The following is a 53,269-nucleotide window of genomic DNA, read 5'->3' as shown; positions in this document are numbered from 1 at the left end:
ACTCCGGGTGACCGGTGCGGCATCACCCGGCCGGGGTGAGTTCCCCGCTCCCGCGCGGGAGGACGCTGCCGCCAGGACACGACCGAGGAGGCGCGATGACCGCGAACACCAGCCCGCGACGCGGGACCGTCCACTCACTCGCCAGTGCGGCAGGCTCGTCCGGGGCCGTCATGGCGATCGGCGTCGGGACCATCGCCGCCGGCGCGGTGGTCCTCGCCTGGCCGGAAGCCACGCTGAAGGTCATCGCCGTGGTCTTCGGGATCTCCGCGATCGTCGACGGCGTCGTCCGGCTCGTCTCGGCGGTGTCCGCCGGGGACCGGTCCGCGGCGCAGCGCACGCTGCCCGTGCTGGCCGGCGTGCTGTCGATCCTGGTGGGCATCGTCTTCGTGCGGTACCCGTTCCCGACGCTGGCGGCGCTGACGCTGCTGCTCGGGATGTTCTGGGTGGTCGCGGGCCTGGTCCAGATCGTGCACGGGCTGGCGGAACGGGAGACCGGCAGCGCCTGGCGGGTCGCCAGCGGAGCGCTCGCGCTGGTCACCGGCATCCTCGTGCTCGCCTACACCTCGGCGAGCCTGGTCGTGCTGGTCTGGATCCTCGGGCTGCAACTGGTGCTGGGCGGCGCGCTGCTCTTCGGCTGGGGCTTGGAGGTGCGCCGCGAGGAGCACGGCACGGTCCCGCGCCACGGTCACCGCTCAGCCGAGGCCTAGCTCCCGCGCCGCGACCACGGCCGCCCGCCGGTTGTTCACGCCCAGCTTGGCGTAGATGGCCCGCACGTGGGTCTTCACCGTGTTCACCGACACCCGCAGTTCCGAGGCCACCTCGTCCAGGGGCTGCGGTGAGGTCAGGCGCGTCAGCACGACCAGTTCCCGGTTCGTCAGCACCGCCGCGGTCGCCGCGCCGTCCTCGGTCAGGACCCGCCGGAGCCGCGCGGCGAAGGTCTCGGCCGCGCCGAACCCGCCCATCTGGTCCAGCAGCAGCACTTTCACGTCCGGGTCGGCGTAGGCGAACGGGCGGACGATCCCGGCCGGCACGGCCGAGACGAGCGCCTCCTCGAGAGCTCCCCTGGCCTTGGTGCGGCAGCCGAGCCGCAGCGCCGTCGCGGCGTCGAGCAGCGCCAGTTCGATGTCCGTGCCGGCGGCCAGCCTGGGCACGCCCGGCTCCCGCGAAGCCCGCAGGGCGCGAACGGATCCGTCCACGTCGCCGCGCGCGAACCGGGCTCGCGCCACGGTGAGGTGCACCTCGGCCACGGGACCGAGCCGCCGCGCGCCCCACTCGGCGGCGTCGCGGGCGTGCGGGGCCTGCGCCAGGACGAGCGCGCACTGGTGCTCCAGGGCCATCGCCATCGCGGCCAGCGGTCGCGGCACCGGCGCGTCGGCGAGGGCGCTCCGGCTGTCCTGCAGCAGTTTCAGCCCGGCCGTGCGGTCGCCGCCGTCGAACCGGGCGGCGCCTTCGATGACCCCGCCCGCGAAGCGCAGCGCGCTCGGCTCGGCACCGTCCAGGCCGGCCGCGAGATCCAGGGCGCCACGCAGATCGGTCCGCAGCAACCGGGCGAAGCCGAGGATCGCGCGGCACACCGCCAGCCACGGAGAGCGTCTCCAGGTGCCCTGCCCGGCGAGGGTGAGGGCGAGCTCGCTCGCCTCCGCGGCCGCGACGTCGTCGCCCGCGGCCACCGCCAGCATGGCGTGCGCCGCCTTCGTGTGCACTTCCAGGTAGTGCAGGTCCTGCTCGTCGCTGAGCCGGTCCGCGGCCGCGAGCTCGCCGGCCGCGCCGCCGTGGTCGCCCACCGCGAGCAGCGCGACACCGTGGTCCAGCCGGGCCCACGCCTCCACCGCGGCCGACCGGCACACCCCGGCGCCGCCGGGCGCCGGGGCCCGGCCGCAGGCCAGCCCGTGCGCGGACACCACGAGCCGCCGGAGCTCGGCGAGCCAGTCGTCCGGCCGCTCGGGCCACCCCCGGGAGCTGCGCGCGATGTCCGACTCGGCCGCGGACAGCTCGCCGAGCTCGAGGTGGGCCAGCGCGGCGAAGAGCAGGAGCCGGGGATCCCGCGCGACGATGCTCCCCGCGGCGTCCAGCGCGCGCAGCACGAGCCCGGGCCCGCCGTCGAGCAGCACGTCCATCCCCTTCGCGTGCAACAGTTCGGCGGCAGCGCCCTCGTCGCCGGTCTGCTCGGCGTGCAACAGCGCCTCCCGGGGCCGGTCCTGGCCGGCGAACCACCGCGCGGCCCGCTGGTGCAGCATCGTGACCAGGTCCGGCTGGTGCCGCGCGAGCTCGGTCCGCAGATAGGCGCGCAGCAGGGGGTGCAGCTGGTACCACGGCGGCTCGCCCTCGATCGCGGTGACCAGCACGCCCTCCCGTTCGAGCCCCGCCAGCAGACCGCCGACGTCGTCGCGCCCGGTCAGCGCCGCGGCCAGTCGCGGCGTCACCCGGTCGCTCACGCTCAGCATGGCCAGGATCTCGCGCGCGTCGCCGGGCAGGTGCGCGAGCACCTCGCCGGTGAGGAAGTCGGCCATGGCGTGGTCGTGGCCGGCGAAGTACGGCACGAACCGGTCCGGGTCCTGGGTGGTGCGCAGCGAACGCGCGGCCAGCCGCAGCCCGGCGGCCCAGCCGTCGGTCTGGCTCACCAGGCGCAGCAACTGGTCTTCGGGGAGCCGGACACCGCAACCGTCGAGCAGCTCACGCGCCTCGGCGGGCCCGAACCGCAACGCGTCCGCGCGGAACTCCGTCAGACGGCCCTGCACGCGCAGCTTCGCCAGCGGCAGCAGCGGATCCGACCGCGCGGCCAGCACCAGGCGGAGGTTGCGGGGCTGGTGCCGGATCACCGCGGCGAGCACCCGCAGGACGTCGCGGCCGGGGATCTCCTGGACGTTGTCGAGCACCACGACGAGCCTGCCGGGCAGCGCCTCGATCGCCTGGAGCAGTTCGGCGACCGTCACCGCGGCGTCGCCGGGCGGCGCGGACCGGTGGCGCAGCGCGGGTTCCGCCGTCGCGGGCGCGTGCTCGGCGATGGCGAACCGCAGCGACGTCAGGAAGTGCTGCGCGGTGTCGTCGTCGTGGTCGAGCGAAACCCACACCGCGTCCCGTGCCAGTGTGGACATCCATTCGGCCAGCAGCAACGTCTTCCCGCACCCCGCGGGCGCGCAGACGAGCGTGACCGGGCTGGTGGCCACCGCGTGGGCGAGTTTTTCGCACAACCCCGGGCGATGCACGAAATTTCCCGGCAGCCGTGGTGGCACGACCTTCGTGTGCGGGACACCCCACCGCCGCCCGCCGGCGGGATTCGCCGCCTTCTCCTCCATGACTAAGGAAACTATGGGCGGACCGCGAGGCCGGGTAGGGCCAAGGGTCCTCACAGGACGGGTCCTCGTTCCCCCGGTTCCGCGCCGTGCACGTCGAGCAGCCCGCGCGCGATCGCCACCGCGACGGCGTCCCGCCGCCGGTGCACGCCCAGTTTCGCGTAGATCCCGCGCACGTGCGTCTTCACCGTGTTGGGCGACACGGTCAGGTCCTGGGCGATCTCCTCGACGGACCGCAACGTGGGCAGCAGCCGCAGCACGCTGCGCTCCCGTTCGGTGAGCGGCTCGGGCATCGCGCTGCCGCCCAGGCTCCGCCTGCGTTCCAGGAGTTTCGCGGCGAAGGCCTCCCGCCCGCCGAGCCTGCCGAGCAGTCCGATCAGCACGGAGATCACCTCCTCCGGCGCGAACACGAAGGGCCGCCAGACGTCGAGGCGTTCCGCATCGGCCAGCGCCTCGGCCACCAGCCGCCGTGCGGCGTCGAGGTCGCCGTGGTGCAGCACGATCCGGGTGCGCAGCAGGCGCGCCTCGATGCCCGACCACGGCAGCACGGCCGTGACGCTGCCGTCGACGACGGGTTGCAGGGCCTTGGCCGCGGGCCCGTGCCTGCCCAGCGCGATCTGCGCGCGCGCCCGCATCAGCAGGAGCTCGGCGGTCCGCCCGATCTCGTTCAGGCACCAGCCCACCACTTCCCTGGCGTGGTCGGCCGCGCCGGCCAGCAGGGCCGCCCGGTGCTCGAGCACAGCCGAGACCGCGGCGTACTCCGGCTGCAGCGTGCGGCCGCCGAGCCCGAGCCGCACCCGGCGCATTCGCCGCAGGCCGCCCTGCCAGTCGCCGGTGTCGAACTGCGCGGCGCCGCCGAGCATCTCCGCGGCCACCAGCAGGTTCCCCCCGATCCGCGCGGCCACGCCGTCGACCGCGCGGGTGGTCTGCATGACGAGCCGCACGCACTCCTCGGGTTCCGCCCGCAGCAGGGCGCGGTAAGCGCGGACCACACCGGTGGTCGCGCTTTCGATCGTGCCCCGGGCGCTCGCCCCCACGGAGTCGAGACGTTCGCCGATCCGGTCCACGGCCGGGAAATCCCCGTCGAGGACGGCGAGTTCGCCGAGCATCGTCAGCGCGCGGACCTCGACGTGGCGCTGGCCGGTAGCCCCGGCCCGGCTCGCGACCGCGCCGACGTGGTCCCGCGCGCCGCGGCGCTCGCCGGTCAGCAGCACCTCCGTTTCGCGCTGCAGCCCGGCCAGGGTCTCCAGATCCGTGCCGCGGGCGAGTTCCGGGTCCACCTCGCGCGCGGCGCTCGCCATTTCGGCCAGGTCGCCGTCCAGCTGGGCCCGGCGGGACCGGGCGAGCTGCCGGAGCACCACGAGTTCCGGCTGCGGCTCCGCCGGCCACGCGTCCTCGGCGTGGCGCAGGTGCAGCTCCGCCGTGCCGGTCTCGCCGGCCTCGAGGCTGAGCGCCGCCGCGAGCAGCGCCAGCCTCGGCTCCCGCGCCACCGGCGTTTCGCCGAGGACCCCGAGCGCCTCCCGCAGCACGGTGTGCTCACCGGCGAGGAACAGCGGCACCGCGTCGGTCCGCAGCAGGGCGGCCGTGCGGGCGGGGTCGGGGGCGCGGGCGGAGTGCAGCAGCGCCTGCGCGGCGTCGCCCCGGCCCTCGAACCACGCCGCGGCGAGCCGGTGCTGGCCCGCCAGCCGGTCCGGGTCGCGCCGCGCGAGATCGGCGAGCAGGTAGGTGCGCAGCAGCGGCAGGATCCGGTAACCGTCCTCCGCGCCCGTTTCCCGCACGACGACACCGGCCCCGGCGAGGTCGTGCAGCACGGCCGCGGCGTCGGACCGGCCGGCCAGCGCGGCGGCCAGCGCGGGTGAGGTGTCCGCGCACACGCTGATCAGCCGCAGGAACTCCCGCACGCCCTCGTCGAACCCGGCCAGCACCTCCTGGTCCAGGTACTCCTCCAGCGCCCGGTCGTGCCCGGCGAAGAACTCGTCGAGCCCGCCCTCGCGCACGGCCGCGGCGGCGGCCAGCCGCAGCGCGACCGCCCAGCCCTCGGCCTCCTCGTCCAGCCTGCCGAGAACCGCCGCCGGCACGTCACCGCCGCTGACGGCGAACAACGCTCGCATCTCGGCCGACGTGAACCGCAGGTCGTCGGGGCCGATCTCGAAGAGCTGGTCCGACAGCCGCAGGCGGGCCAGCGGCAGCGGGGGTTCGCGACGCCCGGACAGCACCAGCCGCAGGCCGGCCGGCTGGTGCCGCACCAGTGCGTCCAGCGCGGTCCGCTGCCCCGCGCCGACGAGCGCCTCCACGTCGTCCAGGATCAGCAGCGCCTGCCGGGGCAGGTCGTCCAGCGCGTCGAGGACCTCGGCGAGGAAACCCGGGTCGGCGCCGGGGTCCCGGGGCACGCTCAACGTGCGCAACGGGCTGCCGGGCGGGACTCCCGGTCCGGCGGCGAAGGCGTCGAGGACCGCCGACCAGAACCGGTGGTCGTCGCGGTCGTCCGGATCCAGCGACACCATCGCCGCCGGGCCGGACCCGTGGCCGCGCGCCCATTCGGCGAGCAGCAGGGTCTTGCCCGCGCCCGCGGGCGCGCGGACGACGGTGACCGGAGCGGTGGCGCGGTCGAGCAGGGCCAGCAACCGGGGACGGGAGACGAAGTGCGCGGGAAGATCGGGCGCGGTGATCTTGCTCCTCGGCACGCGCCCGCGTTCTTCCCCGCTCCCCGGGTCCTGCATCACACTCCCTCTCGCCGGTTCCCAGTGTGGACATCCGGCGGGGCCCTTTCCAGCGGCCACCCGCATCTCACCCAGGGCAGGCGAGGAAAGCGGCCCGCCCGGCACGGAGTGTGGCGCTGCCGGGCCGCGGCCGGATGCCGTCGCCCCCACCTGCTCGAGGAGGCGGAGTCGTGCCGGAGATGAACTACGAGTTCCGTGTCCACGGGCGGTGCTCACCGCAGCTGCGGCAGGCGGTGGGCGAGTTCAGCGAGGTGCGCGTCGTCCCCGCTCCGCCGGAGACCATCATCTACGGCGCGGTCTCCGACCAGGCGCACCTGCACGGGTTGCTGTTGCTGCTGGAGGACTTCGGCCTGCAGATCGTGTCGGTGCACCGGATCCCCGAGCTGCCCAGAACGGAGGCCGGTGATGACTGACACCTCGAGCCGCGCCACGCCGCTGACCGACGGCGAGCGCGCGGAACTGGACCGGTTGCGGGCGGAAGTCGCCGCGCTGCGGGAGCGCCCACCGCGACGGCGGATCCGCTGGCGTTCGCTGGCCGCGGGCGTGATCCTGACGCTGGGGTGCCTGCTGATGCCGGTCGCCCTGCTGACCGTCTGGGTGCACAACCAGGTGGCCAACACCGACCGCTTCGTCGAAACGACCAGCCCCATCATCCGGGAACCGTCGGTGCAGACCGCGATCACCGACCGGGTCACCGCGACCGTGTTCGAGTACGTCAACGTGCCCGAGCTGACCTCCGACGCGCTGGGTGTGCTCAGCGCACAGGGCGTCCCGCCCGCGGTCACCGACCGGTTGCAGGGGCTCGCCGGGCCGCTGGAGTCGAGCCTGCGCGGGTTCGTGCACGACCGGGTCGCGGGCATCGTGTCCGGGCCACGGGTCGCCGAACTGTGGGACCGCTCGCTGCGCACGGCCAGCGAGCAGATGAACGCGGTGCTGTCCGGCCAGAGCGAGGCGGTGGTGGTGTCCGACGGCGAGGTGCGGCTGGACCTCGCGCCGTTCATCACCGAGGCCAAGAACCAGCTGGTGCAGTCCGGGTTCGGCGTGGCGAGCCGGATTCCCGACGTCCACCCGACGATCGCGATCACCGACGCCACCACCCTGGAACGGGCGAAGAACGGCTACTCGCTGCTGGACAAGGCGGCCACCTGGCTGCCGTGGGTCGCGCTCGCGCTGATCGCCCTGGGCGTCTACGTCGCCCGGCACCACCGGCGCGCCCTGATCGGCGCGGGCCTGGGCGTGTCGCTGGGGATGCTGGTGATCGCCGCGGCGCTGCTGATCACCCGGGGTGTGCTGGTCGGCGCCGTGCCGCCGCGCGCGACCGTGGCCGCCGGGGTCTCCTACGACCTGATCGTCCGGTTCCTGCGCGACGGCCTGCGGCTGGTGTTCGCCATCGGCCTGGTGGTCGCGCTGGGCGCGTTCCTGGCCGGACCGTCGGCCACGGCCGTGGGCGTCCGCCGGGGCGCGGTGAAGGCGATCGGCTGGCTGCGCCGCGGCGGGGCCAAGGCCGGGTTGCGCACCGGCCCGGTCGGCCCGTGGGTGCACGCGCACCTCACCGCGCTCCGGTTCGGCCTGCTCGGCGTCGCCGTGCTGGTCTTCGTGTCGCTGAGCAGCCCCAGCGGGCTCACCGTGCTGGTGATCGCGCTGGTGCTGGTGTTCGCCCTCGGCGTGCTGCAGTTCCTGGACCAGCCCCGGCCCGCCGACGACGGGCCACCGTCGGCAGACGGCGGGCAGCGGCCCGCCGCGACGGTGTGATCAGCGGCTCGGCGTGCTCGCCTGGCACAGGGTGACGGCCTCGCGCAGGGCCGCGAGCGCGTCGTTCGCCGCGGCCCGCACCTGCGGCAGGTCCGGCGGCTGCGCCGTCAGCGCGGACTGCAGGCGCCCCAGCGCGGCCTTCGCCTCGTCCAGGCGGGCGGCGGTGTCCGCCCCGACCACCGTGCGCACGACCTCGACCGAGGCCACCAGCTCCTGGGCAGCCACGCGCACCTGTTCGCCGGTCGCCTGTCCATTGGCGAACTGCGTGACCGTGTCGACGAGCGCCTGCCCGGTGGACACGAGAGCGGCGCATTCGGGACGGCTCGTGGGGGTCGCCGAGGCGGTCGTGCCGGCAGCGGTGGTCGTGGCCGGTTGCGAGCCGGACGAGCCGCTGTCCCCACCGCAGGCCGAGGCGAACAGGAGGGCCGCGGCGCCCAGTGCCAGCCCCGCGGACCGCACGCGAGCATCCACCGCGATCGCCTCCCCTCGTCCGGAAACCCCGCCACGATGACTACGCCGGGCTGTCCCCGGCGTCACTCGTTCCGGGTGAGACCGGCCGGAGCCGCGGGTTCCAGTCGTAGACGACCGACGTGCCCAGCAGAAGGTCCTGCAGCGACCGGCGGCGGCCGCCTGCCACCACCCACAGCAGGCCGACCGGGACGAACACGCACGCGACCGCCCGCGCCAGCGCCCGCACGGGGCGGGGCGGGTGGCCGCGGCGGTCCACCACGCGCAGCGCGAGCAGCTGGTCGCCGAAGCTGCGGCCGGTCGCGCTCCAGCACACGGCGAGGTAGAGCACCGCGGCCCCGGTGGCCACGGCGACCGTCACGAGCCGGGTCGGCGCGGGGAAGGTGAACCGCACCGGGTCGAGCGAGTAATCGAGCGCCGCCCACCCGAGGTAGAGGCCGGCGAGCACCAGTGCCAGCACCACGCAGTCCAGGACCGCGGCGAGGGTGCGGCTGACCAGTCCGGCCGGCCTGCCCTGGTGGGCACGCGCGGGTGCGGGCAGCGCGGCGAACCAGGCCGCGCCGGGCCCGCCGTCAGGTGGCGGCGTCATGCCCGGCCGGCAGTGGCCGCCGCCGTGTGGCGAAGATCCGCCCCGCCCATCGGGCCACCGCGTCGTCCGCGGCCATCGCCTGGATCCGCGCGTCGCGCACCGACTCGTTCGCGACCGACCCGGTCGAGGTGCGGATGATCTCCGGCAGGTCGATCTCCTCGATCACGCCGCGCACGATCCCCGCCAGATCCAGTTCGTCGAGCACGGTCACCACCACGGCGGGTGCGACCCGGCGGAACAGGCGCACGCCGTGGGCGACGGCCTCCTCCCGCCGCCGCTGCCCGTCCTCGGCCAGCTCGCGCAGCGGGGGCGGCCAGTTCTCCGTCCGCACGACCGGCGCGAGCACGGGCCGCACGGGCGCGAGGGCCGTGCGCGCCAGCCGCCGCAGCGCGGTGACGGCCAGTGCGCCGCCGCCGAGCACCAGATCCGCGGCGGCCGGACCAGGCCGTGGGCCCTCCGCTGCCACCATGCGGGGATCATGTCGCGGCCCGCGCGCGCCGACCTCACCCGTCCCGGGTGGTGATGCGCCCCTCGTCGATCGCCGCGCGCAGCGCGCCGTGGTCCCGCTCGTTCTGGTCGGCGGCCGCGACGGCGAAGTCGCGCACCGCGTGGTCGAAGACGGGCGAGGACCCCAGGTAGGCGGCGATCGCCACGCAGTCGCCGGACCGCGCGTGCGCCCTGGCCAGCGTCCAGCCGCACAACCGCGCGTAGGCGGCGAGCCCCTCCGGCCGCATGACCGACACGTCCGCCGAGCCCTTCCAGTCCCGCAGCTGGCGCAGGTAGAAGTCCCGGGTCCGGTCGTCGAACCCGCGCACCCGCACCCAGCCGAGGAAGATGTCGCTCACGGTCTGCATCAGGCGCTGGCCGACGACGACGCGCTGCCCGGCGTTGACGAACCGGCTCGGCCCGGCGAACCGTTCCAGCACCGATTCGCCCGCCTCCTTCGCCTGCAGGAACAGCGGGTCGTGTTCGTCGTTGCCGAGCAGCAGGATCATCCAGCAGCGGGTGCCGACGCTGCCGACGCCCACGACCTTGAGCGCCATGTCCGCGACCGCGTACCGGTCCAGCAGCGCGCGCCGTTCCGGCTCCAGCGAGCGCCGGTACGCCTGCACGATCTCGTCCAGCCGTTCCGCCGTCTCGGCCGGATCCACCCCGCCGCCCGTGACGCGGTCCAGCGGGATGATCCGCGGCTCGTCCGGGACGATCCGCATCCGCCCGCCGTCAGCCGCGGCGAAGCGCCGCAACGAGCCGGTGTGGTCGGCGCTGCGGGCCTTGGCGACGGTCCGGTCCAGGCGGCGCCGCCGCCCGGCCGTCAGTTCGCCGGCGTACACCTCGCGCACGGTCTCGACGTCGGCGTGGGCGTACCAGACCTCCAGCGCGGTGCTCGCGGCGAACTCGCGCAGCGCGCGCCGGTACTCACCGACCGCCGCGAGCACGGCGGTCGTCCGCTGCCTGCCGGTGTGGCCGTTGTCCCGCCCGGCGACCTCGACGCTCGCCGCCAGCCGCTTGACGTCCCACTCCCACGGCCCGGGCAGCGTTTCGTCGAAGTCGTTGATGTCGAAGACCAGGCGCCGTTCCGGCGAGGCGTAGAGACCGAAGTTCATCAGGTGGGCGTCGCCGCAGGCCTGCACGGTGAACCCGGTGACCGGGGTGCCTGCCAGGTCGGCGGCCATCGGCAGCGCGGCGCCGCGGAAGTAGGTGAACGGCGTGACCGCCATCCGCCCGTAGCGGATGGGCACCAGCTCGGGCACGCGGGAGGCGTCCTGGCCGGCGAGCAGTTCCAGCGGCCCGGGCCCGTCGCGGGTCCAGGCGGCGTGACCGGACCGCGGAACCCGGGTCCGCGCGGCCTTTCCCCGTTCGGCCCGCTCGGCGCGGGTCAGGCCGGCGCCGTCCACGGCGGCCAGTGGCGTCGTCGTGCGTGTCGTCGTGCGTGTCATCCGGGCACGGTCCGCGCCGCCGCCGCCGGACGCCTCCTCCGGGCCGGGTGAGGCCGGTCCCCGGCCCCGCGGGGACAGTGGTGGCCCAGCTACGGGAGGCGGTGTGTGGCGATGACCGGGCGTGCGGTTCGCTCCCCCGCGGCGCGGCGCTGGTTCGCGCTCGCCGCTCTGCTCGCGGGCGCCGCGGCGCTCGCCGTCACGGTCCTGGTGCTGCTGCGGGACCCGCTCGAACTCGTGCTCGCGGCGGTGCTCGTGGGGATCGCCGTGGCGGCCGCCTGGGCGGCGCTGGTGCGGCGGGGACCGCGGCGTGTCCTGGCCGCCGCGGTCGCGCTGCTCGCGCTGGCCGCGACGGTGGCGCTTCCGGACCTGCGCGCCTACCTGTGGTTCCTGGTGGTGGTCGTGCTGGTCGCACTGTCCGGGGCCGCGACACGGGCCGCACTCGGGCACCCCCCGTCCACCGACGGCACGCCCGTCGGCCCCGCCCGGCACGGGGTGCTGATCCTGAACCCCCGGTCGGGCGGCGGGAAGGCGGCCCGGTTCGGGCTGGCGGAGCGGGCCCGCGCGCTCGGCGTGGAGCCGATCGAGCTGCGCCCCGGCGACGACCTGCGGTCACTGGCCGAACAGGCGGCCGCCGGCGGCGCGGACGTGCTCGGCATGGCTGGCGGCGACGGGTCGCAGGCGCTGGTCGCCGACGTGGCCCGGCGGCACGGCCTGGCGTTCGTCTGCGTCCCGGCGGGCACCCGCAACCACCTCGCGCTCGACCTGGGGCTGGACCGGGAGGACGTGCCCGCGGCGCTGGCCGCGTTCGGCGACGCGCTGGAACGCCGCATCGACCTCGCCGAGCTCAACGGACGGGTGTTCGTCAACAACGTCTCGCTCGGCGTCTACGCCTCGGTCGTCCAGTCGCCCGACTACCGCGACGCGAAGGCGGCGACGGTCGCCCGGCAGCTGCCCGGCCTGCTCGGCCCGGACGCGCCGCGGCCCGACCTCAGGTTCGGCCTGCCGGACGGGACCCGCAGCGAGTCGGCCGACGTCGTGCTGGTGTCCAACGGCCCCTACCGGCTGGAGCACCTGAGCGGGTTCGGCACGCGGGAACGCCTGGACCGCGGATCGCTCGGCGTCGTCACCGTGACGGTCGACCGCGCGGCCGAGGTCCCGCGGCTGGTCTCGGCCGAGATGGCGGGCCGGATCTCCCGGTTCCCCGGGTACCGGTCGTGGTCGGCGCCGGAGTTCGTGGTCGAGTCGGGGCTGCCCGCGGTCGAGGCGGGCGTCGACGGTGAGGCGGTGCGGCTGGCGCCGCCGCTGCGGTTCCGGATCCTGCCGGGCGCGCTCCGGGTGCGGGTGCCGCGCGACGCGCCCGGAGCGTCCCCGGCGGCGATGCTGCCACCGGGGACGCGGGCCGTGGTCGTGGCCCTGGTCCGGGTGCTGGCCGGCCGGACCACCTGACGGTCACACCCGCTGCGTCTCCTCCGACTCGGCGAAGGCCTCACGCAGCCGGGTCTCCTGCTCGGCGGAGAGGTTGGTGGTGATCAGGGTCGCGCCGGTCTCCTTGAACGGCTCGAGCACCCGGTCGGCCACCACCTCGCTGGTGACGACGAACAGCGCCGACGTCCCCGGCGTCACCTGGCGCTGCACCTCGCGGATGAAGTCCTCGTCGATGCCGCCGTGCCGCATCGACCCGGCCAGCGCGCCCATCGCGGCGCCCACCGCCATGCCCAGCAACGGGATGAAGAAGATCAGCCCGAACAGGAAGCCCCAGAAACTGCCGCCGAGCGCGCCCGCACCGGTCAGCTTGCCCAGTTCCTTGGTCTTCGGCCTCTTCCGCCCCTCGGGCCAGCTGACGTACGCCGCGTCCTGGATCCTGATCAGCTGTTCCTTCTGCAGCCTGGTCAGCAGGCCGAGTGCGTTCTCGGCCCCCTGCGGCGACTCGAACTTCCACACGCTCAACGTGCCCATTCCGTCCTCCTGTTCACCCGGTTCGGGTTTCGACGCCGGGGACTGTGCGCGGCGCGCGGCCCGGTGCCATCACCCGCGGGGAATGAGGCGTCCGCGCGGGCGGCGGTGCACCGTGGAACGTTCCGGACCCCGGCTTCCGCGGGAGGCGACATGACCGACAGCTACACCTCATCCACCCCACCCCGGACGGCGACCGGCTGGACCGGATGGGTCTCCTTCGGCGGGATCATGCTGGTCCTGCTCGGCCTGTTCCACGCGGTGGAGGGCCTGGTCGCCGTCTTCGACGAGGACTACTTCGCGGTGCCCTCGTCGGGCCTCGTCGTCGAGGTCTCCTACGACGTGTGGGGCTGGGTGCACTTCGGGTTCGGGGTCACCGCCGTCGTCATCGGCTGTGGCGTCCTCGCCGGCAACCGGGTCGCCCAGTACCTCGGCGCGATACTGGCCGGCGCGAGCGCGATCATCCACCTCGCCTTCGTGCCCGCGTACCCGGTGTGGTCGCTCATCGTCATCACGCTCGACGTCTTCGTGATCTACGCGCTCGTCGCGCATGGGCGGGAGATGCGGCTCACCGACTGATCCGCTCAAGCAGGAGGAACAAATGACTCAGCAGCATGCGCAGCCCCACGTCGAGCCCCTGGGCGGCACCCGTCCCCCGGAGCAGGCGCCGGCGCCGTACGAGTCACGCTCGGCCTGGCTGGGCTGGGTGTGGTTCGGCGGCGCGATGATGGTGCTGCTCGGGATCTTCAACGTCATCGAGGGACTGGTCGCGCTGTTCAACGACGAGTACTACCTTGTCGGGGCCGCGGGCACGCTGGTGTTCGACCTGACCGGCTGGGGCTGGGTACACCTGATCATCGGGGTGCTCGCCGTCGCCGCGGGCATCGGGCTGTTCACCGGCGCCGCGTGGGCCCGCGTCACGGCGGTCGTGCTGGCCACGGTGAACGCGGTCGCCCAGCTGACGTTCCTGTCGGCCTACCCGGTATGGGCCACGCTCGTGATCGCGCTCGACGTGGTGGTCATCTGGGCGGTGGTCGTCCACGGCGGCGAGGCGCGACGGTCCCAGCGGTGACGTCCGCGGCCAGTGCGGTGGCGGGGATCCGCGCCCGCCGCCGTGCGGCTGCCTGCCCGGCGACAGTTCTGATCACGACGACCAGAAGTGCGGTCCGGAGAACCGGACGAACGTCACATCCGCACCCTACGCGAAGGTAACCTACGCTCCCGTAACCTGACGGGATGGCAGAGCTCGTGTACCCGCCCGTCGTCCTGTTCGCCAAGACCATGTTCCGGGTCCTCGACCTGAAGCTGCGGGTCGAGGGCAGCGAGCACGTGCCCGCGCGCGGCGGCGCGGTCATCGCCTGCAACCACGTCTCCTACCTGGACTTCGTCTTCTGCGGGCTGGGCGCGCAGCCGGCGAAGCGGCTGGTGCGGTTCATGGCCAAGAAGGAGGTCTTCGACCACCGGATCTCCGGCCCGCTGATGCGCGGGATGGGCCACATCCCAGTCGACCGCAAGGCCGGCCGCGGCGCCTACGACGAGGCGGTCGCCCGGCTGCGCGCAGGCGAGGTCGTCGGCGTCTTCCCGGAGGCCACGATCAGCCCGTCGTTCACCGTCGAGGAGGTCAAGTCGGGCGCGGCGCGGATGGCGGCGCAGGCCGGGGTCCCGCTGATCCCGATGGCGGTGTGGGGCTCGCAGCGCCTGTGGACCAAGGGCAGGCCGCGGAACCTGACGCAGCGGCACGTGCCCGTCTCGATCCTCCTGGGCGAGCCGCTGCGCCCCGGCCCGGACGAGGACGCCGACGCGGTCACCCGCGAGCTGCGCGGGCGGATGAGCCTGCTGCTCGACAAGGCGCAGGCGGAGTACCCGGACAAGCCCGCGGGCCCCGGGGACCTGTGGTGGCTGCCCGCCCACCTCGGCGGCACCGCGCCCGCGCCCTGAGTCAGACGTCGATCAGCGCGGTGGCCAGCCACCGGCCGTCACTGGCCGGCTCGCAGCGCAGCCCCGTCGCGGAGACGCGTTTGGGGAGCGCGCCGCGCGGCAGGACCGCGCCCGCGTCGACCGTCGCGCACTCCACCGACAGCCCGGTGGCCGTGGGGACGACCGTGACGGACACCGGGATGCGGTTCAGCACGCGAATGCAGTCGATCGCCCTGGTGAGCAGGGCGCGGAGCAGGTCGGTGTCGCTGCCGCCGGACACGCTGAACCGCACGTCGGAGGACGGCCGCGGCACCCGGCCCAGGAAGCTGCGGACCATCGCCTCCACGGCCTCGGCCAGGCAGGCCTCGCGGCAGGCGGCCCACGCCCGGATCCGCAGATCCGCGGCGTGGACCGGACGGCGGCCGTCCCGGTCGGCCAGTGCCCGCGAGCCCACCCGGTCCACGGTGCACCCGCCCCCGGGCCGGCGCACCACCCGCCGGGGATGAACCGTGGTCAACCGGGCACGAGACGGACGTCCACGGTGATCTCGATGTGACGGCCGATCACGAACCGCGGGACGCGCATCCGCAGCGGGGCCCGGTCGAGGACGCCGGTCGCGATCAGGTGCGGAGCCTCCGGGCGGTCGTCCGGGGCGGGGTGGACTGCCAGCGTGACCGGGCAGGTGGTGCCCCGGAGCTCCAGCGCGCCGTCGACGCGCCCGGCGTCGGCGGCGGTGCCGCGGAACCGCAGCACCGGCCGGGCCGCGCTGTCGAGCAGGCCCGGTTTGCGCAGGTCGGCGTCCCGTTTCGGGTGGCCGGTGTCCAGGCCCGCGAGGTCGAGCTCGGCCCGCACGTCCGTGCCCTGCACCGAGCCGCCCCGCACCGGGATGGTGCCGGTGACCCGCTTGAACCCGAGGTCCCGGACGGTGAACCGCGCTGTGGTGTCCGCGGCGACGACGGTCCAGTTCCCGCTGCGCACGGCGGTCATCGGGGATCACCCACCGGCGTGGGCAGGTTCGCCTGGAGCACACGGTGCACGTCGACGCGGTCCGGGCCGGGGAGCAGGGCCTCGTCCTCCCCCGGCAACAGCTCGGTCGTCATCACGGCTCGCTGCACCGCCTCGATCGTCTCGACGCTGTCCGCGAAGCCCAGCACCAGGCACGCGTTGTCCTCCCCCACCAGCGCGTAGCAGTTGCCAGCCCCGCGCAGCTCGCGGACGGCGGGCCAGATCCGGTCGCGCCCCGCGCGCGCCCCGGCGTCGGCGACCTCCTGCCTGCGCGGCCCGGCGAACCAGGTCGCCTGCGCGAACCGCGGCTCTCCCGGCGCGGCGCCGGTGAACGCGACCTGGTAGACGGCCGAACCGCCGCAGGCCGCGGCGCTGTCGCGGTCCGGCCAGAAAGTGATCTCGGCGCCGGCCGCGCCTGCGATCTCGGCGAGCACGCACCCGCCGAGGGAGCCGGGCCGGGACGTGCCCCAGTCCTCGCCTCGGTCGCGGAACGAGCGCCGGAACTGGTGAACGGTGGCGTACATCGGGTTCTCCTTCCCCGTTGTGGTGACCGCACGACTGTCCGCCCGCCGGCGGGGCCGCCACATCAGTGCCGGCACGGATGCGCGGCACTGAATCCCGTCACGGAGACGGCCGCGCGGGCGATACTCCTGGCGTGGGCACCGAGCCGTTCGTGGGGCGCGCCGCAGCGCGGGGCGAGGTCGCACGCCTGCTCGGCGACGCCGCCGCGGGCGCCGGCGGCCTGCTGCTCGTCGCGGGCCCGGCCGGGATCGGCAAGACCCGGCTCTGCGAGGAAGCCACCGCGGGCGGCCCGGCGCCGGTGCGGTGGGGCAGGTGCGTCGACGATCCGGGTGCGCCGCCGCTGTGGCCGTGGCGCCGCGTCCTGGCGGGACTGGACGTGCCGGAACCGGACCACGCGGGCGACCTCGCCGCCGCACGGTTCCGCTTCGCCGCGGCCGCCACCGACGCGCTGGTGGCCGCCGCCGAGCCGGACGGCCTGGTGCTCGTCCTGGAAGACCTGCACTGGGCGGACGAAACGTCGCTGCGGCTGCTGCGTCACCTGGCCGGCGAGCTGCACCGGTCCCGGCTCGCCGTCCTCGCGACCTACCGGGACACCGAGCCGGGGCGTCTCGACGCGGCGCTGCCGGATCTCCTCTCCCGTCCGGGAGCGCACGGCGTCACCCTGCCGCCGCTGTCCGAAGCGGAGGTGCGGGAGTTCCTGGCGCACCACGGTTCCGGCCTCGACGCCCGGCACGCGTTACGGCGCTCCGGCGGCAACCCGCTGTACCTGCGGGCGATCGCACGGTCCGGCGACGGCGTGCCGCTCGGGCACCTGGTGCGCACGACAGTCGCGGCGCTGCCGGCGCAGGCGCGGGAACTGCTGGAGATCGCCGCCGTGCTCGGCGAGGAGGTCGACAGCGCCGTCCTCGCCGAAGTGTCCGGAGTGGACGACGTGGCTCGCGCGCTCGATCCCGCGGTGCGGGCCGCGGTGCTGGTGCCGGTCGGCCCCGGGCTGCGCCGTTTCGCGCACGCCGTCGTGCGGGACGCGATCTACGCCGGCCTCGAACCCAGCGTCCGCGAGTCCCTGCACGGCCGCGCCGCGCGGGCACTGGAAGACCGGGCGCGGCGGGATCCGGCGCTGGCCGGGGTGGTCACCGGGCACTGGCTGCGGTCCGCCGCCGACGCATCCGCCCTGTCGCGCGCGGCGGACTGGGCCCGGCGAGCGGCCGCGGAGGCGACGCGGTCGCTCGCCTTCGCCGAAGCGGCCCGGTTCCTGGGATTCGCGCACGACGCGCTGCGCCGGGCGGGCGAGGTGACCCGCCTGCCCGGGCTGCTGATCGAGCTCGCCACCGCCGAGTACCGCGCGGGCCGCTTCCGGCAGGCCTACGAGCACGCCAGGGAGGCCGCGCGGGGCCGCCCCGACCTCGCGGCCGCGGCGGCACTGGTGGTGCGGGACATCGCCGCCCCGGATCTGGTGCCCGGCCTCGCCGAGCTGGCCACGGCCGCGCTCGGGGTGGTGCACGAACCCGCGCTGCGATCCCGGCTGCTGGCGCAGTCCGCGTCACTGGCGGCCGAGGCCGGGAGCACCGCGGAGGCCACCCGGCTCGCCGCCGACGCGCTCGCGCTCGCCGAGTCCAGTGGTGACCCGGAAGCGCTCGTGGACGCGGTGCGGGCGCGGTTCAAGGTGTGGCCGATCGAGCTGCCGCTGCCGGAACGGCTCCGGCTCGCCACACTGGCGATCGACCTCGCCGCCCGCACCGGCCAGCCGCTACTGGCGTTGTGGGGGCACAAGTGGCGGCTGGACGCGGCCTTCGAAGTCGGCACGATGACCGCCGTCGACGTCGAACTGGCCGCGATCTCCGAGCTGGCGCGCGCCACCCGGCTCCCCCTGGTGCGCTGGCACGAGCTGCGGCTGCGCGCGTCGGTGCTGGCCTACCGCGGATCGTTCGCGGAGGCGCGGCAGCTGGACGAGCTGGCCACCGAAGTCGCCACCGCCGACCTCGCCGAGGACGGGACCACGGCCGGGCTGTCGTTCGCGTTCCGCCAGCAGCTGGCCATCGTCACCGGCGACCCGGGTGAGGTCCCCGACGCCGCCGACGCGGTGCTGGCCCAGACCCCGGCACTCGCGATCGCCGTGGTCTCGGGCCCGGTCGTCGCGCTCGCACGCGGGCAGCGGGCGGAAGCGGCCGCCCGGTACGAGTCGGTACGGCCGAAAGTGGACACCGCGTTCCTCGCCCAGAACCCCGCGACCGCGTTCCAGCTGCTGTTGCTCGCGGACGAGTTCGGCGACCGCGAGATCGCCGCGCTGGTGGCCGATCACCTCGCCACACTGCCGCCGATGGTCTCCGGCGGCGCCGGGGTGTTCTGCTCGGACACGTTCGTGGCGTGGCGGGCGCGTGCCGCGGCGCTGCTGGGGCGGGACGACGACGCGCGGCGCTGGTTCGCCGAGGCCATCACGATCGACACCCGCACCGGCGCGCGCCCGTACGTCGTGCTGAACCGGCTCGCGCTGGCCGGGCTGACCGGCGACGAACCGCTCGCGCGGGACGCGCTGGCGGAAGCACGGCGCTTGCGGATGCCCGGCGCCGTCCGGCGCGCGTCGGAGCTGCTGGACCGGCTGCGGGCGGCTGATCCGCTGACCGCGCGAGAACGGGAGATCGCCGGCCTGCTGGCCGCGGCGCTGTCCAACCGGGCCATCGCCGAGCGGCTGGTGCTCTCGGAGCGGACCGTGGAGAGCCACGTGCGCAGCATCCTGAACAAGCTGGACCTGGCCAACCGCACGCAGATCGCGGAGTGGGCGCGGACGGCGGGCGTCGGCTGACTGCCCGGCGGACCGGTCACGTCCGGTCCGCCGGGCGGGTGGTCAGGCCTTCCGGCGGGCGCGGACCACGAACACCAGCGCCGCGCCGCCCAGGACCAGCGCCGCGCCGAGGGCGATCAGCCAGCCGCCGTCGAAACCGGTGTAGGCCAGTTCCTCGGCGTTCTGCGTGGTGGCCTTCGGGCCGCCGCTGATGGTCGCGACGGCGCCGCCGGCCGGGGAGCTGCTGCTGGTGCCCACGCTGGACTGCGACGTCGTGCTCACCACGGTCGAGGAGGTGGCCGAGGACGCGGTCGTGGTGGTGGTCTCCGTCCCCGTCGTGCTGGTCGCGGTCGTCGTGGTGGTGGTGGTCTTCTCGGTGCCGCAGACGAACCAGTGGCTCAGCTGCGGGATGTTGTCGTTCTGACCGGTCACCGGGGCGCGCAGGTCCGTCCACGGCGGACTGTCCGGCAGGCCGAGCTTGCCGGGCTCGTAGACGTTGTAGGCGTTGCCGCCCTTGACGACGATGCCGGTCACCGTGATGTCCGGGGAGACGGTGAGGATGTCGAGGTACTGGTCGTCCTCGAGCTTGCCGCGCGTGTAGGTGTAGTCGTCCGGCGAGGTGAGGATCGAGCCGGCGAGCTTGGCATCGGCGCAGGTGCTGGCATTGCCCTCGTGGCGCGTGGCGCGGGGGTCTTCGGCGGCCGCGTGGGCCGTCGCGGTGCCGAGAACGAAACCGGTGGCCAGCAGGGCCCCGGCGACGGCCGCACGCAGCGACCGGCGTCCGATGAACGTCATCGTGGGAACTCCAGGGAGGTCGGGGATTCCGCGCGCCGGTGCCCGGCGCGACGAGCAGGCGCACGCTACCCCGGATGGCGGAACCTGATCACGCCGGAATGCGCACGGTGACCGTTTCGAGTCCGTTCGGTGCCCGTTCCGAAGTAGAACACCGGTAAACGCGAGTGTGTTTCAACCACGGTGTAGAGCAGTGGTGGGTGATTCTTTGACTGAACGCCGTGAAACGACTTCCACCGGTGCCGCCCTGGTACCACCGCCGGAACGCCGTCATCGCAGTCTGCGTCTACGCGACACTGGCGGCCGTGATCGTCGGGCCGTCGATCCTGGTGACCGGTTGGGACGGTCTGCTCAACGCGGCGGTACTTGCGCTGCTGAGCGGCGGGTCAACGTTTTCGGGTGCGGCGCAGCGAACTGCTCACCGACCTCACCACGCCCAAGCTCCTGGAGGACGGCTCGATCGCCTTCGGCGACCCGCGCGACCAGGAGAACCCCGGGCACCGCGCCAGCGGCCTGCTCGTCCCGCCGCTGGTGCTGCACAAGGTGCCCGACGCCGAGCACGTCCTCGACCTCATCCGCCAGGCACAGCGGGACGCCCGGGGCTAGGACGCACGACGAACCCGCCCGATCCGTCGACCTCCACTTCGTACAGTTCGTGTCGCGAACAGGCCCATCTCCGGCACGCGACGGGCGCGGAGAGCATTGCGCCGAAGGATCGCGGTCCGGCGGGAACCAAGAACGTCGTCTTGCCGGCCGGCACGGCGAGCCGGGTCAGCGCGGCGCCTCCCGGCGGTGCAGCGCCGACACCGCGGCCGTCAGCAGCTCCCCCGGTCGCGGCAGGCGCCCGACCGCCCGGCTGAACGCGCTGCCCCGGAAGACCCGTCCGGGCTCGCTGCCGTGCACGCTCCCGGTCTCCGCCACCGGACTGTCCACATTGTCCACGCCGTTGTCCGGTCGCTCGTTGCGGAACGCCCGGGCTCCCAGCCGCCGCACCGAGAGGACCGCGTCGGTGAACGCGGGTGACAGCCGCTGGCCCAGGAAGAACGCCAGCGCCGCCCCGCCGACCGGGATCTCCCGCCGCGGGTGCTCCGCGGCGAACACGACACTGTCGGCCACGCTTTCCGGCGCGTACACCGGCGGCGGCGGCTTCGGCAGGGCGCCCATCTTGCTGCGCGAATGCTCGAAGAACGGGGTGTCGACCCCAGCGGGCAGGATCGTGGACACCGCGATCGGGTCGCCGCGCTGGGCCAGTTCCATCCGCAGGCAGTCGTAGAACCCGCGCAGCGCGAACTTGCTCGCCGTGTACGGCGCGTGCAGCGGCACCGCGCGGACGCCCTCCACCGAGGCGATCCCGACGACGACCCCGCCACCGGCCCGCCGCAACGCGGGCAGCGCCGCTTTCGCGCCGTGCACGTGGCCCAGGAAGTTCACCCGCATCACGCGCTCGAACTCCGCGTCGCTGGTCTCCTCGACGTACCCGAACACGGCCACCGCCGCGGCGTTCACCCAGGTGTCGATCCGCCCGAACTCGCGCTCGGCCTCGTCGGCCAGCCGCCGGACCGCGGCCGGGTCGGCGACCTCGGCCGACACCGCCATGGCCTGGCCACCGCCGTCGCGGATCCCCCGCACCAGCGACTCCAGCGCCTCCGCACCGCGCGCCGCGCACACCACCCGCGCGCCCCGCGCCGCGAAGGCGAGCGCGCTCGCCCGCCCGATCCCGCTGGAGGCCCCCGCGATGACGACCACCTGCTCGGACACCGGTTTCGGCATGGCTTCTCCTTCCGTCCCCGGGGCGGTACCCGCTCGGCCGGGGCGGCAACCGAACGCCACCGGCGCGCGTCGAAGCCGTGACGGCGACGAGGAGGACCGGCATGACGACGAGCACGCGGAGCCGCTGGACCGGCTGGTGGTACCTGCCGGTGACGATCCTGTCGCTCGGCCTCCTGGCGTGGGTGCCGTTCGTGCACGCCGCCGTGCGGTTGCGCCGGCCGCGGATCCACCTGTGGGCCGTCCTGTACTTCGCGCTGATGGTGTTCGTGCTGGTCGTCCTGCCGCCCTACACGGAGACACCGACCCCGGCCGAGGACACCCGCGCGAACATCGGTGTCGCGGTGATCCTGGCGGTCGCCGGCGTGGCTTCGGTGCAGCAGTTCTTCCTGCGGCGCACCCGCACGGCACCCCCTCCCGCGGAGGACCCGGCGGTGGCCCGGGTGAAGGCGGCCCGCGAACGCCGCGGGCAGGCCCGCGAGCTCGCGGCGAACGATCCGGCGATGGCGCGCGAGCTGCGCATCGGACGGCCCGACCTGCCCCGCGACTACGACGACGGCGGCCTGGTCGACCTCAACGCCGCCCCGGCCTCGGCGATCGCCCAGACCTGCGCCGTCGACCCCGCGGTCGCGCAGCAGATCGTTGACGCCCGCGCCGGCGCCCGCTTCTCGGCCGTCGACGACGTCTTCGCCCTCACCGAGCTGCCGCTGGACACGTGGGACGCGATCCGGGAACGGGGCATCGTCATCTGAGCTACCAGGTGCGCGCCTCGCGAAGGAGGAGGTCCCGCACGCGCTCGACCGCGGGATTCACCTCGGCGCCGGGCCGCTGCGCCAGGAACACCGTGTTGAACGGCGCCTCCTCCAGCTCGTGCAGCTGGACGAGGGCGCCGGCCGCGAGCTCGGCGGCACACAGGTACCGCGGCAACACGCTGTACCCGGCGCCGGCGGCCACCGCGGCCACCACCCCGCGCAGGTCGGGCATGGTCACCGCCGCCTCGGCGGTCAGCCGCTTGCCGAACACGTCCCGCCAGTACCGGCGCGCGATCGGCAGGTCCTCGGCGTAGGTCACCAGCGGCAGGCCCGCCACCGCGCCGCACGGGTCGTCACCGGCCCGCGCGGCCCACGACGGCGCGGCGACGAGCACGTAGTCCTCGTCCATCAGCGGGTACGCCACCAGCGCACGGCCGCGGGGACGTCGGGTCGAGATCACCAGGTCGTGGTGCCCGGCGCGCAACTGCTCCAGCAGCGGATCGGTCAGCCCGGTCGCCACCCGCAGCCGCACGCCCCCGGCGACCAGCGGCGCGAGCGCGGGCATCACACGGACACAGAGCAGCTCGGCCGGGCCGGCCAGGTACACCGGCTCCGGCGGTCCGGAGTGGACGGCGGCCGTCGTGGCGACGGCGGCCAGCGCGTCGACCGGCCCCGCGACCCGGCCCGCCAGCTCGTGCGCCAGATGGGTGGGTTCGGCGCCGCGCGGGAGGCGGGTGAACAAGGCGCGGCCCAGCTGCTGCTCGAGGGTGCGCACCTGCGCGGTCACCGTCGGCTGGGACAGGCCCAGCAGGGGCGCGGCCGCGGTGAACGAGCCCGACCGGTAGACGGCGAGGAAGGTGCGCAGCAGGTTCAGGTCCACACCGGCCAAGGTATCGGAAAACCGATCGCATCGATTGCCCTTTCTATTCGATTTCCGATGGCTTCCCGCTTACCGTCGCAGGCATGGCGAACATTCTTTTCGTGATGACCGGCGCCGACCGCTGGACACTGGCGGACGGCACCCAGCACCCGACGGGCTTCTGGGCCGAGGAGGCCGTGGTCCCGTTCGAGGCCTTCACCGCTGCCGGGCACCAGGTCACCGTGGCCACGCCCGGCGGTGTGGTGCCGCCAGTCGACGAGGCCAGCCTGAGCCCGGAGGCCACCGGTGGCGCCGAGACCGCCGCCCACCTGCGCGAGGCGGCCGCCTCCGCCTTCGCCGACCCGGTCGCGCTGGCCGACGTCGATCTGGACGGGTTCGACGCGGTGTACGTGCCCGGCGGGCACGGCCCGATGGAGGACCTCGCCGCCGACGCCGACTCCGGTCGGCTCCTCGCCCGCGCCCTGCGGGAGGGCAAGCCGCTCGGCGTGGTCTGCCACGGGCCGGCCGCACTGCTGGCCGCCACCACCGACGAGGGCGGCAACGCCTTCGCCGGGTACCGGATCACGGCGTTCAGCAACGCCGAGGAGGAGCTGGCCGGCAACGCCGCCAAGGCGCGCTGGCTGCTGCAGGACCGGCTCACGGAGGCGGGCCTGAAGGTGGAGACGGGTGAGCCGTTCGCGCCGCACGTGGCGACCGACCGCACCGTGGTGACCGGGCAGAACCCCGCCTCGTCCGCACCGCTCGCCGCGGAACTGCTGAAGCTGCTGCCTGCCGGGCGCGCGTCCTGACGCAGGAGCCGATGCGCACCAGCCACCAGGCCGGCTGGTGCGCGCGGAGTCCACAGCGGACCGTGGCAGCATGGGGTGGTGACCGAATCCCGCGCCGAGGACGCCCCGCTGACCCTCTACCTGGTCAAGCGGCTGGAGCTGGTGATCCGCTCGCTGATGGACGACGCGCTGCGCCCGTTCGGGCTGACCACCCTGCAGTACACCGCGCTGACCGCGTTGCGGCACCGCAACGGGCTGTCGTCCGCGCAGCTCGCGCGCCGCTCGTTCGTCCGGCCCCAGACCATGCACACCATGGTGCTCACGCTGGAGAAGTACGGGCTCATCGAGCGCGCGGAGGACCCGGCCAACCGCCGGGTCCTGCTCGCCACCCTCACCGAGCGCGGCAAGCAGGTCCTCGACGAGTGCACGCCGCTGGTCCGGGAGCTCGAGGACAGGATGCTGTCCGGCATGGACGACGACCGCCGCGCCGGGTTCCGCCGCGACCTGGAGGACGGCTACGGCATTCTCGCCTCGCACGCCAACGCTCAGCGCGCGTTGACGAACGGCGGCGGCGAGTAACGCGCGAACGCCGCGTCCCCGATCGTCGAAGCCACCTCCTGCAGCCGTTCCGGCCGCGCCGCGTCGGACCACGCGCCGGTGCGGATGCGCTGCTGCACCGCGAACAGCCCGGCGAGGTACTCGGCCGGGGTGAACGCACAGTGCCCCACCCGCTGCACATACGCCTGCCGCAACAGGGCGCTCTCCCCCGCGCGGGCCACGCGCAGCGCGTAGTCCCGCTGGTACTCCACCGGCGCGAGCTGGTCGGCGATCGTGTGCAGGGTCAGCTCCGGCACCCGCAACTCCCCCGTCGGCGTCGACGTGCGCCGCATCCAGGCCAGCGCCCCGGCGTCCGGGGCGATGTCCGCGGCGCGGGTGAGCGCGTCCAGGTCGGCGTGCAGGTCCAAGCCCGCCGCCCGATAGAGCGCGGCGACCTGCGGCAGCTGCGCCGACCGGTGCACCAGCCGCGCGTAGTCCACGCCGGTGTTCCAGCCGCTGTCGCCGCCGGCCACCGAGACGATGCTGACGCGCGACGGGATCACGAACGGCAGCGTCTGCGACAGCCACGTGTACTGGGCCTGTTGCTGCTGGGCGAAGTCCGTGGGCGGCCGCGGCCCCGTGGCCCACGTCGGCATGTTCATCAGCGACGCCGCGAGCGCGATCCGCGCGCGGCCGCCCGGGGTGGCCTGCGCCTGCCGCACCGCGGTGGTGAGGGCGGTGACGGTGGCGGCCGCCTGCGCCGGCGTGGTGAACCCGGTGAGCTGGAGGTCCTGCCCGGGCAGCAGCAGCTCGGCCAGGGCGTGCATGCCGTCGAGCTGGTAGTTGTTCAGGTTGACCCCGCCGCCGACGAGACCGCACGTGGTCAGCACCCCGTCGACGCGACCGCCCTCGGCGAGCAGCGCCGACACCAGGCCGCCCATCGACTGCCCCAGCGCGACCACCTCGCGCGCCGCCCCGATGCGTTCCTCGACCGCGGCGAGCGTGCCGAGCTGGTCGGCCACCGCCGTGTCGAGCGCCCAGCCCGCGTGGGCGTAGGACGATCCGGCGAGCGCGTAGCCGCGGTCCAGCAGCGCCTGCGCGGTCGCCGCGTCGGGCGCGTCGGCGGGCGGGTTCTCCGGGCCGGGGCGGAAACCGTGGCTGAACAACACGAGCGTGCCGTTCCAGCGGGCGGGCACGTCGGCGATCCAGGTGGCGCCGTTCGGCAGCGTCCCGGTGAGCCGGGTCGCGGCGCTCGCCGGCGCCGCGGGCAGGACGACGGCCAGCGCCAGCGCGAGCAGCAGGACCCCGAGACGGCGGGTCAAGGTCACGCCTCACCCCGCGGGGTCAGTGCGACGGCGACCAGCGCCAGCAGGGCCATCCCGGCCAGGTACACGCCCACCAGCAGCGAACTGCCGGAGGCGGTGAAGATCGCGGTCGCCACCACCGGCGCGAGGCCGCCGCCGACCACGTTGCCCAGCTGGTAGCCCAGCGACACGCCGCTGTAGCGGATGCGGGTCGGGAACTGGTCGGACAGCAGCGCGGGCAGCGGCCCGTACTGGGCGGACACGGTGATCACCGTGACCACGCACGCCACCAGAGCCAGCACGAACACGCCGGTGTCGAACACGAGGAAGAACAGCAGCGCCGCGACGGCCTGCGCGATCGCGCCCGCGGCGATCACCTTGCGGCGGCCGAAGCGGTCGGCCAGCCCGGACAGCCCGTAGATCGCGCCGAGCTGCACCACGCTGGTGAGGATCACGACGATCAGCAGCTCATTGCGCGAGTAGCCGACTTCGGCGGTGCCGTAGGACAGGATGTAGGTGAGGATGATGTAGCCCATCGCGGTCGACGCGCCGGTCACGAACACCGCGCGCAGCACGGCCAGCGGGTGGTCGCGCAGCACCTCCAGCAGCGGCACGCGCGCCGGGCGGTGCCGCGCCGCCTCCTCGAACAGCGGGCTCTCGGTGAGGCGGCGCCGGATCACCAGACCGAAGATCACCAGCACGAAGCTGATCAGGAAACCCAGCCGCCAGCCCCACTCGACGAACGCCTCGCGCGTGGAGGTCGAGGCCACCAGCAGCACCAGGTTCGCGACGATCGCGCCCGCCGGGACGCCGAGCTGCGGCGCGGCGCCGTAGAGCCCCCGACGGGACGGCGGTGCGTGCTCGACGGCCATCAGCGCCGCGCCACCCCACTCGGCGCCGACGCCGACGCCCTGCGCCAGCCGCAAGACCACGAGCAGGATCGGCGCGGCCACGCCGATCTGGGCGTAGGTGGGCAGCAGCCCGACCAGCACGGTGGCCATGCCCATGATCAGCAGCGAGATCACCAGCATCCGCTTCCGGCCGATCCGGTCGCCGAAGTGGCCCGCCACGATCCCGCCGACCGGGCGCGCCAGGAACCCGACCGCGAACGTGGTCAGCGACGCGAGCTGGCTGACCGCGGGGTTGCTGGAGGGGAAGAACTGCGGCCCGAAGACGAGCGCGGCGGCCGCGCCGTAGAGGAAGAAGTCGTACCACTCGATGGCGGTGCCCACGAAACTCGCGACGGCGACCCGCCGGGCTTCGCGGGTGCCCGAGGCCTGCACGGAGACGGCTGGCTGGTGCGTCATCGAACCACCAATCATCAGAGACCCTGATATGGAGAGGAAGGATGGCATCGGGGCACGAACCCGTCAAGACTCTTGACTGAGTACTCACTCAGGGGCAGTGTCGGCGGAGACCCGCGACGGCGCGGGAGACGAGGAGACTCACCATGGCGGGACGGGTTGCGGGCAAGGTCGCGTTGATCACCGGCGCGGCACGGGGTCAGGGCCGGGCGGACGCGGTGCGGCTGGCGCAGGAGGGCGCCGACGTGATCGTGGTGGACATCGCCGCCACGCTGCCCAGCGTCACCTACGCCTCCCCCACGCCCGCCGACCTGGACGAAACCGTGAGCCTGGTGGAGAAGACCGGGCGGCGGGCGGTCCGGGTGCAGGCGGACGTGCGGGACCTGGCGGCGCTGCGGGCGGGCGTGGACGCGGGCGTCGCGGAGCTGGGCGGGCTCGACATCGTGGTCGCCAACGCCGGGATCTGCGTGCCCGCGCCGTGGGACGACGTCACCGAGGAGATCTTCGACGACACGATCGGCGTGAACGTGCGCGGCGTGTGGAACACGGTGATGGCGGGCGCGCCGCACCTGATCCAGCGGGGCGGCGGGTCGATCATCCTGATCAGCTCGGCGGCCGGAATGAAGGTCCAGCCGTTCCTGGTGCCGTACACGACGAGCAAGTGGGCGGTGCGCGGCATGGCGAAGGCCTTCGCGACCGAGCTGGCGCGGCACGACATCCGGGTCAACAGCGTCCACCCGACGGGCGTGAACACCGGGATGACCGGCGAGGGCCTGCAGGCCGCGTTCGCCAAGGGGTTCGAGCGCGACCCGAAGCTCGCCGGGATGCTGACGAACCTGCTGCCGGTGGCGATCACCGAACCCGAGGACGTCGCCGACATGGTGCTGTTCCTCGCCTCGGACGAGTCGAAGTACGTCACCGCGCACGAGCTCGCCCCGGACGCGGGGGTGACCGAGTTCTGACCGCCGTGGACGAACCCGCCGGCTCCGGCCGCGACCGGATCCTGGCCGCGGCGGAGGAGCTGTTCGCCGAGCGCGGGTACGCCCGCACGTCGACCGCGCGGCTGGCGACCGCGGCCGGGGTGCCGCAGGGACTGATCTTCTACCACTTCGGCACGAAGGAAGGCCTGCTGCTGGCGCTGATCCGGGAGCGGTCGACGCGCACGCTCGCGGACCTGGTGCCGGCCACCGTCCCGCCCGACGCGCACGCCGCGGTGGCCGAGCTGTGGCGGCGGCTGGCGCGGCACCTCGGCGAGCAGACGCCGATGCACCGGATCGTGTTCCGGGAGAGCGAGCACCACCCCGAGCTGCAGGACCGCGCCCGCGAAATCCACGACTCCATCGTCACCGCGGTGAGCGCCTACCTGGCACGGGTGACCGGGGACGCCAGGCCGGCGCCCCGCCACCAGGCCGCCGCGCGGATGCTGGTGGCGACCTCGTCGGCGGCCTCGGTGACCCCGGGGGCACCACCCCTGGCCGCGAAGGTGGTGGCGGACCTGCTGCTGAACGGGCTCGGCTGAGCTTCAGCTCGCGTAGGGCGGCGGGACGGCGGGACAGTAGTCACCATGACCGACAACACACTGCGGCGGATGGACAACATCGCCATCGTCGTCGACGACCTCGCCGTCGCCAAGGCGTTCTTCACCGAACTCGGCATGGAGCTGGAAGGCGAGGCGACGCTGGAAGGCGGCCTGGTGGACCGCCTCATCCGGCTCGACGGCGTCCGGACGGACATCGCGATGATGCGGACCCCCGACGGCCACGGACGGGTCGAGCTGACCAAGTACCACTCGCCGGCCAGCCCGGACGGCGCCCAGCCCGTGCACGCGCTGGGCGCGCACCGCATCATGTTCGCGGTCCACGACATCGACGACGTGCTCGACCGCCTCCGGGCGCACGGCGCGGAACCCGTCGGCGAAGTGGTGCAGTACAGGGACAGCTACCGGCTCTGCTACGTCCGCGGTCCCGCCGGGATCTTCGTCGCGCTCGCCGAGGAACTCGACTGAGCGGCGACCCGCGCCAGCACGTCGACCGCGCGCGCCCAGCGTTCCTCGTCCAGCCCGGCGTGCGCCGTGACCCGCAGGCGGGAGATCCCGTCGGGCACGGACGGCGGCCGGAAACAACCCACCCGCACCCCCGCCGCGAGAGCCTCGGCCTGGGCGGCGACCGCGACGTGCGGCGAGGGCATCGGCACCGACAGCACCGCGCCCGCCGAGCGCGGCACGTGGAGCCGCTCGGCCAGTGCCGCGCCGCGCTCGTGGATCCGGGCCGGCAGGTCCGGCCCGGCGCGCAACGTGCGCAACGCCGCCAGAGCCCCGGCGGTGGGCGCGGGCGCCAGCCCGGTGTCAAAGATGAACGGGCGCGCCCGGTTGACCAGGTGGTCGATCAGCGCGGCCGAACCGAGGACCGCGCCACCCATCGCGCCCAGCGACTTGGACAGCGTCGCGGTCATCACCACGTGCGAGTGACCGGACAGGCCGAGGCCGTGCAGCAGACCCCGCCCACCGTCACCGGCCACGCCGAGCCCGTGCGCCTCGTCCACGACGAGCAGCGCGTCGTGCTCGGCGCACACCCCGGCCAGCTCGGCGAGCGGCGCGGCGTCGCCGAGGACCGAGAAGACCGACTCGGTCAGCACGAGCGCCCGCCGTCCACCGGCGGCCGCCAGCGCGGCCCGGACGGCGGCGACGTCGTTGTGCGGGACCACCCGGACGGCGGCGCGGGACAGGCGTGCGGCGTCGATCAGCGACGCGTGGACGTGGGCGTCCGAGACGATCACCGCGTCCCGGTCCGCCAGCGCGGTCACCGCGGACAGGTTGGCGTGGTAGCCGGTGGAGAACACCAGCGCCGCCTCGCGGCCGGTGAACTCGGCCAGTTCCCGCTCCAGCTCGGCATGCAGGGTGGTGGTGCCGGTCACCAGCCGGGACGCGCCGGCGCCTGCGCCCCAGACGAGCGCGGCTTCGGCCGCCGCGCGGCGGACGCCGGGGTCACCGCTCAGCCCGAGGTAGTCGTTGCTGGCCAGGTCGATGAGGTCATCGCCGGCCGCCCGCGGGCGCAGGATGCGCTGCAGGCCCGCGGCCTCGCGCGCGGCGCGCTGCGTGGCGAACCACTCCGCCCAGCTCATGCGACCGCCGCCGCGGCCGCGATGCCACGGCAGATCGTGGCGATGTCGTCGTCGGTGCACACGTACGGCGGCATGGTGTAGATCAGGTCGCGGAACGGCCGCAGCCACACGCCCTCCGCCAGCGCCGCCTCGGTCGCCTTGGCCACGTCGACCGGGTGGTCGAGCTGGACCACGCCGACCGCGCCGAGCACGCGCACGTCGGCGGCCTCGATCCGGTGCAGCGCCTGCAGTCCCGCGTTGATCCGGCGCACATCGGCCGCCCAGTCCACACTGGACAGCAGGTCGAGGCCGGCGGTGGCGATCGCGCAGGCCAGCGGGTTGGCCATGAACGTGGGCCCGTGCATGAGCACGCCGGAGTCGCTGGCCGACAGTCCCCTGGCGACCTCGGTGGTGCACAGGGTGGCGGCCAGCGACAGGTAACCGCCGGTGAGGGCCTTGCCGACGCACATCACGTCCGGCGCCACGCCCGCGGCGTCGGCGGCGAAGAGCGTGCCGGTGCGGCCGAAGCCGGTGGCGATCTCGTCGAAGATCAGCACCAGCCCGTGCTCGTCGGCCACCTCCCGGAAGACCGGCAGGCAGCTCGCCGGGTAGGGGTGCATACCGCCGGCGCCCTGCAGCAGGGGTTCCACGATCAGCCCGGCCAGCCGGCCGGCGTGCTCGGCCGCGAGCGCGCGGAAGCCCGCCGCCCACGCGGCGACGTCCACTTCGGACCGGGGCGGGCGGTCGCCGAACACCTGCTCCGGCAGCACCCCCGACCACATCGCGTGCATGCCGCCGTCCGGGTCGCACACGCTCATGCAGTCGAAGGTGTCGCCGTGGTAGCCGCCCCGGACGGTGAGGAACCGGGTCCGCTCCGGGTGGCCGGTACCGCGCTGGTACTGCAGCGCCATCTTCATCGCCACCTCGACGCTCACCGAGCCGGAGTCGGCGAGGAACACGTGCTCCAGCCCGGCGGGGGTGAGGTCGACCAGCCGCGCCGCCAGCTCGACGGCGGGTTCGTGGGTGAGACCGCCGAACATCACGTGGGACATCTTCGCCAGCTGACGCCGCGCCGCCTCGTCGAGCACCGGGTGCCGGTAGCCGTGGATCGCCGACCACCACGACGCCATCCCGTCGACCACGTCCCCGGCGCCGTCCACGGTGATCCGGCTGCCGGACGCCCCGGTGACCAGCCACACCGGGGCCGGGTCGGTCATCGACGTGTACGGGTGCCACAGGTGCCCGCGGTCGAACGCGAGCAGTTCCGCGGGTGTCATCACGCGTTGGGGACCACGGCGGTGCCCGCGCCGCGCCGACGGATCGCCGGGTCGGCGGGTTCCCGCGCCGCACTGTCCTCTTCGGAGCCCAGCACGACGAACCCGTTGTCCCGGATCATCTCCAGGTCCGCCTCCGCGGCCTGCCCCTCGGAGGTGAGGTAGTCGCCGAGGAAGATCGAGTTGGCGACGTGCAGCGCGAGCGGCTGCAGCGAGCGCAGGTGCATCTCGCGGCCACCGGCGATGCGGATCTCCTTGTCCGGGCAGACGAACCGCGCCATGGCCAGGATCTTCAGGCACCGCGACGGGGACAGCTCCCAGGTGTCCGCGAGCGGGGTGCCGTCGAAGGGCATCAGGAAGTTGACCGGGATCGAGTCGGCGTCCAGCTCCTTGAGCGCGAACAGGGCTTCGACCAGCTGCTCGTCGGTCTCCCCCAGCCCGGCGATGAGACCCGAGCAGGGCGAGAGCCCGCCGCGCTTCGCCTTCTCCACGGTGTCCACCCGGTCGGCGTAGGTGTGGGTCTGGACGATGTTGTGGTGGTGGCTCTCGGCCGTGTTGATGTTGTGGTTGTAGGCGTCCACCCCGGCGTCTTTGAGGCGCTCGGCCTGTCCGTCGGAGAGCAGCCCGAGGCAGGCGCAGACCTCGACGTCCGGGTGCTCGACCTTCAGCGCGCCGACCATCTCGGTGACGCGGTCGATGTCCCGGTTGGACGGTCCCCGTCCGGAGGAGACCAGGCACACCCGGCCGGCGCCACCGGAGATCCCCGCGCCCGCCTGCTTCAGGGCCTCCTCCGTGGACAGCCAGGAGTACTTGAGGATGGGCGCCGCCGAGCCGAGCGCCTGGGAGCAGTAGTTGCAGTTCTCCGGGCACAGACCCGACTTCAGGTTCACCAGGTAGTTCACCTTGACGGTGTTGCCGAAATGCGCGCGGCGCAGCCTGCCCGCCGCGGCGACGACGGACAGCACCTCGGCGTCGTCGGCGCCCAGCACGGCGAGTGCGTCGCCGGGCCCGGCGGGAACCCCGGCGAGGACCGCGTCGGCGAGCTGCTCGAACCTGGAGCCCATCCACTTTCTCCTGACTCAGAGTGACTAGTTGATTACAACCTGAACGGTGTTCGGGTGAGCGGCGCTGACGGTACACTGGGCGCGCCGAACAGGTCAACGGGAGGAGTCCGGCGTGCGCTACCAGCGGCGCGATGTCGTCGAGCGCGCGATCGAGGTCCTCGACGAGTACGGCCTGGAGTCGCTCACCATGCGCAGGCTGGCCGCCGAACTCGGGCTGCAACCGAGCGCGCTGTACCACCACGTGCCGAACAAGCAGACGCTGCTGGCCGCGGTCGCCGACGAGATCCTGGCACGCGGCCGGCGTGAGCGCCGCGCCGCCGAGTGGGACCGGCGGGCGGTGGAGATCTGCGCCGAACTGCGCGATTCGATGCTGGCCTACCGGGACGGCGCCGAGGTGGTCGCCACCGCGCACACCTTCGGCCTCGGCGCGGGCGAACCGGCCGCGCAGTTGCGGGAAGCCCTGCGCGACGGCGGCCTGCCGGACGACCTCGTCGACGTCGGCACGCGCGCGCTGCTGCACCTCGTCTTCGGCCACACCGCGGACGAGCAGGCCGCGCTGCAGGCCTCCAGCGCCGGGGCGATCGACCGGGAACCCGGCGGCCCCGGCGACTTCGAGCGGGGCATCGAACTCCTCCTGGACGGCATCCGCTCCCGCGTGCGCAGCTGACCGCCCGGACGCGTCCGCGCCGCACTGGGGCGGCACTGCTCCCCGGCGGCCGATCCGGCATCCTGATCAGCGAACCGCACGAGGGATCGGGAAGGACGGCCATGGCCGAGCTGCCGGAGTTCGTGGTGCCGCAACGGGTCGACAGCCCGGTCCGGCCGACAGCGCCGTCGACCCGGCTGGGCCGGTGGCTGCTGCAGCACCGCGTCCAGCCGGTCGGCCCGGAGAGCGGCGAGCAGCACACCGAGCCGCAGGCCTGGTGGAAGGTCATGTGCCTGACCGGCGTGGACTACTTCTCCACGCTGTCCTACCTGCCGGGCATCGCCGCGCTGGCCGCCGGCGCCCTGTCGCCGCTGGCCACCCTGCTGATCGTCGCGCTGACCCTGCTGGGCATGCTGCCGATGTACCGGCGGGTGGCGAAGGAGAGCCCGCACGGCCAGGGGTCGGTCGCGATGCTGGAGGACCTGCTGCCGTTCTGGCGCGGCAAGATCTTCGTGCTGGTGCTGCTCGGGTTCGTGGCCACGTCGTGGATCATCACGATCACCCTGTCCTCGGCCGACGCCACCGTGCACGCGCTGGAGAACCCGCACGTCCCGGCCTTCCTGCACGGTCACGAGGTGCTGGTCACCGTGGTGCTGCTGCTGATCCTGGGCGGGGTGTTCCTGCTCGGGTTCTCCGAGGCCGTCGGGGTCGCGATCCCGCTGGTCGCGGTGTTCCTGCTGCTCAACGCCGTGGTCGTGGCCGCGGGTGTGGCCGAGGTGCTGACCACGCCCGCCGCGCTGGACCGCTGGGTGGACGCGCTCACCTCCGGTGGCGGCGGGATCACCGGCGTGATCGGCCCCGCGGTTCTGGCGTTCCCGCTGCTGGTGCTGGGACTGTCCGGGTTCGAGACCGGCGTGAGCATGATGCCGCTGGTCGCCGCCGACGGCGAGACCGCCGAGCAGCGGCTGGCGAACCGGATCCGCAACACCCGCAAGCTGCTCACGGTCGCCGCGCTCATCATGTCCGTGTACCTGATCGCGACCAGTTTCGTCACCACGGTGCTCATCCCGGAGGACCAGTTCGAGTCCGGCGGGGAAGCCAACGGCCGCGCCCTGGCCTACCTGGCCCACGAGCTGCTCGGGGAATGGGTCGGCACGGCCTACGACATCAGCAGCATCCTGATCCTGTGGTTCGCCGGCGCCTCGGCGATGGCCGGGCTGATCAACATCGTGCCCCGCTACCTGCCCTCCTACGGCATGGCCCCGGAGTGGACGCGCGCGGTGCGGCCGGTGGTGCTCGTCTACACCGGGATCTGCGTCCTGGTCACGATCATCTTCGGCGCCGACGTCGACGCGCAGGCCGGCGCCTACGCCACCGGCATCCTGGCGATGATGGTCTCCGCCTCGGTGGCCGTGGCCATCTCCGCGGCGCGCGCCCGCCGCCGCCCGGCCGCCACCGGGTTCACGATCCTGACCCTCATCCTGCTCTACGCCCTGGTGGAGAACGTGATCGAGAAGCCGGACGGCCTCACGATCTCCGCGTTCTTCATCCTCGGCATCATCGCGGTCTCCCTGGTCTCCCGCGTCAGCCGGACCACCGAGCTGCGCGTGGAGCACATCGAGTTCGACGAGGAAGCCCGGCGCTTCGTCACCGACTCGATCGCCCACGACGGCGCACTGACCATCATCGCCAACCGCAGGCAGGCCGGCGACATCGCCGAGTACCGGGCCAAGGAGAGCGAGCAGCGCGGCATGAACCCCGTGCCCGGCTCGGCCGACGTGCTGTTCCTGGAGATCGAGGTCGTCGACCCCTCCGACTTCAGCGACGTGCTGCATGTGCGCGGCGTCGACGTCGAAGGTTTCCGCGTCCTGCGCGCGGAAAGCCCCGCCGCGCCCAACGCCATCGCCGCGATCCTGCTGGCCCTGCGCGACACCACCGGGGTCCGGCCGCACTGCCACTTCGAGTGGAGCGAGGGCAACCCGCTGGGCCACCTGTTCCGGTACCTGATCCTCGGCCGCGGCGACACCGCACCGGTGGTGCGCGAGATCATCCGCACCAGCGAACCCGACCCGGCGCGCCGCCCCGGCATCCACGTCGGCGGCTGAGCGCGCCGCCGCGGACCGCGGGCCGGGCGGCTCTCGAGCGCCGGCCCCGCCGAGGGCGCCGCCTGCGCGCTGCTGGTCAGGCTCGAGCAGCGCGGCTACGTCGACGTGGCACAGGTTCCGTCCGAGAAGGGCGCGCCGCGCAAGGTGTATTCGCTCAACGCGCAGGGGCGGCAGTACCTCGACGAGTTCTGGCGGACCTCGGGATTCCTCTCGGAACGACTGGCACATCTACGCAACGGGGAGAACTGACATGGCACCGAAGTGGATCGAGCTGGTCACCGGCTCGCTCGAGCAGAAGAAGGACTGGAAGCGGTACCGGGCCCGGATCGAGGCGCTGCGCGAGCCGCGCCGCGCCGTCGCCGACGGCACGCCGGTGCGGGCCATCGCGGGCGACGACCCGGTCGAGTTCGCCGAGACCTTCGCCCAGTCCTACAGCGGCAAGCGCTGGATCGACAAGGAACGCGCCCGCCTGACGAAGGCGATCGACGACGCGGAGCGGGCGGAGCGGAGATGACCCCGGAACCGGCGATCCGCGTCCGCGGACTGGAGAAGTCGTACCGGGACCTGCGGGTGCTGCGGGGCGTGGACTTCCACGTCGCCCCGGGCAGCATCTTCGCGCTGCTCGGCGCCAACGGGGCAAGCAAGACGACCGTCATCAGGATCCTGTCCACGCTCCTCAAGAGGCGGACGCGGGAACGGCGCGCGTCGGCGGCTTCGACGTGGCGGCGCAACCGGAGCGCGTGCGGGAATCGATCAGCCTCACCGGGCAGTTCGCCGCCGTCGACGGGATCCTCACCGGGCGCGAGCACCTCGTGCTCGTCGCGCTCGTCGGCGCCGGCGGCGCGGAGGCACGATGAACAAGCACTTCGCCGGTGACACCGCCGTCCTGTTGGGACGGTCACCGCGGCACATCACGCGCAGCCTGGACACGATCATCACCACCGCGATCATGCCGATCGCCTTCATGCTCCTCTTCGTCTACGTGTTCGGCGGATCTCGGTCGTGGTCGTGGTGGGCGTGGCGCTGCTGATGGGTTTCCGCTCGAGCGCGGGGGTGCTGTCCTGGCTCGCGGTCGCCGGCATCCTGGTCCTGTTCACCCTGGCGCTGACCTGGATCGCGGTCATCCCCGGCCTGACCGCGAAGTCGGCCGACGGCGCGAACGCGTTCGCCTACCCGCTCCTCTTCCTGCCGTTCGTCAGCTCGGCGTTCGTGCCCACCGGCACGATGCCCGGCCCGGTGCGCGCGTTCGCCGAGCACCAGCCGGTGACGTCCATCGTCGACTCGATCCGCGACCTGTTCACGCGGCAGCCGGTCGGCGGCGACATCCGGATCGTGCTCGCCTGGCGCGCCGGGATCCTCGTCGTGGCCTACTTCTTCGCCACGCTCGCCTACCGCCGCAAGATTTCACGAGCATCCTGTCCCACCCCGGCGTGACGCCGACGAACCTGCTCGAAGCGCGCCCGCCGGATGTGGGAGATCTCCGAGGAGCTGACCGGCGTCGCCGTGCCGGCGGCGTGATCTAGGCGTGACCGCTCAGCCCTGGACCAGCCCCGCGAGGACGGCCGCGGTCAGTTCCTCCAGTCGTGCGGCGAAGTCCAGGACGGAGTGCCCGAACTCCGGCTCCTCCGCGTAGAAGGCCGCCAGGGTCTCCGGCGGGTGCGAGACCTGCCAGAGCGTCGCCGCGAAGGCGGTGACGGCGGTGACCGCCTTCCGCCCGCCGTCCACGCCCAGCCCGGGCAGCGCGTCACCGAGCAGTCCGGAGATCTCGTTCACCCGCTCGATCGCACCGACCTTGTACGCGCGGACCGACTCCATCGAGACGTGCCGTTCGAGGCTGAGCGGGGCGTGGGTGAGCAGGTCGCAGAACAACGGCCGTTCCACCAGCGTGCGGGTGATCACCGCCGCGACCGCGGCGGGTGCGGACTCCGCCGCGGGCAGTTCCGCGCGCAGCGCCCCGGCCCACTCCGCCCAGCACTCGGCGGTCAGCCGGAGATAGATCTCCTCGCGCGTCTCGAAGTACCGCAGCAGCGCCGACTTGTGCACGCCCACCTCGGCCGCGATGTCGCCGAGGCTGACCGCCCGCACGCCGTCGCGGGTGGCCAGCCTGCGCGCCGCGGCCAGGATCGCCTCGCGCCGCTGTTCCTTGTGCTCGGGACGGCGCGCTCGCTGGAACTCCGATGTGACCACGCAGACATGTTAACGCAACGCCGTTGCCTTGTTAGTGCAACGGCGTTGTATTAACGTCGGGTCAGGACATCGGAAAGGTGGAGACATGACGAAGGTGTGGCTGGTCACGGGCAGTTCACGCGGACTGGGGCGGTCGATCGCCGAAGAGGCGCTCGCCGCGGGCCACCGGGTGGTGGCGACCGCCCGCGACATCGGCGCGCTGCAGGACCTGGCGGACCGCTACGGCGGCAACGTGCTGCGGTTCGCGCTGGACGTGACCGACTACGCGCAGGCCAAGGCGGCGGTCGCCGCCGCGGTGGCGCGGTTCGGCCGGCTGGACGTGGTGGTGAACAACGCGGGGTACGCCAACATGACCTCGATCGAGGAGGTCGACCTGGCGGACTTCCGGGACCAGGTCGAAACCGTCTTCTTCGGCACCGTGCACGTCACGAAGGCGGCGTTGCCGGTGTTCCTCGAGCAGGGGTCGGGGCATTTCATCCAGGTGACTTCGATCGGCGGTCGTGGCACCGCGCCGGCGGTCTCGGCGTACCAGAGCGCGAAATTCGCGACCGAGGGCTTTTCCGGCGTGCTGAACGACGAGGTCCGGCACCTCGGCATCAAGGTGACGATGGCCGAGCCGGGCTTGATGCGGACAGACTGGTCCGGCCCGTCGATGGTGATGCGGCCCTACCACGAGCGGTACGAGCCCGTGTTCGCGCCGCTGTTCGAGCACCTGCGCAGCAAGCGCGGCAAGGAGCCGATCGACCCGGCCAAGGTCGCGCGCGTGCTGCTGGACGTCGCCGAAATGGACGAGCCGCCCCTGCACCTGGTGCTGGGCTCCGACGGCGTGGAGATCGTCCGGGAGGGGATGGCGAAGCTGGTCGCCGAGGACACGAAGTGGGCGGCGCTCGGCCGTTCGGTGGACTTCGACGCCGCCTGACCGGGCCTGGTGCCCAGCTCACCCGGCTGGCACGGCGCTGCCGGTCAGCGCGCGGCGAGCAGGTTCGTCGGCGCCACGCCGGGGGCGGGACATCGTTGACCAGGATGTGGACCAAGGACAGGTCCAGGTCCCGCAGCGTGGGGGTGCCGGCGGCGAATCTTCGCGATCGTGGCCTCGCCTTGCGCGGGTTGCGGACCGGCAGGACGACCTCCGCGCCCGCGGCCGGGTCGCAAGCCCCAGGCCGACGCCGTCGCCGGCTCCGGCGACCACGGCGAGCCTGCCGGCGAGTTCGGGCACCGGGATGTCCGATGTGGACTCCGGCATCGCCTTTCCTACCACGCTTTCTGACACCTGTCGGATTAGACTTGTCGTTGAACCGGCAGGCGCGCCGGGCAGTTCTTCCGGTACCGATCACACGGAGGTCGCCGATGCCGTTCGACCCGCTGCCCCCGGTCGCGTCGTGGCGGCACCTGGGGGCTCGCGCCGGGTTCGAAGTCGCGTTCTTCGCCGCGGAGCGGGGTGGTTGCCGGGTGGAGGGCACCACCACGGCCACCGAGGACGGCGAGTCCTGGATCGTCGACTACATGATCCACCTGGACGAGTCGTGGCGGACCAGGTCCGCGCGGATCACCGGCCGCAGCGGCGGCGCCACCCTGGTCAGGGTGATCGACACCGACGGCGAGGGTCACTGGCAGGTGGACGGCGTCGCCGCGCCCGAACTGGACGGCTGCCTGGACCTCGACCTGGAGGCCTCGGCGATGACCAACACCTTCCCCGTGCACCGGCTGCAGCTGCCCACCGGGCAGGCGGTGCAGGCACCGGCCGCGTACGTCCGCGCGGTCGGGCTCGCGGTGGACCGCCTGGACCAGAGCTACTCCCGATTGGCCAACGGGCACTACGACTACGCCGCGCCGCGATTCGACTTCACCTGCCGCCTGACCTACGACCGGCACGGCCTCATCCTCGGCTACCCGGGCATCGCCACCCGGGTTCAGTGACGTCCCGGCCCGCGTGACCGGCTGATCGGCCCGTCGCGCCGGCGGCGGCCAGTCGTTCCACTGTGGAGACGATCTCCGCCCCGTTGTTTGACTACGGTACCCCCCTAGGGTATAAATCTCGGTGTCGGCGCCACCGGGCCGACGTGAGGAGAAGGAACGATGCGGGGTTACACCAGCGACAAGGACGGCTACCTCACCCGGCTGCGCCGGATCGAAGGGCAGATCCGGGGCCTGCAGCGGATGGTCGAGAACGACGAGTACTGCATCGACGTGCTCACCCAGATCGCCGCGGCCACGAAGGCCCTGCAGTCGGTGTCGCTGGGCCTGATGGACGAGCACCTCAAGCACTGCGTGGCCGAAGCGATCGCCGTGGGCGGCGACACGGCCGACGCGAAGGTGCGCGAGGCCAGCGAAGCCATCGCCCGGCTGGTCCGTTCCTGACCAGGAGAAGGGAAGAGACAGATGACTCAGCAGACCTACACCGTGACCGGCATGACCTGCGGGCACTGCGTGGCTTCGGTGACCGAGGAGGTCGGTGAGATCCCCGGCGTCACCGACGTCGCGGTGGATCTGCCCACCGGCAAGGTCACCGTCACCAGCGAAATCGCGCTCACCACCGACGCGGTGCGCGCCGCCGTCGAAGAAGCCGGTTACCAGCTGACCGCGTAGCGGCCGGCCCGAGGACAGGAATGTCATGAACACTGCAGGGAAGCTCTCCGCCTACGGTGCGGCGCTCGTCCTGGTCGCCGGTGGCGCCTGGGCGATCGGCACCGCTGTCGGTCCCGTCACCAGCGAAGCTGGCACGCGTGGCGCCGAGGACGCCGCGCACGGAGACAGCCACAGCGGCACTGTCGCGGAGACCACGCAACCCGACCAGCCCGCGGGGCTGGCGTCGTCCAGGGGCGGTTACACCCTCACGCCCACCCGCACGACGCTGACCACCGGGACCACCAACCAGTTCGCCTTCCGGATCACCGGACCCGACGGCAACGCGGTCACCGCGTTCGACGTCGAGCACGACAAGCGCATGCATCTGATCGTGGTGCGCCGCGACACCGCCGGATTCCAGCACGTGCACCCGGAAATGGCCGCCGACGGCACCTGGACGGTACCGCTGGCCGTCGCCGACGCCGGCAGCTACCGCGCCTTCGCCGACTTCACGCCCACCGGCGGCCAGGCCACCACCCTCGGCGTCGACCTCGCCGCGGCCGGCGACTTCCAGCCACGGGCCCACGCGCCCTCGCGGGTCGCGGAAGTGGACGGCTACCAGGTCCGGCTCGACGGCGAACTGACCCCGGGACAGACGTCGAAGGTGACGGCCACCGTCACCAAGGACGGCCACGACGTCACCGACCTGCAGCCCTACCTCGGCGCCTACGGGCACCTCGTGGCCCTGCGCGAAGGCGACCTCGCCTACCTGCACGTCCACCCGGACGGCAGCCCGGGCGACTGGACGACGAAGCCGGGGCCGGGCGTCACGTTCCACGCCGAAGTCCCCTCCGCCGGCACCTACCGGCTCTTCCTCGACTTCCAGCACGCGGGCCAGGTCCGCACGGCCGAGTTCACAGTGCCGACCGCGGGCAGCGCGCCCACCGCACCGCCCGCCACCGGCCACGGCCACAGCCACGGCTGATCGAGGAGAACCACGATGACTTCGGATGTGCAGAACCTCCCGCAGGCCGCGGCCCAGGACATCGAGCTGGCGATCGGTGGCATGACCTGCGCCTCGTGCGCGATGCGGATCGAACGCAAGCTCAACAAGCTCGACGGCGTCACCGCGACCGTCAACTACGCCACCGAGAAGGCGAAGGTCAGTTACCCCGCCGGCCTGGACCCGGCCACGCTGGTCGCCCAGGTCGAGGCCGCCGGCTACACGGCCACCGTCCCCCAGCCCAAGACGGCGGAACCGGCCGAGGCTGCCGAGGAGGACCCGACCCGGCCGCTGCGGCAGCGGCTGATCGGCTCGCTGGTGCTGTCGGTGCCGGTGATCGTGCTGGCGATGGTCCCGGCGCTGCAGTTCACCTACTGGCAGTGGATCTCGCTCACGCTGGCCGCGCCGGTGATCGTGTGGGGCGCGTGGCCGTTCCACCGCGCCGCGTGGACGAACCTGCGCCACGGCGCGGCCACCATGGACACGCTCGTCTCGATGGGCACGCTCGCCGCGTTCGCCTGGTCGCTCTACGCGCTGCTGTTCGGCAGCGCCGGAACACCCGGCATGACGCACCCGTTCGAGCTGACCATCCAACGGATCAGCGGAGACGGCAACATCTACCTCGAGGTCGCGGCCGGGGTGACCACGTTCATCCTCGCCGGCCGCTACTTCGAGGCCCGCTCCAAGCGACGGGCCGGGGCCGCGCTGCGGGCGCTGCTCGAACTCGGCGCCAAGGACGTGGCCGTGCTGCGAAACGGCCGGGAGGAACGCATCCCGGTCGAGCAGCTCGCCGTAGGCGACCGCTTCGTGGTCCGGCCCGGCGAGAAGATCGCCACCGACGGTGTGATCACCGAGGGCAGCTCCGCGGTCGACGCGAGCATGCTCACGGGCGAGTCCGTGCCGGTCGAGGTCGGGCCCGGCGACCCGGTCACCGGCGCGACCGTGAACTCCGGCGGCAGGCTGGTCGTGCGGGCCACCCGCGTCGGCGCGGACACCCAGCTGGCGCAGATGGCGAAACTGGTCGAGCAGGCCCAGACCGGCAAGGCCGCCGTGCAGCGGCTGGCCGACCGGATCTCCGCGGTGTTCGTGCCGGTCGTCATCGCCCTCGCCGCAGGCACCCTGGCGTTCTGGCTCGGCGCCGGCGGCACGGTGTCCGCGGCGTTCACGGCGGCGGTGGCGGTGCTGATCATCGCCTGCCCCTGCGCGCTGGGCCTGGCCACCCCGACCGCGCTGCTGGTCGGCACTGGCCGGGGCGCCCAGCTCGGCATCCTGATCAAGGGCCCGGAAGTCCTGGAATCCACCCGCCGCGTCGACACCGTCGTGCTCGACAAGACCGGCACCGTCACCACCGGCAAGATGGCCCTCACCGAGGTGCACACCGACGGCGCCGACACCGCCGAGGTGCTGCGCCTGGCCGGAGCGCTGGAAAGCGCCTCCGAGCACCCGATCGCCCAGGCCATCGCCACCGGAGCACGCGATCGCGTCGGTGACCTGCCCGGCGTCGAAGGCTTCACCAACATCGAAGGCCTCGGCGTGCAAGGCATCGTCGACGGCAAGGCCGTGCTTGTCGGGCGGACCGCGCTGCTGGCGGACTGGAGCCAGCACCTGTCCCCCGAGCTGGCCGAGGCCAAGGCCGCGGCCGAACGGCAGGGCAAGACCGCGGTCGCCGTCGGCTGGGACGGCCGGGCGCGAGCGGTGCTGGTGGTCGCCGACACCGTCAAACCCACCTCCGCCGAGGCGATCCGGCAACTGCGCGGGCTCGGGCTCACCCCGATCCTGCTCACCGGCGACAACCGGGCCGCCGCCGAGGCAGTCGCCGCCGAGGTCGGCATCGACCAGGTGATCGCCGAGGTCCTGCCCGAGGACAAGGTCGACGTGGTCAAGCGCCTGCAGGGCGAGGGCAAGGTCGTGGCCATGGTCGGCGACGGGGTCAACGACGCCGCCGCCCTCGCCCAGGCCGACCTCGGACTGGCCATGGGCACCGGCACCGACGTCGCCATCGAAGCCAGCGACCTCACCCTGGTCCGCGGCGACCTCCGGGTGGCGGCGGACGCGATCCGGCTCTCCCGCCGCACCCTGCGCACGATCAAGGGCAACCTGTTCTGGGCCTTCGCCTACAACATCGCCGCCCTCCCCCTGGCCGCCGCCGGCCTGCTCAACCCCATGATCGCCGGCGCCGCCATGGCATTCAGCTCGGTCTTCGTGGTGAGCAACAGCCTCCGGCTGAACGCCTTCCGCAGCTCGATCACCGAAGCCGGCCCGGGCGAGGACATCGCGCGGCGAGCGGCGGAGGAACCGGTCGCGGTCGGCTGAATCGTGACGAAGACCGCGGCCGGCGCCCGCCGGCCGCGGTCTTTCGCTGCGCCACCTCCGGTTTCCTGGATCGCGAAGATCCGCGCAGCGATACGCGCGGGGCAGGCGAACCGGAGCAGGGCCCGGTCGCCCGTGGCGATCTCGATACCCCCGGGGGTACCGTGGATGCCAGCGGAACCAAGGAGGTTCACCGATGTGTCGTCGTGTGACGTGTGCCCGGTGCGGCAAGGCCACCTACGCCGGGTGCGGCCAGCACGTGGAAGAAGTGCTCGCGGACGTGCCCGCCGGGCAGCGCTGCCAGTGCGAGCCCGAGAAGCGGGGCGGGGCGTTGCGGCGCCTGTTCGGGCGATGAGCGTGCGGAAGGCGGAGGTGGCCTGATGGAAATGGGACCCGAACTGACCGGCGACGCCCTGGTGCGGCTGCGCCGCGCGCAGGGCCAGCTGGCCGCGGTGATCAGCATGATGGAGAACGGCGGGGACTGCCAGGAGGTGCTGACCCAGCTGGCCGCGGTGTCCCGCGCCCTGGACCGCGCCGGGTTCAAGATCGTCGCCAGCGGTATGCGGCACTGCCAGGCCGCACGCGACCGCGGGGAAGAGCCACCCATGACCGAAGCCGAGCTGGAAAAGCTCTTCCTGGCCCTGGCCTGACCCCCGGCGCCGTCCGTGCGGCGCCGGGGTGTCGTCGCCACATACCCCCCGGGGTACGACCAGGCCGAACCGAAGGAGAAAGGCCATGCTGGATGTACGGGTGATCGAGACGTCGTCGCTGGGCGACCGCAGCTACCTCGCCCACGACGGAGAACTCGCGGTGGTGGTGGACCCGCAACGCGACATCGACCGGATCGCCGCGCTGGCGGGCCGGCTCGGGGTCCGCGTCGCGTGGGTGCTGGAAACCCACGTGCACAACGACTACGTGTCCGGCGGGCTGCACCTGGCCCGGCTCACCGGTGCGCGCTACGGGCTTTCCGCGGCCGACGACGTGCCGTTCGAGCGCGTTCCGGTGCGCGAGGGGGACGTGATCGAGGTGTCCGGGCAGATGCGGATCCGGCCGGTCGCCACCCCGGGCCACACCTTCCACCATCTGTCCTACGTCCTCGACGGACCGGACGGACCCGAGGGCGTGTTCACGGGCGGGTCGCTGCTGCTGGGCACCACCGGCCGCACCGATCTGCTCGGCCAGGACCACGCGCACGAACTGGCCCGCCACCAGCACTCGTCCGCCCGCCGCCTCGCCGACCTGCTGCCCGACGGCGCGGCCGTCTGGCCCACCCACGGGTTCGGCAGCTTCTGCTCGGCCGGGCAGGCCGACGGCGAAGCCTCCACGATCGGCCGCGAACGGCGGCACAACCCGGCACTCACGCTGGCCGAGGGCGAGTTCGTCGAGCAGACCCTGGCCGGCCTGGACGTCCACCCGGCCTACTACGCGCACATGGGGCCGCGCAACGCCGCCGGACCCGATCCCATCGACCTCACCCCGGCCCGCACCGCCGGACCGGACGAACTGCGGCAGCGCATCGACCACGGCGAGTGGGTGGTGGACCTGCGCTCCCGCAAGGCGTTCGTGCACTCGCACCTGGCCGGCACGGTCAGCCTCGGCCTCGACGGTCCGATGGCGACGTGGCTGGGCTGGCTCATCGACTGGGGCGCCCCGATCACGCTGCTCGGCGAGACCCCGGTAGATGTCGCCCAGGCGCAGCGGGAGCTGGCCCGCATCGGCATCGACCGGCCCGCCGCCGCGGCCAGTGGGAGCCCGGAGAAGTGGGCGGGCGGCCGGTCCGGGCGGCTGGCGAGCCTGCCCGCGGCGTTGTTCGCCGACCTGGCCGCCGCGCTCCGGCACGGGCATGCCGGCGCCTACCCGCCGCCCGCGGTGGTGCTGGACGTCCGCCTGCCGCACGAGTGGCGGGACGGCCACGTGCGCGGCGCCGTGCACATCCCCCTGCCCGAACTCCCCCACCGGATCGGCGAACTCCCCGCGGGCCCGGTGTGGGTGCACTGCGCCAGCGGCTACCGCGCGACCGCCGCGGCCTCACTGCTCGCCAGGGCCGGGCGGAGAGTGGTCCTCATCGACGACGTCTTCACCGGCGCCGCCGACGCGGGCGTGCCGATGGCGGCCTGACCGGCGCTCGTGCCGTCCCGGAGTCCCTTCCGGTGGGCCGGAAATCGGAAGCCCCTCACGACCGAACGGGTGCTCGCACACTGCGAAATCCACCTGCGGGAAGGGCCTCCGGCCGGCACCCGAGGCCCTTCCCCTGTCCTCACTCCGCTTCGAGCACCGCGCGCGCCCGGTGCAGCGTCAGCGGGATCAAGTGGTCGGTTATCTTCGCGGCGGCGGCGAGCTTGCGGTACGTGCCGTCGACGATCGCACGCACCCGCGCCGGGTCCGCGCCGGGGCAGACCCGCCGCAGTTCGCCGACGACGGCGGCCAGCTCGTCGGCGGCGAGGTGGATGCCGTCCGGGGTGTGCGGGCGCTGCCGGTAGGCCTCACCGGTGACGTCGCGGCGCATCGACGCCTCGGCCAGGTCCGACGCCGGATGGCCGGTCCAGGACGCCGCGCTCGGCCGCGCTTCCGGGGCCGCCGTCCTTCGTTCCATGTCGTTCATGGCGTCGTCTCCTCACGCGTCTTCCGGATCTTCGGGCACCACCGCGACCGGGCAGGGCGCCCGGAAGGCCAGGGACTGGCTCGTCGAGCCGAGCAGCAGCCCCGCGAACGCGCTGCTGCCGTGGGTGCCCACCACGAGCAGGCGGGCGTGCTGCCCGAACTCCAGCAGGGTGTGCCCGGGGCGCCCGCGCAGCACCAGGTGCTCCACCGGCACCCCGGGGAACTCTTCGGCCAGCGGGGCCATCCGGGCGACCAGCCCGCGGTGTTCCGCGTCGTGCCGGTCCACCGGGTCCCCGGGAGCCGCGTGCCAGGTCCGCACCGCCGTCACCGAGGTGCCGTGCAGCGCGGCCATCTTCATGGCGTAGCGGGCCGCGGTGATGGTGCCGTCGACGCCGACGACGATCGAACCCTGGTCGGCGACGCGGCCGCGCACGACCACGACCGGGCGGTGGCCGTGCACCGTCAGCGCCAGGCCGCAGGAGCCGAACACGAGCCTGCTGAGCCCGCCCGCGCCGTCGTGCCCGAGGACAACCGACGCGGCGTGCTCCGACTCGCGGCGCAGCACGACCCGGGGATCGCCCTCGTGCAGCCGCAGCTCCACCGTCACCCCGGGGGCGGTCTCCCGCGCCACCGCTTCGGCGGTCCGCAGCCGGTCGGCGCCCCAGGCGCGCAGTTCCGCGCGGATCTGGCCGGCGTTCATGCTCAGCGCGGGGTAGTCCCGGTCGCTGCGCGGGTAGGCGTGGACCAGGCGAACCGGCACGCCCAGCCGGGCGGCGTCCCGGGCGCCCCAGCGCACCGCGTCGAGCGCCGAGCCGGATCCGTCGACGCCGACCACGACCGGCCTCGCGCGATCACCGGGGCGGGCAGGGGTTTCCCGGGCGTGTTCCCGCACGGTCATCGTTTCCTCACCACCGGGTCTTGTCGCTGCCGAGCTCGGACCATTCGCGCTCCCAGGCCGCCAGCCGCAGCCGGCCGAGGCCGGCGCGCACCAGCGCGACGAGCAGCCCCAGCGCCGCCACGACGCCGAGCCACGCGAGCAACCCCGCGGCGAGGGCCACGGTCAGTGCGCCGCTCGCGGTCAGCGGCGCGGGCACGGACTCCCCGGCCGGGTCGACCCAGACGGGGACCCGGTCGCCAGGCCCGGTGCCGCGGCCGGCCGGCACGGTTCCGGTGCGGTCGCTGCCGTCGGGCAGGCGCCACACCGCGGTGGCGGTTCCGTCGTCGCTGTCGGGGCTGGGCGGGGTCACGTCGAGCACCAGCGCGTCCACCTCGCGCCGTTCGGCCTGCTGCTGCCGGGAAACCGCCATCTGGGCGGCCCGGACCTCGGAGACGACGACACCGGCCACCGGGACCGCGAACAGCGCAGCGAGCACCGCGGTGGCGAGCACGGCCGCCTCGGCGCGGTCCCAGCTCCGGGCGAGCGAGCCGCGGCCGGGGCGGATCAGACGCCACTGCCTGCTCAGCCACAACGTGAACGGTGACATCGACGCTCCTCCCCCAGCACGCGCTCACACCATCGGACCGGACTGGTAGTCCACCTCGGCCAGCGGGTGCCGGGCCGTGCGTGCGGCGGGCACGATCACCACCGGGCAGTGCGCCCGGCGCAGGCACTGCGCGCCGACGGAACCGACCAGCGCGCGCATGAGCCGCCCGTAGCCGTGGCTGCCGAGCACGAGCATGGCCGCGTCCTCCGCGGCGGACAGCAGCACCTGCGCCGGCTCGCCCTCGGTGACCTCCGGCCGGATCTTCGCCTCCGGCTGGTCGCGGTGCGCGCGGTCCACCATCTCGCCGAGGGCCCGCCGGTGCGCGCTGAACACCGCCTCGGCCGTCGCCCCGCCTCCCGCGTAGCTCCAGGCGTGGACCGCCACCACGTCCCGGCCGGTCCGCGCCGCTTCGTCCGCCGCCCACCGCAGCGCAGCGGCGCTGCCCGCGGAGCCGTCCACCCCCACCACGATCGCGGCCATGACGCCGTCCTCTCGCCGGTCGTTGTCCCTGTGTCCCAGCCTGGTCCGGCGACGGCCGGTGGTGAAGGGCCGATGGTCCCCGTCGTGCGGGCCTTGCGGCGGTATCCGGCCGTCACGGCGGGGGTCAGGGCGCCGGCGGACCTCGGCCGGCGCCGCCGCCACGTCCTGTCCTGCCGTCATCGCGGTTCCCCGCCGGGGCGGACGACCATCACCGGGCACTCCGCGTGGTGGATCAGCGCCTGGCTGGTCGACCCCAGCAGCAGCCCGGCGAACCCGCCGCGCCCCCGGCTGCCCACGACGACCAGCTGCGCCTGCCCGCTCCAGTCGATCAGCTGGTGCCGCGGCCGATCGCGCACCACGACGCGGTCCACCTTCACGTCGGGGTAGCGCTCCTGCCGGCCCGCCATCCGCTCGGCGAGCACCAGCTCCTCGTCCTGCCGCACCGCGTCCCAGTCGACGACCAGCGGGAAAGACCCGAGACCACCGAGGAGGTCGTCGTCGCTCCACGCGTGCACCGCCACCAGTGGCGCCCCGCGCCGACAGGCCTCCTCGAAAGCCGCCGCCAGCGCCCGCTCGCTGAACGGGCTGCCGTCGACACCGGCCACCACCGGTCCCGCCGCCGGGCCGTGCTGCCCTCGCACCACCACGACCGGGCAGTGTGCGTGGGAGACCACCTGCACAGCCGTGGTCCCGGCGAGCACGCCGTCCCCGGACGCGCCCAGCACGAGCGCCCGGGCGCCGCGGGACGCCGCGATCAGCGCCTCGGCCGGTTTCTCCTCCGGCATCGCCGTGGTGACCTCCAGTTCCTCACCACCGGCGTCGCGGGCGACCCGGACCGCCGCGGCCAGGAAGTCCCTCGCGTTGTCCGCCAGATCGTCGTGCAACGCGCGCAGGGCGGGCATCGCTTGGCCGTAGCGGCCGGTGAACGGGGAGAACCCGTGCACGAGGTGCAGCAGGCCGTGATGCCGCGCCGCGTCGGCCGCGGCCCAGCGCACCGCCGCGGTGGAGGCCTCCGACCAGTCCACCCCGGCGACCGTCACCCCTGCGCTGTTCGGCATGTCGTTCCTCCCCGAATCCGGAACCCGGTCGTCCACAATGGAATTGAGTCGGTCGGCCACGGCGACCACACCCGGGATCGCCTCGGTCGGCCGCACTGCCCGGTCCGCGTCACCGCGGCCGGTCGACGGTGCCGGTCAGCGTCCCGACCCCGTCCACGACTCCGGCGCGCGCCTGCTCCGGGGCCGCCCGGCAGTGCCGCAGCACCTCCTGTTCGACGGTGCGGTCGAGCAACCGGGCCCACGTTCTTGAACGGCATCGCGGGCACCCACGGACATCACCGGGTGCGTCATCAGGTCGGCCACGACCGGCCTGCGCACCTGCCTCACCCCGGGCGGACGATCAGCAGCGGGCACAGCGCGAAGGTGATCAGCGACTGGCTGGTGGACCCGAGCACCATGCCGGCGAACCCGCCGCGGCCGCGGCTGCCCACGACGATCAGCTGGGCGTGGACGGCCTGGTCGAGCAGCCGGTCGGCGGGGGCGCCGCGCACCACGATCCGCTCGACGGCGACGTCCGGGTACTTCTCCTGCCAGCCCGCCAGCCGCTCGGCCAGCAGCTCGCGCTCGCGCTCCTCGATCGCCGGCCGGTCGAGCGTCCAGCGCGTGTCCTCGAACAGGGCGCCCAGGTAGGAGTCGTCCCACGCGTGCACCGCGACGAGCGCGGCGCCGCGCCGGGACGCCGCGTCGAACGCGGCCGCGATGGCCTCGTCGCTCGTGGGCGAGGCGTCGACCCCGACCACGACCGGCCCCTCGACGGGCGGCTCGTCGTCCGCCGCGTGCGGCCGGACCACGGCGACCGGGCAGTCCGCGTTGGCGGCCAGCGCGATCGTGACCGACCCGGCCAGGAAACGGCCGAGGAACCGCACGGGCGGGGTGCCCAGGACGAGCGTGCTCGCCGCGCGGGACTCGTCCAGCAGCGCCGCGCCGGGCCGCTCCTCGCGCAGGCTCCGCCGGATGTCCACGTCGGACTCGGTGTCGCGGGCGACGTCGCTCGCGGCGTGCAGGATCCGGTGGCCCCGCTGACGCGCGAGACCCGCCAGGTCCACGTGCACCGGCATCGGCTGGGGGTAGCCGAGCGAGGCTTCGTCCAGTGCGTGCACCAGTTTCAGCGGCACGTTCCGGCGGCGCGCCTCGGCGGCGGCCCAGCGGACCGCGCCGAGCGACGCTTCGGAGCCGTCGACCCCGACGACGACCGGGTTCGCGGAGTTGGACATGGCTGTTCCTCTCGGGTCCGGGTTCACGCCGCGGCCGTGGCGCGCTGGACGAACGCGGTGAGTTCCGGGATGGTCAGGGTCCGGTTCGCCGGCTGCCGGCGCGGTCGCGGGACCGGTGCGCGGCCTTCGGCCGGGGACAGCCCGAGCATGGCGAGGAGCTCGCGGAGCTCGTCGGCGTCCTTCGCCTGGCCGGCGACGGCGCGCGCGGTGCGGTGACGTTCTTCCGGGGTCGGTTCGTGCGAGCTGATCTCCATGCCAGGAACGCTATTCGCGGACGGAGGCCCGGGACGACGGGCGGAGGGCCCGTCGTGGCGGGGCTGAGGTCGCCGACGGCGGGGACTTTGTGCCCTGTCCTCAGCCGCCCGAGGCCAGCAGCCGGGCCAGCGCGAAGCCGGTGATCGCGGAGGTGGTGGCGGCCATGAGCAGCCCGCCGCCGGCGCCGATCAGCACCGTCACGGCCAGGGCTTGCCCGTCGTGCCACAGCGGCATGGTGACGGCGAGGAACACGCCCAGCCCGGCCAGCCAGGCCGCGGCGGTGACCGGGATCCACCGCCACGCGCGGGACAGGTGCGAGCGCAGGAGCGGCCATTGGGCCGTGCCGAGTGACGCGAGCAGGACCAGCCCGAGCGCCACCGCGGCCGCCGCGGCCTGCACCGGCGGCCGGCGGTGGATCTCCGCCGCGGCCGGGAGCGTGCCGGCCAGGTAGGCGACGACCGCGCCGGCCGAGGTCGCCGCGATCCAGCGCCGCCCGGGCAGGGCCGGCAGCGCGTGCCGCAGCACGAGCGCCTGCCCGCAGCCGAGCGCGGCCCCTTCGACCGCCCCGGCGGCCAGGAGGACGGGCACGGCGACCGCGGGTGCGGCCCCGGCGGTGAGCGCGCCGACGACGGCGGGCACGGCGAACCCGGCGAACTCGGCCAGCGTGACGATCCAGAACCAGCTCCACGCGAACGCCTTGCCGCGCAACGGTTCCGCGGGCGGCAGGTCGATGGTGACCAGCGGTGCCTCTGCGGGCACGTGGGGCCGGTGGTGCCGGTACACGGCCAGGGCTGCCTCGCGCTCGGCGCCGTGCAGCACCCGGCCCACACCGGCCGACCACCCGCCCGGCAGCCGCACCTCAACGGGCGCCGGGGTGCGGAAGTGCCGCCACCACGTTTTGCGGGCGGCCCGTCCGGCCATCACCAGCACGTGGTCACCGTCCCGGACGGGGCCCACCGGGAACTCGACCACCTCACCACCACGCCGCGCGCGGTACCGCAGCACACACAACCGCCCGCCCGCCAGCGGAGCGAGCGCCGAGCCCAGCAACCCGAGGACCACACGGTTGCCGATCCCGCGGCGAGCGCTCGCCCGCCGATGGCGCCCAGGTGCGGTGGTGCTCATCCCCGCCTCCCCACCCGGCCGCCGCCCCGGATCCAGCCCACCCGGAACTCGACCACCTCACCACCACACCGCGCGCGGTAGCGCAGCAACCGCCCGCGAGCCGGCCACACCACCACCCCGTCACCCAAGCAACGGCGAGCCACCCGCCGATGGCGCCCAGGTGCGGTGGTGCTCATCCCCGCCTCCCCACCCAGCCGCCGCCCCGGAGCCGGCCCACCGGGAACTCGACCACCTCACCACCACGCCGCGCGCGGTAGCCCCACAAGCGCCCGCGGGCCGGCCACACGACCACCGGGTCCCCCAAGCAACGGTGAGCCACCCGCCGATGGCCCCCACGTGCGGTGGCGCTCATCCCCACCTCCCCACCCGGCCGCCGCCCTGGACGTGGCCCCCTGCGGCACCGCGGCACGCACAACCACCCACCGGCCAATGGGGCAGGCGCGGAACCCATCAGCTGGGAACCCGCCGCGCGGCGAGCGGCCGCCCGCCGGTAGCGCCCCGGCGTCGTGCTCATCCGCGTTTCCCCGCCCCGGTCGGCGCCAACACCCGGCCGGGGGTGGCCGTCACCGGGTAGCCGATCCGGAGGATCGCCTGCGGGTACCCGGGGAGGCCGAGCTTCTCGATGAGCCCGGCACGCACCTCGGGCAGGTGCAGCGGCTGAGTCAGGACCGAACCGACCAGCCCCTCGGTGATGGCGGCGAGCCAGGCCCGCTCCAGCGCGGCGCCGGCGTGCAGCTGGTCGCGGCGGGTGTCGTCCGCGGTGAGCACGATCAGCAGGGATTCCGCCGCGACCCGCTCGGTCAGGGTCACCGTGTCGGGCAGGTGCGTGTCGGCGCGCACCAGGCCCGACCAGGGCAGCGTGGTCTCCCGCGACGGCGGTTCCCGCAGCTGGGCGGTCCAGGCGGTCAGTTCCCGCTGGTAGGCCCGGTCGGCGCGGAGCAGCTGCCCGGCGTGCGCCAGCAGCTCGGCCAGCGGCGCCGCCTCGGTCCGGGGCTGGACGAGCCGCGCCTCCGTGCCCGGCCCGGCCGCCGTGTCGCCCAGCAGGCGCAGGAGCCGTGGCGGGACGTGGTGCAGCGCGAACGGCGAGCGGTAGCTGCTGCGCTGGAAGATCGCCGAGTAGCGCTTCAGTTCGGCAGGCGTGGCCTCCCCTGGCTCGGCGGCGCGGATCTCGGCGACCAGGTCCGCCCGCTCCGGCGACGGCAGCAACCCGACCTCTGGCCGCCAGCCGAGGACCCGCACCGCGAGGTCCAGGTTCGCCAGCGCCGCGCCGCAGGACAGCACCCGGTCGCGGCCGGTCGGGTCGTGCCGCGGCAACGACACGTCAAACCGTTCGTACAGCCGCAAGACCCCGTCCGGGACCTCCAGCGCCCATGGCTGCGAGTTGTGGACCGAGGGGGCGCAGCTCGCGGCGCGCGCGAGCGCCCCGATCTCGACCTGGGACCAGTGCATGTCATTTCCTCCGGAAGTTCTCAGCGGACCGCGGCGACCGGGCACGGGCAGTGGCGGAGCAGGGCCTGGCTGCCCGAACCGGAGCGGGCAGATGCCGCAGCGACGCCCCGCGCGTCGCCCACCGCGGCGTTCAGCGCCGCGGGCGAGCCGTCCACAGCGGCGACAACCGCTGGTTCGATCGATCCGGCCATGACCCGATCCTGACCGGCCGGTGCCGCGGCGGGCAGGGCAGACGGGCCCCGGCCGCGGGGCACTTCGGCTCTTTCCCGCGCGACCGGAGCGGGCCCGCCGGGGTCGTGGCGGCCGTGACGA

Annotated in this window: 57 protein-coding genes and 3 pseudogenes; 30 read left to right on the top strand and 30 right to left on the bottom strand. The window is 74.0% G+C overall.

Annotated elements, in window-relative coordinates:
- Window positions 1–95: 95 nt before the first annotated feature.
- The gene (locus tag AMYTH_RS0106390) at window positions 96–707 is read left to right on the top strand and encodes an HdeD family acid-resistance protein (protein WP_027929593.1); all 612 of its coding nucleotides are present in this window, start codon (window positions 96–98) and stop codon (window positions 705–707) included.
- On the opposite strand, the gene AMYTH_RS0106385 is transcribed toward AMYTH_RS0106390, so the two are convergent.
- Window positions 693–3,296: a LuxR C-terminal-related transcriptional regulator gene (locus AMYTH_RS0106385; protein ID WP_228684604.1), complete on the bottom strand. Its 2,604-nt coding sequence runs from the start codon at window positions 3,294–3,296 to the stop codon at window positions 693–695. The genes AMYTH_RS0106390 and AMYTH_RS0106385 overlap by 15 nt on opposite strands.
- Before the next feature lie 50 nt (window positions 3,297–3,346).
- Window positions 3,347–5,977: a LuxR C-terminal-related transcriptional regulator gene (locus AMYTH_RS0106380; RefSeq protein ID WP_228684602.1), complete on the bottom strand. Its 2,631-nt coding sequence runs from the start codon at window positions 5,975–5,977 to the stop codon at window positions 3,347–3,349.
- Between the two features lie 215 nt (window positions 5,978–6,192).
- On the opposite strand from AMYTH_RS0106380, the gene AMYTH_RS0106375 reads away from it, so the two are divergent.
- The gene (locus tag AMYTH_RS0106375; RefSeq protein ID WP_037323454.1) at window positions 6,193–6,426 is read left to right on the top strand and encodes a hypothetical protein; all 234 of its coding nucleotides are present in this window, start codon (window positions 6,193–6,195) and stop codon (window positions 6,424–6,426) included.
- On the top strand, window positions 6,419–7,765 hold the full coding sequence (locus AMYTH_RS0106370) for a hypothetical protein (protein WP_027929590.1): 1,347 nt from the start codon (window positions 6,419–6,421) through the stop codon (window positions 7,763–7,765). Before AMYTH_RS0106375 ends, AMYTH_RS0106370 begins: the two co-directional genes overlap by 8 nt.
- Here the strand turns inward: AMYTH_RS0106370 and AMYTH_RS0106365 are convergent, their stop codons facing one another.
- The 4 genes from AMYTH_RS0106365 to AMYTH_RS0106350 are packed head-to-tail and all read right to left on the bottom strand — an operon-like array spanning window position 7,766 to window position 10,759.
- Window positions 7,766–8,236, bottom strand: a complete 471-nt coding sequence (locus AMYTH_RS0106365; protein ID WP_228684600.1) for a hypothetical protein — start codon at window positions 8,234–8,236, stop codon at window positions 7,766–7,768. It lies immediately after the preceding gene.
- A gap of 40 nt (window positions 8,237–8,276) precedes the next feature.
- Complete coding sequence (locus AMYTH_RS0106360) at window positions 8,277–8,822, bottom strand: RDD family protein (protein ID WP_084022531.1); 546 nt, start codon at window positions 8,820–8,822, stop codon at window positions 8,277–8,279.
- Window positions 8,806–9,291 (bottom strand): hypothetical protein, encoded by a 486-nt coding sequence (locus tag AMYTH_RS0106355; RefSeq protein ID WP_027929587.1) that lies wholly within the window; start codon window positions 9,289–9,291, stop codon window positions 8,806–8,808. Before AMYTH_RS0106355 ends, AMYTH_RS0106360 begins: the two co-directional genes overlap by 17 nt.
- A gap of 34 nt (window positions 9,292–9,325) precedes the next feature.
- Complete coding sequence (locus AMYTH_RS0106350; protein WP_027929586.1) at window positions 9,326–10,759, bottom strand: DUF2252 domain-containing protein; 1,434 nt, start codon at window positions 10,757–10,759, stop codon at window positions 9,326–9,328.
- 111 nt (window positions 10,760–10,870) lie between these two features.
- Between AMYTH_RS0106350 and AMYTH_RS0106345 the strand changes: the two genes are divergently transcribed.
- Window positions 10,871–12,205: a diacylglycerol/lipid kinase family protein gene (locus AMYTH_RS0106345; protein ID WP_037323452.1), complete on the top strand. Its 1,335-nt coding sequence runs from the start codon at window positions 10,871–10,873 to the stop codon at window positions 12,203–12,205.
- A 3-nt stretch (window positions 12,206–12,208) separates the two neighbouring features.
- Here AMYTH_RS0106345 and AMYTH_RS0106340 read toward each other — a convergent pair whose 3' ends face one another.
- Window positions 12,209–12,715, bottom strand: a complete 507-nt coding sequence (locus tag AMYTH_RS0106340; RefSeq protein WP_027929584.1) for a DUF1269 domain-containing protein — start codon at window positions 12,713–12,715, stop codon at window positions 12,209–12,211.
- A 150-nt stretch (window positions 12,716–12,865) separates the two neighbouring features.
- Here AMYTH_RS0106340 and AMYTH_RS0106335 point away from each other — a divergent pair, with 150 nt between their 5' ends.
- From AMYTH_RS0106335 to AMYTH_RS0106325, 3 genes are all read left to right on the top strand, one after another.
- The gene (locus AMYTH_RS0106335; protein ID WP_027929583.1) at window positions 12,866–13,291 is read left to right on the top strand and encodes a DUF7144 family membrane protein; all 426 of its coding nucleotides are present in this window, start codon (window positions 12,866–12,868) and stop codon (window positions 13,289–13,291) included.
- A gap of 22 nt (window positions 13,292–13,313) precedes the next feature.
- Window positions 13,314–13,784, top strand: coding sequence for a DUF7144 family membrane protein (locus tag AMYTH_RS0106330; RefSeq protein WP_027929582.1), 471 nt, complete (start codon window positions 13,314–13,316; stop codon window positions 13,782–13,784).
- A 164-nt stretch (window positions 13,785–13,948) separates the two neighbouring features.
- Window positions 13,949–14,650, top strand: a complete 702-nt coding sequence (locus AMYTH_RS0106325; RefSeq protein ID WP_027929581.1) for a lysophospholipid acyltransferase family protein — start codon at window positions 13,949–13,951, stop codon at window positions 14,648–14,650.
- A 1-nt stretch (window position 14,651) separates the two neighbouring features.
- Here the strand turns inward: AMYTH_RS0106325 and AMYTH_RS0106320 are convergent, their stop codons facing one another.
- Genes AMYTH_RS0106320 through AMYTH_RS0106310 form a run of 3 tightly spaced genes read right to left on the bottom strand, consistent with a single transcriptional unit; the run spans window position 14,652 to window position 16,158 of the window.
- Window positions 14,652–15,083, bottom strand: coding sequence for an archease (locus AMYTH_RS0106320; protein ID WP_228684598.1), 432 nt, complete (start codon window positions 15,081–15,083; stop codon window positions 14,652–14,654).
- Window positions 15,084–15,142: 59 nt separating this feature from the next.
- Window positions 15,143–15,616, bottom strand: coding sequence for a YceI family protein (locus AMYTH_RS0106315; protein ID WP_027929579.1), 474 nt, complete (start codon window positions 15,614–15,616; stop codon window positions 15,143–15,145).
- On the bottom strand, window positions 15,613–16,158 hold the full coding sequence (locus tag AMYTH_RS0106310) for a hypothetical protein (RefSeq protein WP_027929578.1): 546 nt from the start codon (window positions 16,156–16,158) through the stop codon (window positions 15,613–15,615). Before AMYTH_RS0106310 ends, AMYTH_RS0106315 begins: the two co-directional genes overlap by 4 nt.
- A 131-nt stretch (window positions 16,159–16,289) precedes the next feature.
- On the opposite strand from AMYTH_RS0106310, the gene AMYTH_RS0106305 reads away from it, so the two are divergent.
- Window positions 16,290–18,956, top strand: coding sequence for a LuxR family transcriptional regulator (locus AMYTH_RS0106305; protein ID WP_027929577.1), 2,667 nt, complete (start codon window positions 16,290–16,292; stop codon window positions 18,954–18,956).
- 42 nt (window positions 18,957–18,998) lie between these two features.
- On the opposite strand, the gene AMYTH_RS0106300 is transcribed toward AMYTH_RS0106305, so the two are convergent.
- Window positions 18,999–19,730, bottom strand: coding sequence for an LPXTG cell wall anchor domain-containing protein (locus AMYTH_RS0106300; RefSeq protein WP_027929576.1), 732 nt, complete (start codon window positions 19,728–19,730; stop codon window positions 18,999–19,001).
- A gap of 396 nt (window positions 19,731–20,126) precedes the next feature.
- On the opposite strand from AMYTH_RS0106300, the gene AMYTH_RS0106295 reads away from it, so the two are divergent.
- A complete protein-coding gene (locus AMYTH_RS0106295; protein ID WP_027929575.1) occupies window positions 20,127–20,333 on the top strand; it encodes a hypothetical protein in 207 nt (68 codons plus the stop codon).
- Between the two features lie 165 nt (window positions 20,334–20,498).
- On the opposite strand, the gene AMYTH_RS0106290 is transcribed toward AMYTH_RS0106295, so the two are convergent.
- Window positions 20,499–21,497 carry an SDR family oxidoreductase gene (locus tag AMYTH_RS0106290; RefSeq protein ID WP_027929574.1) on the bottom strand — a complete coding sequence of 333 codons (999 nt, stop codon included), beginning with the start codon at window positions 21,495–21,497 and terminating at the stop codon, window positions 20,499–20,501.
- Window positions 21,498–21,598: 101 nt separating this feature from the next.
- On the opposite strand from AMYTH_RS0106290, the gene AMYTH_RS44170 reads away from it, so the two are divergent.
- A complete protein-coding gene (locus AMYTH_RS44170; RefSeq protein WP_051362576.1) occupies window positions 21,599–22,246 on the top strand; it encodes a hypothetical protein in 648 nt (215 codons plus the stop codon).
- Window position 22,247: 1 nt separating this feature from the next.
- On the opposite strand, the gene AMYTH_RS0106280 is transcribed toward AMYTH_RS44170, so the two are convergent.
- Complete coding sequence (locus tag AMYTH_RS0106280; RefSeq protein ID WP_027929573.1) at window positions 22,248–23,126, bottom strand: LysR family transcriptional regulator; 879 nt, start codon at window positions 23,124–23,126, stop codon at window positions 22,248–22,250.
- Window positions 23,127–23,209: 83 nt separating this feature from the next.
- Between AMYTH_RS0106280 and AMYTH_RS0106275 the strand changes: the two genes are divergently transcribed.
- The gene (locus AMYTH_RS0106275) at window positions 23,210–23,914 is read left to right on the top strand and encodes a type 1 glutamine amidotransferase domain-containing protein (protein WP_027929572.1); all 705 of its coding nucleotides are present in this window, start codon (window positions 23,210–23,212) and stop codon (window positions 23,912–23,914) included.
- A gap of 75 nt (window positions 23,915–23,989) precedes the next feature.
- Window positions 23,990–24,472 (top strand): MarR family winged helix-turn-helix transcriptional regulator, encoded by a 483-nt coding sequence (locus AMYTH_RS0106270; protein WP_027929571.1) that lies wholly within the window; start codon window positions 23,990–23,992, stop codon window positions 24,470–24,472.
- Here the strand turns inward: AMYTH_RS0106270 and AMYTH_RS0106265 are convergent.
- Window positions 24,439–25,758, bottom strand: coding sequence for a hypothetical protein (locus tag AMYTH_RS0106265; RefSeq protein WP_027929570.1), 1,320 nt, complete (start codon window positions 25,756–25,758; stop codon window positions 24,439–24,441). The genes AMYTH_RS0106270 and AMYTH_RS0106265 overlap by 34 nt on opposite strands.
- A complete protein-coding gene (locus AMYTH_RS0106260) occupies window positions 25,755–27,041 on the bottom strand; it encodes an MFS transporter (RefSeq protein ID WP_027929569.1) in 1,287 nt (428 codons plus the stop codon). The genes AMYTH_RS0106265 and AMYTH_RS0106260 overlap by 4 nt, the downstream gene beginning before the upstream one ends.
- Before the next feature lie 143 nt (window positions 27,042–27,184).
- Between AMYTH_RS0106260 and AMYTH_RS0106255 the strand changes: the two genes are divergently transcribed.
- The 3 genes from AMYTH_RS0106255 to AMYTH_RS0106245 are packed head-to-tail and all read left to right on the top strand — an operon-like array spanning window position 27,185 to window position 29,043.
- Window positions 27,185–28,000: a mycofactocin-coupled SDR family oxidoreductase gene (locus tag AMYTH_RS0106255; protein WP_027929568.1), complete on the top strand. Its 816-nt coding sequence runs from the start codon at window positions 27,185–27,187 to the stop codon at window positions 27,998–28,000.
- A 5-nt stretch (window positions 28,001–28,005) separates the two neighbouring features.
- Window positions 28,006–28,557: a TetR/AcrR family transcriptional regulator gene (locus AMYTH_RS0106250; RefSeq protein WP_027929567.1), complete on the top strand. Its 552-nt coding sequence runs from the start codon at window positions 28,006–28,008 to the stop codon at window positions 28,555–28,557.
- 45 nt (window positions 28,558–28,602) lie between these two features.
- Complete coding sequence (locus AMYTH_RS0106245) at window positions 28,603–29,043, top strand: VOC family protein (RefSeq protein WP_228684596.1); 441 nt, start codon at window positions 28,603–28,605, stop codon at window positions 29,041–29,043.
- Here the strand turns inward: AMYTH_RS0106245 and AMYTH_RS0106240 are convergent.
- From AMYTH_RS0106240 to bioB, 3 genes are read right to left on the bottom strand one after another with little or no spacing between them, the layout of a single operon-like run.
- On the bottom strand, window positions 28,989–30,158 hold the full coding sequence (locus AMYTH_RS0106240; RefSeq protein WP_027929565.1) for an 8-amino-7-oxononanoate synthase: 1,170 nt from the start codon (window positions 30,156–30,158) through the stop codon (window positions 28,989–28,991). The two genes, AMYTH_RS0106245 and AMYTH_RS0106240, sit on opposite strands and share 55 nt — an antisense overlap.
- Window positions 30,155–31,414 carry an adenosylmethionine--8-amino-7-oxononanoate transaminase gene (locus AMYTH_RS0106235; protein WP_027929564.1) on the bottom strand — a complete coding sequence of 420 codons (1,260 nt, stop codon included), beginning with the start codon at window positions 31,412–31,414 and terminating at the stop codon, window positions 30,155–30,157. The genes AMYTH_RS0106240 and AMYTH_RS0106235 overlap by 4 nt, the downstream gene beginning before the upstream one ends.
- Window positions 31,414–32,475 (bottom strand): biotin synthase BioB, encoded by a 1,062-nt coding sequence (bioB, locus tag AMYTH_RS0106230; RefSeq protein WP_027929563.1) that lies wholly within the window; start codon window positions 32,473–32,475, stop codon window positions 31,414–31,416. The genes AMYTH_RS0106235 and bioB overlap by 1 nt, the downstream gene beginning before the upstream one ends.
- A 112-nt stretch (window positions 32,476–32,587) precedes the next feature.
- On the opposite strand from bioB, the gene AMYTH_RS0106225 reads away from it, so the two are divergent.
- From AMYTH_RS0106225 to AMYTH_RS44160, 6 genes and pseudogenes are all read left to right on the top strand, one after another.
- Window positions 32,588–33,142, top strand: a complete 555-nt coding sequence (locus AMYTH_RS0106225; RefSeq protein ID WP_027929562.1) for a TetR family transcriptional regulator — start codon at window positions 32,588–32,590, stop codon at window positions 33,140–33,142.
- A 101-nt stretch (window positions 33,143–33,243) separates the two neighbouring features.
- Complete coding sequence (locus AMYTH_RS0106220) at window positions 33,244–35,226, top strand: APC family permease (RefSeq protein ID WP_027929561.1); 1,983 nt, start codon at window positions 33,244–33,246, stop codon at window positions 35,224–35,226.
- A gap of 57 nt (window positions 35,227–35,283) precedes the next feature.
- Window positions 35,284–35,475 (top strand): annotated as a pseudogene (locus tag AMYTH_RS47705) (PadR family transcriptional regulator); the annotation flags it as partial.
- 1 nt (window position 35,476) lies between these two features.
- Window positions 35,477–35,740: a DUF1048 domain-containing protein gene (locus tag AMYTH_RS0106215; protein ID WP_027929560.1), complete on the top strand. Its 264-nt coding sequence runs from the start codon at window positions 35,477–35,479 to the stop codon at window positions 35,738–35,740.
- Window positions 35,737–36,050, top strand: a pseudogene (locus tag AMYTH_RS48680) (ATP-binding cassette domain-containing protein); the annotation flags it as partial. The gene AMYTH_RS0106215 and the pseudogene AMYTH_RS48680, both read left to right, overlap by 4 nt.
- A gap of 29 nt (window positions 36,051–36,079) precedes the next feature.
- Window positions 36,080–36,660: pseudogene (locus tag AMYTH_RS44160) on the top strand (ABC transporter permease).
- A 99-nt stretch (window positions 36,661–36,759) separates the two neighbouring features.
- Here the strand turns inward: AMYTH_RS44160 and AMYTH_RS0106200 are convergent.
- Complete coding sequence (locus AMYTH_RS0106200) at window positions 36,760–37,413, bottom strand: TetR/AcrR family transcriptional regulator (RefSeq protein WP_027929559.1); 654 nt, start codon at window positions 37,411–37,413, stop codon at window positions 36,760–36,762.
- An 85-nt stretch (window positions 37,414–37,498) separates the two neighbouring features.
- On the opposite strand from AMYTH_RS0106200, the gene AMYTH_RS0106195 reads away from it, so the two are divergent.
- From AMYTH_RS0106195 to AMYTH_RS0106155, 9 genes are all read left to right on the top strand, one after another.
- The gene (locus AMYTH_RS0106195; RefSeq protein WP_027929558.1) at window positions 37,499–38,332 is read left to right on the top strand and encodes an SDR family NAD(P)-dependent oxidoreductase; all 834 of its coding nucleotides are present in this window, start codon (window positions 37,499–37,501) and stop codon (window positions 38,330–38,332) included.
- 428 nt (window positions 38,333–38,760) lie between these two features.
- Window positions 38,761–39,330: a putative glycolipid-binding domain-containing protein gene (locus tag AMYTH_RS0106190; RefSeq protein WP_027929557.1), complete on the top strand. Its 570-nt coding sequence runs from the start codon at window positions 38,761–38,763 to the stop codon at window positions 39,328–39,330.
- 159 nt (window positions 39,331–39,489) lie between these two features.
- Window positions 39,490–39,771: a metal-sensitive transcriptional regulator gene (locus AMYTH_RS0106185; protein ID WP_020422877.1), complete on the top strand. Its 282-nt coding sequence runs from the start codon at window positions 39,490–39,492 to the stop codon at window positions 39,769–39,771.
- 21 nt (window positions 39,772–39,792) lie between these two features.
- A complete protein-coding gene (locus tag AMYTH_RS0106180; protein WP_027929556.1) occupies window positions 39,793–39,999 on the top strand; it encodes a heavy-metal-associated domain-containing protein in 207 nt (68 codons plus the stop codon).
- 25 nt (window positions 40,000–40,024) lie between these two features.
- Window positions 40,025–40,963 (top strand): hypothetical protein, encoded by a 939-nt coding sequence (locus AMYTH_RS0106175; protein ID WP_027929555.1) that lies wholly within the window; start codon window positions 40,025–40,027, stop codon window positions 40,961–40,963.
- A 15-nt stretch (window positions 40,964–40,978) separates the two neighbouring features.
- Entirely contained in the window at window positions 40,979–43,294 is a 2,316-nt protein-coding gene (locus AMYTH_RS0106170; protein WP_027929554.1) for a heavy metal translocating P-type ATPase, read from the top strand.
- 193 nt (window positions 43,295–43,487) lie between these two features.
- Window positions 43,488–43,646 (top strand): hypothetical protein, encoded by a 159-nt coding sequence (locus tag AMYTH_RS49450; RefSeq protein WP_167344574.1) that lies wholly within the window; start codon window positions 43,488–43,490, stop codon window positions 43,644–43,646.
- Window positions 43,647–43,671: 25 nt separating this feature from the next.
- Window positions 43,672–43,941, top strand: coding sequence for a metal-sensitive transcriptional regulator (locus tag AMYTH_RS0106160; protein ID WP_027929553.1), 270 nt, complete (start codon window positions 43,672–43,674; stop codon window positions 43,939–43,941).
- Window positions 43,942–44,026: 85 nt separating this feature from the next.
- Complete coding sequence (locus AMYTH_RS0106155) at window positions 44,027–45,409, top strand: MBL fold metallo-hydrolase (protein WP_027929552.1); 1,383 nt, start codon at window positions 44,027–44,029, stop codon at window positions 45,407–45,409.
- A 139-nt stretch (window positions 45,410–45,548) separates the two neighbouring features.
- Here the strand turns inward: AMYTH_RS0106155 and AMYTH_RS0106150 are convergent, their stop codons facing one another.
- The 11 genes from AMYTH_RS0106150 to AMYTH_RS48675 all read right to left on the bottom strand — a co-directional run bounded on the left by AMYTH_RS0106150 (window position 45,549) and on the right by AMYTH_RS48675 (window position 53,148).
- A complete protein-coding gene (locus tag AMYTH_RS0106150) occupies window positions 45,549–45,893 on the bottom strand; it encodes a three-helix bundle dimerization domain-containing protein (RefSeq protein ID WP_027929551.1) in 345 nt (114 codons plus the stop codon).
- 12 nt (window positions 45,894–45,905) lie between these two features.
- Window positions 45,906–46,790 carry a universal stress protein gene (locus tag AMYTH_RS0106145; RefSeq protein ID WP_063630386.1) on the bottom strand — a complete coding sequence of 295 codons (885 nt, stop codon included), beginning with the start codon at window positions 46,788–46,790 and terminating at the stop codon, window positions 45,906–45,908.
- Window positions 46,791–46,797: 7 nt separating this feature from the next.
- Window positions 46,798–47,376 carry an Rv1733c family protein gene (locus AMYTH_RS0106140; RefSeq protein ID WP_027929549.1) on the bottom strand — a complete coding sequence of 193 codons (579 nt, stop codon included), beginning with the start codon at window positions 47,374–47,376 and terminating at the stop codon, window positions 46,798–46,800.
- 24 nt (window positions 47,377–47,400) lie between these two features.
- On the bottom strand, window positions 47,401–47,856 hold the full coding sequence (locus tag AMYTH_RS0106135; protein WP_027929548.1) for a universal stress protein: 456 nt from the start codon (window positions 47,854–47,856) through the stop codon (window positions 47,401–47,403).
- Between the two features lie 176 nt (window positions 47,857–48,032).
- Window positions 48,033–48,914, bottom strand: a complete 882-nt coding sequence (locus AMYTH_RS0106130; RefSeq protein WP_027929547.1) for a universal stress protein — start codon at window positions 48,912–48,914, stop codon at window positions 48,033–48,035.
- A gap of 109 nt (window positions 48,915–49,023) precedes the next feature.
- Window positions 49,024–49,146: a hypothetical protein gene (locus AMYTH_RS50815; protein ID WP_267283880.1), complete on the bottom strand. Its 123-nt coding sequence runs from the start codon at window positions 49,144–49,146 to the stop codon at window positions 49,024–49,026.
- 91 nt (window positions 49,147–49,237) lie between these two features.
- Entirely contained in the window at window positions 49,238–50,128 is an 891-nt protein-coding gene (locus tag AMYTH_RS0106120; protein WP_027929546.1) for a universal stress protein, read from the bottom strand.
- 23 nt (window positions 50,129–50,151) lie between these two features.
- Window positions 50,152–50,382: a hypothetical protein gene (locus AMYTH_RS44155; RefSeq protein WP_051362575.1), complete on the bottom strand. Its 231-nt coding sequence runs from the start codon at window positions 50,380–50,382 to the stop codon at window positions 50,152–50,154.
- 100 nt (window positions 50,383–50,482) lie between these two features.
- On the bottom strand, window positions 50,483–51,508 hold the full coding sequence (locus AMYTH_RS49850) for a PNPOx family protein (RefSeq protein WP_209440750.1): 1,026 nt from the start codon (window positions 51,506–51,508) through the stop codon (window positions 50,483–50,485).
- Window positions 51,509–52,018: 510 nt separating this feature from the next.
- Window positions 52,019–52,957, bottom strand: a complete 939-nt coding sequence (locus AMYTH_RS0106105) for an Acg family FMN-binding oxidoreductase (protein ID WP_027929544.1) — start codon at window positions 52,955–52,957, stop codon at window positions 52,019–52,021.
- 20 nt (window positions 52,958–52,977) lie between these two features.
- Window positions 52,978–53,148 (bottom strand): hypothetical protein, encoded by a 171-nt coding sequence (locus AMYTH_RS48675; RefSeq protein ID WP_157360547.1) that lies wholly within the window; start codon window positions 53,146–53,148, stop codon window positions 52,978–52,980.
- Window positions 53,149–53,269: the final 121 nt, after the last annotated feature.

This window comes from Amycolatopsis thermoflava N1165, assembly GCF_000473265.1.
Classification (GTDB): Bacteria; Actinomycetota; Actinomycetes; order Mycobacteriales; family Pseudonocardiaceae; genus Amycolatopsis_E; species Amycolatopsis_E thermoflava.
Note: the sequence above shows the minus strand (reverse complement) of the source record. Positions and strands in the feature narration are given on the sequence as shown.

Bases quoted from the DNA above. Each gene is read 5' to 3' on its own strand.
- AMYTH_RS0106195 (WP_027929558.1), top strand. From the start codon at position 37,499: ATGACGAAGGTGTGGCTGGTCACGGGCAGTTCACGCGGACTGGGGCGG.
- AMYTH_RS49850 (WP_209440750.1), bottom strand. From the start codon at position 51,508: ATGAGCACCACCGCACCTGGGCGCCATCGGCGGGCGAGCGCTCGCCGC.
- AMYTH_RS48675 (WP_157360547.1), bottom strand. From the start codon at position 53,148: ATGGCCGGATCGATCGAACCAGCGGTTGTCGCCGCTGTGGACGGCTCG.
- AMYTH_RS0106300 (WP_027929576.1), bottom strand. From the start codon at position 19,730: ATGACGTTCATCGGACGCCGGTCGCTGCGTGCGGCCGTCGCCGGGGCC.
- AMYTH_RS0106390 (WP_027929593.1), top strand. From the start codon at position 96: ATGACCGCGAACACCAGCCCGCGACGCGGGACCGTCCACTCACTCGCC.
- AMYTH_RS0106160 (WP_027929553.1), top strand. From the start codon at position 43,672: ATGGAAATGGGACCCGAACTGACCGGCGACGCCCTGGTGCGGCTGCGC.
- AMYTH_RS0106335 (WP_027929583.1), top strand. From the start codon at position 12,866: ATGACCGACAGCTACACCTCATCCACCCCACCCCGGACGGCGACCGGC.
- AMYTH_RS0106240 (WP_027929565.1), bottom strand. From the start codon at position 30,158: ATGAGCTGGGCGGAGTGGTTCGCCACGCAGCGCGCCGCGCGCGAGGCC.
- AMYTH_RS0106140 (WP_027929549.1), bottom strand. From the start codon at position 47,376: ATGTCACCGTTCACGTTGTGGCTGAGCAGGCAGTGGCGTCTGATCCGC.
- AMYTH_RS0106315 (WP_027929579.1), bottom strand. From the start codon at position 15,616: ATGACCGCCGTGCGCAGCGGGAACTGGACCGTCGTCGCCGCGGACACC.
- AMYTH_RS0106170 (WP_027929554.1), top strand. From the start codon at position 40,979: ATGACTTCGGATGTGCAGAACCTCCCGCAGGCCGCGGCCCAGGACATC.
- AMYTH_RS0106260 (WP_027929569.1), bottom strand. From the start codon at position 27,041: ATGACGCACCAGCCAGCCGTCTCCGTGCAGGCCTCGGGCACCCGCGAA.
- AMYTH_RS0106330 (WP_027929582.1), top strand. From the start codon at position 13,314: ATGACTCAGCAGCATGCGCAGCCCCACGTCGAGCCCCTGGGCGGCACC.
- AMYTH_RS0106370 (WP_027929590.1), top strand. From the start codon at position 6,419: ATGACTGACACCTCGAGCCGCGCCACGCCGCTGACCGACGGCGAGCGC.
- AMYTH_RS0106290 (WP_027929574.1), bottom strand. From the start codon at position 21,497: ATGCCGAAACCGGTGTCCGAGCAGGTGGTCGTCATCGCGGGGGCCTCC.
- AMYTH_RS0106355 (WP_027929587.1), bottom strand. From the start codon at position 9,291: ATGGTGGCAGCGGAGGGCCCACGGCCTGGTCCGGCCGCCGCGGATCTG.
- AMYTH_RS0106180 (WP_027929556.1), top strand. From the start codon at position 39,793: ATGACTCAGCAGACCTACACCGTGACCGGCATGACCTGCGGGCACTGC.
- AMYTH_RS0106350 (WP_027929586.1), bottom strand. From the start codon at position 10,759: ATGACACGCACGACGACACGCACGACGACGCCACTGGCCGCCGTGGAC.
- AMYTH_RS0106135 (WP_027929548.1), bottom strand. From the start codon at position 47,856: ATGGCCGCGATCGTGGTGGGGGTGGACGGCTCCGCGGGCAGCGCCGCT.
- AMYTH_RS0106190 (WP_027929557.1), top strand. From the start codon at position 38,761: ATGCCGTTCGACCCGCTGCCCCCGGTCGCGTCGTGGCGGCACCTGGGG.
- AMYTH_RS0106155 (WP_027929552.1), top strand. From the start codon at position 44,027: ATGCTGGATGTACGGGTGATCGAGACGTCGTCGCTGGGCGACCGCAGC.
- AMYTH_RS0106220 (WP_027929561.1), top strand. From the start codon at position 33,244: ATGGCCGAGCTGCCGGAGTTCGTGGTGCCGCAACGGGTCGACAGCCCG.
- AMYTH_RS0106130 (WP_027929547.1), bottom strand. From the start codon at position 48,914: ATGCCGAACAGCGCAGGGGTGACGGTCGCCGGGGTGGACTGGTCGGAG.
- AMYTH_RS0106325 (WP_027929581.1), top strand. From the start codon at position 13,949: ATGGCAGAGCTCGTGTACCCGCCCGTCGTCCTGTTCGCCAAGACCATG.
- AMYTH_RS0106360 (WP_084022531.1), bottom strand. From the start codon at position 8,822: ATGACGCCGCCACCTGACGGCGGGCCCGGCGCGGCCTGGTTCGCCGCG.
- AMYTH_RS44170 (WP_051362576.1), top strand. From the start codon at position 21,599: ATGACGACGAGCACGCGGAGCCGCTGGACCGGCTGGTGGTACCTGCCG.
- AMYTH_RS44155 (WP_051362575.1), bottom strand. From the start codon at position 50,382: ATGGAGATCAGCTCGCACGAACCGACCCCGGAAGAACGTCACCGCACC.
- AMYTH_RS0106385 (WP_228684604.1), bottom strand. From the start codon at position 3,296: ATGGAGGAGAAGGCGGCGAATCCCGCCGGCGGGCGGCGGTGGGGTGTC.
- AMYTH_RS0106150 (WP_027929551.1), bottom strand. From the start codon at position 45,893: ATGAACGACATGGAACGAAGGACGGCGGCCCCGGAAGCGCGGCCGAGC.
- AMYTH_RS0106145 (WP_063630386.1), bottom strand. From the start codon at position 46,790: ATGACCGTGCGGGAACACGCCCGGGAAACCCCTGCCCGCCCCGGTGAT.
- AMYTH_RS0106235 (WP_027929564.1), bottom strand. From the start codon at position 31,414: ATGACACCCGCGGAACTGCTCGCGTTCGACCGCGGGCACCTGTGGCAC.
- AMYTH_RS0106345 (WP_037323452.1), top strand. From the start codon at position 10,871: ATGACCGGGCGTGCGGTTCGCTCCCCCGCGGCGCGGCGCTGGTTCGCG.
- AMYTH_RS0106215 (WP_027929560.1), top strand. From the start codon at position 35,477: ATGGCACCGAAGTGGATCGAGCTGGTCACCGGCTCGCTCGAGCAGAAG.
- AMYTH_RS0106275 (WP_027929572.1), top strand. From the start codon at position 23,210: ATGGCGAACATTCTTTTCGTGATGACCGGCGCCGACCGCTGGACACTG.
- AMYTH_RS0106310 (WP_027929578.1), bottom strand. From the start codon at position 16,158: ATGTACGCCACCGTTCACCAGTTCCGGCGCTCGTTCCGCGACCGAGGC.
- AMYTH_RS0106375 (WP_037323454.1), top strand. From the start codon at position 6,193: ATGAACTACGAGTTCCGTGTCCACGGGCGGTGCTCACCGCAGCTGCGG.
- AMYTH_RS0106185 (WP_020422877.1), top strand. From the start codon at position 39,490: ATGCGGGGTTACACCAGCGACAAGGACGGCTACCTCACCCGGCTGCGC.
- AMYTH_RS0106105 (WP_027929544.1), bottom strand. From the start codon at position 52,957: ATGCACTGGTCCCAGGTCGAGATCGGGGCGCTCGCGCGCGCCGCGAGC.
- AMYTH_RS0106340 (WP_027929584.1), bottom strand. From the start codon at position 12,715: ATGGGCACGTTGAGCGTGTGGAAGTTCGAGTCGCCGCAGGGGGCCGAG.
- AMYTH_RS49450 (WP_167344574.1), top strand. From the start codon at position 43,488: ATGTGTCGTCGTGTGACGTGTGCCCGGTGCGGCAAGGCCACCTACGCC.
- AMYTH_RS0106120 (WP_027929546.1), bottom strand. From the start codon at position 50,128: ATGTCCAACTCCGCGAACCCGGTCGTCGTCGGGGTCGACGGCTCCGAA.
- AMYTH_RS0106245 (WP_228684596.1), top strand. From the start codon at position 28,603: ATGACCGACAACACACTGCGGCGGATGGACAACATCGCCATCGTCGTC.
- bioB (WP_027929563.1), bottom strand. From the start codon at position 32,475: ATGGGCTCCAGGTTCGAGCAGCTCGCCGACGCGGTCCTCGCCGGGGTT.
- AMYTH_RS0106255 (WP_027929568.1), top strand. From the start codon at position 27,185: ATGGCGGGACGGGTTGCGGGCAAGGTCGCGTTGATCACCGGCGCGGCA.
- AMYTH_RS0106175 (WP_027929555.1), top strand. From the start codon at position 40,025: ATGAACACTGCAGGGAAGCTCTCCGCCTACGGTGCGGCGCTCGTCCTG.